The sequence below is a fragment of the Zavarzinia marina genome, from assembly GCF_021568905.1.
Classification (GTDB): domain Bacteria; phylum Pseudomonadota; class Alphaproteobacteria; order Zavarziniales; family Zavarziniaceae; genus Zavarzinia; species Zavarzinia marina.
On record NZ_JAKGSB010000002.1, the window covers coordinates 283,079 to 340,749 of the forward strand.

The 57,671-nt window shown below is 68.3% G+C and carries 50 protein-coding genes and 1 pseudogene (2 of these 51 running past the window's edge); 43 read left to right on the plus strand and 8 right to left on the minus strand.

Annotated features, from left to right (window positions below):
* The 3 genes from L2U69_RS07145 to L2U69_RS07155 form a co-directional block, all read right to left on the minus strand.
* Positions 1-177 carry the 5' portion of an ATP-binding protein gene (locus L2U69_RS07145; protein WP_236106101.1) on the minus strand. Its footprint begins 1,182 nt before the window's first position, so only the first 177 of its 1,359 coding nucleotides appear in the window; the start codon lies at positions 175-177; its stop codon lies off the left edge, out of view.
* 18 nt (positions 178-195) lie between these two features.
* The gene (locus tag L2U69_RS07150) at positions 196-2,457 is read right to left on the minus strand and encodes an NADP-dependent malic enzyme (protein WP_236106102.1); all 2,262 of its coding nucleotides are present in this window, start codon (positions 2,455-2,457) and stop codon (positions 196-198) included.
* A gap of 144 nt (positions 2,458-2,601) precedes the next feature.
* Entirely contained in the window at positions 2,602-3,786 is a 1,185-nt protein-coding gene (locus L2U69_RS07155; protein WP_236106103.1) for a benzoate/H(+) symporter BenE family transporter, read from the minus strand.
* 194 nt (positions 3,787-3,980) lie between these two features.
* Here L2U69_RS07155 and L2U69_RS07160 point away from each other — a divergent pair, with 194 nt between their 5' ends.
* The 3 genes and pseudogenes from L2U69_RS07160 (at position 3,981) to mutS (ending at position 7,808) form a co-directional block, all read left to right on the plus strand.
* Positions 3,981-4,670 (plus strand): GntR family transcriptional regulator, encoded by a 690-nt coding sequence (locus tag L2U69_RS07160; protein WP_236106104.1) that lies wholly within the window; start codon positions 3,981-3,983, stop codon positions 4,668-4,670.
* A gap of 123 nt (positions 4,671-4,793) precedes the next feature.
* Positions 4,794-5,075: pseudogene (locus L2U69_RS07165) on the plus strand (type II toxin-antitoxin system RelE/ParE family toxin); the annotation flags it as partial.
* A gap of 27 nt (positions 5,076-5,102) precedes the next feature.
* Positions 5,103-7,808, plus strand: coding sequence for a DNA mismatch repair protein MutS (gene mutS, locus L2U69_RS07170; protein ID WP_236106106.1), 2,706 nt, complete (start codon positions 5,103-5,105; stop codon positions 7,806-7,808).
* On the opposite strand, the gene L2U69_RS07175 is transcribed toward mutS, so the two are convergent.
* Entirely contained in the window at positions 7,791-8,987 is a 1,197-nt protein-coding gene (locus tag L2U69_RS07175) for a low temperature requirement protein A (protein WP_236106107.1), read from the minus strand. The genes mutS and L2U69_RS07175 overlap by 18 nt on opposite strands.
* A 152-nt stretch (positions 8,988-9,139) precedes the next feature.
* Here L2U69_RS07175 and L2U69_RS07180 point away from each other — a divergent pair, with 152 nt between their 5' ends.
* The 3 genes from L2U69_RS07180 (at position 9,140) to trpS (ending at position 14,583) form a co-directional block, all read left to right on the plus strand.
* Positions 9,140-11,938 (plus strand): [protein-PII] uridylyltransferase, encoded by a 2,799-nt coding sequence (locus L2U69_RS07180; protein ID WP_236106108.1) that lies wholly within the window; start codon positions 9,140-9,142, stop codon positions 11,936-11,938.
* A 12-nt stretch (positions 11,939-11,950) separates the two neighbouring features.
* Positions 11,951-13,513, plus strand: a complete 1,563-nt coding sequence (murJ, locus tag L2U69_RS07185) for a murein biosynthesis integral membrane protein MurJ (RefSeq protein WP_236106109.1) — start codon at positions 11,951-11,953, stop codon at positions 13,511-13,513.
* 71 nt (positions 13,514-13,584) lie between these two features.
* On the plus strand, positions 13,585-14,583 hold the full coding sequence (gene trpS / locus L2U69_RS07190) for a tryptophan--tRNA ligase (RefSeq protein WP_236106110.1): 999 nt from the start codon (positions 13,585-13,587) through the stop codon (positions 14,581-14,583).
* A gap of 77 nt (positions 14,584-14,660) precedes the next feature.
* Here the strand turns inward: trpS and L2U69_RS07195 are convergent, their stop codons facing one another.
* On the minus strand, positions 14,661-15,356 hold the full coding sequence (locus tag L2U69_RS07195) for a HigA family addiction module antitoxin (RefSeq protein WP_236106111.1): 696 nt from the start codon (positions 15,354-15,356) through the stop codon (positions 14,661-14,663).
* Positions 15,357-15,744: 388 nt separating this feature from the next.
* On the opposite strand from L2U69_RS07195, the gene L2U69_RS07200 reads away from it, so the two are divergent.
* A complete protein-coding gene (locus L2U69_RS07200; protein WP_236106112.1) occupies positions 15,745-16,713 on the plus strand; it encodes a DUF2333 family protein in 969 nt (322 codons plus the stop codon).
* 74 nt (positions 16,714-16,787) lie between these two features.
* Entirely contained in the window at positions 16,788-17,306 is a 519-nt protein-coding gene (locus L2U69_RS07205) for a universal stress protein (RefSeq protein ID WP_236106113.1), read from the plus strand.
* A gap of 48 nt (positions 17,307-17,354) precedes the next feature.
* Here the strand turns inward: L2U69_RS07205 and L2U69_RS07210 are convergent, their stop codons facing one another.
* Positions 17,355-18,659 carry an adenylate/guanylate cyclase domain-containing protein gene (locus tag L2U69_RS07210; protein WP_236106114.1) on the minus strand — a complete coding sequence of 435 codons (1,305 nt, stop codon included), beginning with the start codon at positions 18,657-18,659 and terminating at the stop codon, positions 17,355-17,357.
* A 113-nt stretch (positions 18,660-18,772) separates the two neighbouring features.
* On the opposite strand from L2U69_RS07210, the gene L2U69_RS07215 reads away from it, so the two are divergent.
* From L2U69_RS07215 to L2U69_RS07350, 28 genes are all read left to right on the plus strand, one after another.
* On the plus strand, positions 18,773-19,324 hold the full coding sequence (locus L2U69_RS07215; protein ID WP_236106115.1) for a NifU family protein: 552 nt from the start codon (positions 18,773-18,775) through the stop codon (positions 19,322-19,324).
* A 69-nt stretch (positions 19,325-19,393) separates the two neighbouring features.
* Positions 19,394-19,984, plus strand: coding sequence for a malonic semialdehyde reductase (locus tag L2U69_RS07220; protein WP_236106116.1), 591 nt, complete (start codon positions 19,394-19,396; stop codon positions 19,982-19,984).
* A 25-nt stretch (positions 19,985-20,009) separates the two neighbouring features.
* On the plus strand, positions 20,010-20,672 hold the full coding sequence (gene tsaB, locus L2U69_RS07225; protein WP_236106117.1) for a tRNA (adenosine(37)-N6)-threonylcarbamoyltransferase complex dimerization subunit type 1 TsaB: 663 nt from the start codon (positions 20,010-20,012) through the stop codon (positions 20,670-20,672).
* A gap of 5 nt (positions 20,673-20,677) precedes the next feature.
* Positions 20,678-21,145, plus strand: coding sequence for a ribosomal protein S18-alanine N-acetyltransferase (gene rimI, locus L2U69_RS07230; protein ID WP_236106118.1), 468 nt, complete (start codon positions 20,678-20,680; stop codon positions 21,143-21,145).
* 529 nt (positions 21,146-21,674) lie between these two features.
* On the plus strand, positions 21,675-22,103 hold the full coding sequence (locus tag L2U69_RS07235) for a MucR family transcriptional regulator (RefSeq protein WP_236106119.1): 429 nt from the start codon (positions 21,675-21,677) through the stop codon (positions 22,101-22,103).
* A gap of 152 nt (positions 22,104-22,255) precedes the next feature.
* Positions 22,256-22,726 carry a Fur family transcriptional regulator gene (locus tag L2U69_RS07240; protein WP_236106120.1) on the plus strand — a complete coding sequence of 157 codons (471 nt, stop codon included), beginning with the start codon at positions 22,256-22,258 and terminating at the stop codon, positions 22,724-22,726.
* Positions 22,723-23,667 (plus strand): lysophospholipid acyltransferase family protein, encoded by a 945-nt coding sequence (locus L2U69_RS07245; RefSeq protein ID WP_236106121.1) that lies wholly within the window; start codon positions 22,723-22,725, stop codon positions 23,665-23,667. The genes L2U69_RS07240 and L2U69_RS07245 overlap by 4 nt, the downstream gene beginning before the upstream one ends.
* Before the next feature lie 265 nt (positions 23,668-23,932).
* Complete coding sequence (miaB, locus tag L2U69_RS07250; RefSeq protein WP_329605375.1) at positions 23,933-25,303, plus strand: tRNA (N6-isopentenyl adenosine(37)-C2)-methylthiotransferase MiaB; 1,371 nt, start codon at positions 23,933-23,935, stop codon at positions 25,301-25,303.
* A 23-nt stretch (positions 25,304-25,326) separates the two neighbouring features.
* Positions 25,327-26,331 carry a PhoH family protein gene (locus L2U69_RS07255; protein WP_236106123.1) on the plus strand — a complete coding sequence of 335 codons (1,005 nt, stop codon included), beginning with the start codon at positions 25,327-25,329 and terminating at the stop codon, positions 26,329-26,331.
* Entirely contained in the window at positions 26,328-28,859 is a 2,532-nt protein-coding gene (locus L2U69_RS07260; RefSeq protein WP_236106124.1) for an HD family phosphohydrolase, read from the plus strand. The genes L2U69_RS07255 and L2U69_RS07260 overlap by 4 nt, the downstream gene beginning before the upstream one ends.
* Positions 28,813-29,325, plus strand: coding sequence for an rRNA maturation RNase YbeY (gene ybeY / locus L2U69_RS07265; protein WP_236106439.1), 513 nt, complete (start codon positions 28,813-28,815; stop codon positions 29,323-29,325). The genes L2U69_RS07260 and ybeY overlap by 47 nt, the downstream gene beginning before the upstream one ends.
* Entirely contained in the window at positions 29,322-30,218 is an 897-nt protein-coding gene (locus L2U69_RS07270; protein WP_236106125.1) for a hemolysin family protein, read from the plus strand. Before ybeY ends, L2U69_RS07270 begins: the two co-directional genes overlap by 4 nt.
* 26 nt (positions 30,219-30,244) lie before the next feature.
* Complete coding sequence (gene lnt / locus L2U69_RS07275) at positions 30,245-31,792, plus strand: apolipoprotein N-acyltransferase (RefSeq protein WP_236106126.1); 1,548 nt, start codon at positions 30,245-30,247, stop codon at positions 31,790-31,792.
* An 80-nt stretch (positions 31,793-31,872) separates the two neighbouring features.
* Complete coding sequence (locus L2U69_RS07280; RefSeq protein ID WP_236106127.1) at positions 31,873-32,277, plus strand: helix-turn-helix domain-containing protein; 405 nt, start codon at positions 31,873-31,875, stop codon at positions 32,275-32,277.
* Positions 32,278-32,357: 80 nt separating this feature from the next.
* The gene (gene metK / locus L2U69_RS07285) at positions 32,358-33,530 is read left to right on the plus strand and encodes a methionine adenosyltransferase (RefSeq protein WP_236106440.1); all 1,173 of its coding nucleotides are present in this window, start codon (positions 32,358-32,360) and stop codon (positions 33,528-33,530) included.
* Between the two features lie 2 nt (positions 33,531-33,532).
* Positions 33,533-34,267 carry a tRNA (guanosine(46)-N7)-methyltransferase TrmB gene (gene trmB / locus L2U69_RS07290; protein WP_236106128.1) on the plus strand — a complete coding sequence of 245 codons (735 nt, stop codon included), beginning with the start codon at positions 33,533-33,535 and terminating at the stop codon, positions 34,265-34,267.
* A 145-nt stretch (positions 34,268-34,412) separates the two neighbouring features.
* A complete protein-coding gene (rimP, locus tag L2U69_RS07295; RefSeq protein WP_268967291.1) occupies positions 34,413-35,006 on the plus strand; it encodes a ribosome maturation factor RimP in 594 nt (197 codons plus the stop codon).
* A gap of 8 nt (positions 35,007-35,014) precedes the next feature.
* Positions 35,015-36,571, plus strand: coding sequence for a transcription termination factor NusA (gene nusA, locus L2U69_RS07300; protein ID WP_236106129.1), 1,557 nt, complete (start codon positions 35,015-35,017; stop codon positions 36,569-36,571).
* Positions 36,540-37,286 (plus strand): RNA-binding protein, encoded by a 747-nt coding sequence (locus L2U69_RS07305; RefSeq protein ID WP_236106130.1) that lies wholly within the window; start codon positions 36,540-36,542, stop codon positions 37,284-37,286. The genes nusA and L2U69_RS07305 overlap by 32 nt, the downstream gene beginning before the upstream one ends.
* A 3-nt stretch (positions 37,287-37,289) precedes the next feature.
* Positions 37,290-40,199: a translation initiation factor IF-2 gene (gene infB / locus L2U69_RS07310; protein ID WP_236106131.1), complete on the plus strand. Its 2,910-nt coding sequence runs from the start codon at positions 37,290-37,292 to the stop codon at positions 40,197-40,199.
* 196 nt (positions 40,200-40,395) lie between these two features.
* Entirely contained in the window at positions 40,396-40,848 is a 453-nt protein-coding gene (rbfA, locus tag L2U69_RS07315; protein ID WP_236106132.1) for a 30S ribosome-binding factor RbfA, read from the plus strand.
* A 16-nt stretch (positions 40,849-40,864) separates the two neighbouring features.
* Complete coding sequence (locus tag L2U69_RS07320; RefSeq protein WP_236106133.1) at positions 40,865-41,335, plus strand: YbaK/EbsC family protein; 471 nt, start codon at positions 40,865-40,867, stop codon at positions 41,333-41,335.
* A complete protein-coding gene (truB, locus tag L2U69_RS07325; protein ID WP_236106134.1) occupies positions 41,332-42,258 on the plus strand; it encodes a tRNA pseudouridine(55) synthase TruB in 927 nt (308 codons plus the stop codon). The genes L2U69_RS07320 and truB overlap by 4 nt, the downstream gene beginning before the upstream one ends.
* Before the next feature lie 14 nt (positions 42,259-42,272).
* Positions 42,273-42,542, plus strand: a complete 270-nt coding sequence (gene rpsO / locus L2U69_RS07330; RefSeq protein ID WP_236106135.1) for a 30S ribosomal protein S15 — start codon at positions 42,273-42,275, stop codon at positions 42,540-42,542.
* A 250-nt stretch (positions 42,543-42,792) separates the two neighbouring features.
* Positions 42,793-44,931 (plus strand): polyribonucleotide nucleotidyltransferase, encoded by a 2,139-nt coding sequence (gene pnp / locus L2U69_RS07335; protein ID WP_236106136.1) that lies wholly within the window; start codon positions 42,793-42,795, stop codon positions 44,929-44,931.
* Positions 44,932-45,042: 111 nt separating this feature from the next.
* Positions 45,043-45,873 carry a hypothetical protein gene (locus L2U69_RS07340; protein WP_236106137.1) on the plus strand — a complete coding sequence of 277 codons (831 nt, stop codon included), beginning with the start codon at positions 45,043-45,045 and terminating at the stop codon, positions 45,871-45,873.
* A 99-nt stretch (positions 45,874-45,972) separates the two neighbouring features.
* Positions 45,973-46,830 carry a hypothetical protein gene (locus L2U69_RS07345; protein WP_236106138.1) on the plus strand — a complete coding sequence of 286 codons (858 nt, stop codon included), beginning with the start codon at positions 45,973-45,975 and terminating at the stop codon, positions 46,828-46,830.
* Between the two features lie 144 nt (positions 46,831-46,974).
* The gene (locus L2U69_RS07350) at positions 46,975-47,811 is read left to right on the plus strand and encodes a hypothetical protein (RefSeq protein WP_236106139.1); all 837 of its coding nucleotides are present in this window, start codon (positions 46,975-46,977) and stop codon (positions 47,809-47,811) included.
* A gap of 17 nt (positions 47,812-47,828) precedes the next feature.
* Here the strand turns inward: L2U69_RS07350 and L2U69_RS19150 are convergent, their stop codons facing one another.
* Positions 47,829-49,667 (minus strand): calcium-binding protein, encoded by a 1,839-nt coding sequence (locus L2U69_RS19150; protein ID WP_268967292.1) that lies wholly within the window; start codon positions 49,665-49,667, stop codon positions 47,829-47,831.
* Here L2U69_RS19150 and L2U69_RS07360 point away from each other — a divergent pair.
* Both L2U69_RS07360 and L2U69_RS07365 read left to right on the plus strand, forming a co-directional pair.
* The gene (locus L2U69_RS07360) at positions 49,666-50,655 is read left to right on the plus strand and encodes a hypothetical protein (protein WP_236106140.1); all 990 of its coding nucleotides are present in this window, start codon (positions 49,666-49,668) and stop codon (positions 50,653-50,655) included. The two genes, L2U69_RS19150 and L2U69_RS07360, sit on opposite strands and share 2 nt — an antisense overlap.
* A gap of 88 nt (positions 50,656-50,743) precedes the next feature.
* Positions 50,744-51,553 carry a hypothetical protein gene (locus L2U69_RS07365; protein WP_236106141.1) on the plus strand — a complete coding sequence of 270 codons (810 nt, stop codon included), beginning with the start codon at positions 50,744-50,746 and terminating at the stop codon, positions 51,551-51,553.
* Between the two features lie 15 nt (positions 51,554-51,568).
* On the opposite strand, the gene L2U69_RS07370 is transcribed toward L2U69_RS07365, so the two are convergent.
* The gene (locus tag L2U69_RS07370) at positions 51,569-53,098 is read right to left on the minus strand and encodes a TIR domain-containing protein (protein WP_236106142.1); all 1,530 of its coding nucleotides are present in this window, start codon (positions 53,096-53,098) and stop codon (positions 51,569-51,571) included.
* Between the two features lie 251 nt (positions 53,099-53,349).
* On the opposite strand from L2U69_RS07370, the gene L2U69_RS07375 reads away from it, so the two are divergent.
* The 5 genes from L2U69_RS07375 to L2U69_RS07395 form a co-directional block, all read left to right on the plus strand.
* Entirely contained in the window at positions 53,350-54,747 is a 1,398-nt protein-coding gene (locus tag L2U69_RS07375; RefSeq protein WP_236106143.1) for an NAD(P)H-dependent flavin oxidoreductase, read from the plus strand.
* Positions 54,748-54,762: 15 nt separating this feature from the next.
* On the plus strand, positions 54,763-55,203 hold the full coding sequence (gene irrA, locus L2U69_RS07380) for an iron response transcriptional regulator IrrA (RefSeq protein ID WP_236106144.1): 441 nt from the start codon (positions 54,763-54,765) through the stop codon (positions 55,201-55,203).
* Between the two features lie 269 nt (positions 55,204-55,472).
* The gene (locus L2U69_RS07385; RefSeq protein ID WP_236106145.1) at positions 55,473-55,889 is read left to right on the plus strand and encodes a rubrerythrin family protein; all 417 of its coding nucleotides are present in this window, start codon (positions 55,473-55,475) and stop codon (positions 55,887-55,889) included.
* Between the two features lie 172 nt (positions 55,890-56,061).
* Positions 56,062-57,405 (plus strand): heterodisulfide reductase-related iron-sulfur binding cluster, encoded by a 1,344-nt coding sequence (locus tag L2U69_RS07390; RefSeq protein ID WP_236106146.1) that lies wholly within the window; start codon positions 56,062-56,064, stop codon positions 57,403-57,405.
* 10 nt (positions 57,406-57,415) lie between these two features.
* Positions 57,416-57,671 carry the beginning of a DUF3501 family protein gene (locus tag L2U69_RS07395; protein WP_236106147.1) on the plus strand. The gene runs 338 nt beyond the window's last position, so the window shows 256 of its 594 coding nt (coding positions 1-256); it begins with the start codon at positions 57,416-57,418; the stop codon falls past the right edge of the window.

The following is a 57,671-nucleotide window of genomic DNA, read 5'->3' on the forward strand; positions in this document are numbered from 1 at the left end:
CCGCCGCAGCCAGAGCGTGACCAGCACCGCGACGGCGACCACGACCAGGGCGCCGACGAGACCGGCCCGGGGCGTCAGCGATCCCGCCAGCCCGAGGCCCGCGACGACGGCGAGGCCCGGCGACGCCACCTTGGCGGTGGTCACCACCAGCGGGCGCAGGAACGCGGACTTGACCACGGCACGGTTCCGGCGGCGTCAGGGCGCCATGAAGGCGGTCAGCGCCGACAGATTGACCAGGTCGGAAACCGCCGTGCCCAGGGGCACGATCTGGACCGGCTTCGACATGCCGACCAGCAGCGGCCCGATCACCGTGGCGCCGCCCAACTCATGCATCAGCTTGGCCGCCGTCAGCGCCGTCGACAGCGACGGCATGACGAGGACGTTCGCGGTCTCGGTCAGGCGGCTGAAGGGATAGAGGCTCATGAGCTGACGATTCAGGGCGACGTCGGCCATCATCTCGCCGTCGTATTCGAAATCCGTCTCCTGCTCGTCCAGGATGGCGATCGCCTCGCGGACGCCGTTAGCCGAGGTGCGCGGCCGATTGCCGAAGTTGGAATAGGACAGGAAGGCGACGCGCGGCTCGTGGCCGAGGCGGCGCACCACCTGCGCCGCCTGGCGCGCGATGTCCGCCAGCGCCTCGGGCGAGGGCTGTTCGTCGACCGCGGTGTCGGCGAAATAGATCGTGCGCCCCTTCGCCAGCACCACGGAAAGACCGAAGATGCGGCTGCCCGGGTTGGGATCGACGACGCGCAGCACTTCCTGCAGCGATTGGGCATAGGCGCGAGTGATGCCGGTCACCATGGCGTCGGCATGACCGTTCGCCACCATGCAGGAGGCGAAGACGTTGCGGTCGTTGTTCACGAGACGCTGGCAGTCGCGGTAGAGCAGGCCGCGGCGCTGCTGCCGCGCATAGAGGAAGTCGGTATAGAGCGTGGTATGGGTGGAGTTCCGCGCATTGTGGATCTCCAGCCCGCTCTCGCCATCCAGGCCCATGTCCTCGATGGTCTGGCGGATGCGTTCCTCGCGCCCGACCAGGACCGGCGTGCCATAGCCCGACTGGCGGAAGGCGAGCGCGGCGCGGATGGTCTTCTCCTCCTCGCCCTCGGCGAAGACGACGCGCTTCGGGGTCTGGCGCAATTCGTCGAAGATGCGCTGGAACAGCGCGACGGAAGGATCGAGCCGGCCCTGCAGCTCGTCGCGATAGGCCTTCATGTCGATGATCGGCCGGCGCGCCACGCCGGTATCCATGGCCGCCTTGGCGACCGCCGGCGGCACCCGGCTGATCAGGCGCGGGTCGAAGGGCACGGGAATGATGTATTTCGGTCCGTACTGCGGGCGCGCGCCGGCATAGGCGGCGGCCACCTCGTCCGGCACGTCCTCGCGCGCGAGTTCGGCCAGCGCCCGGGCGGCCGCCAGCTTCATTTCCTCGTTGATGGTGCGGGCGCGAACGTCGAGGGCACCGCGGAAGATATAGGGAAAGCCGAGGACGTTGTTCACCTGGTTCGGATAGTCCGAGCGGCCGGTCGCCATGATGGCGTCGTCGCGCACCGCCGCCACTTCCTCGGGCGTGATCTCGGGATCGGGGTTGGCCATGGCGAAGATGACCGGCTGGTCGGCCATGGTGGCGACCATCTCGCGCGTCACGGCGCCCTTGACCGACAGGCCCAGGAAGACGTCGGCGCCCTTCATGGCGTCGTCCAGGCTGCGCATGTCGGTCTCGACCGCATGGGCCGATTTCCACTGGTTCATGCCTTCGGTGCGGCCCTTGTAGATGACGCCCTTCGAATCGCAGAGCACGGCGTTCTCGTTCGGGAGGCCCAGGCTCTTGATCAGCTCGATGCAGGCGATGGAGGCGGCACCGGCGCCGTTGACGACGACGCGGATGTCCTTGATCGACTTGCCGGTCAGGTGCAGGGCGTTGATCAGGCCGGCGGCGGCGATGATCGCGGTGCCGTGCTGGTCGTCGTGGAACACCGGGATGTCCATGATCTCGCGCAGCCGGCTCTCGATCACGAAGCACTCGGGGGCCTTGATGTCCTCGAGATTGATGCCGCCGAAGCTGGGACCGAGGAAGCGCACGGCATTGATGAATTCGTCGACGTCCTCGGTGCCGACCTCGAGGTCGATCGAATCGACGTCGGCGAAGCGCTTGAACAGGACCGACTTGCCTTCCATCACCGGCTTCGACGCCAGGGCGCCGAGGTTGCCGAGGCCGAGGATGGCGGTGCCGTTGGTGATCACCGCCACCAGGTTGCCCTTGGTGGTGTAGTCATAGGCCGTCGTCGGATCCTCGGCGATCGCCTTCACCGGGATCGCGACGCCCGGCGAATAGGCGAGGCTGAGATCGCGTTGGGTCGCCATCGGCTTGGTCGCCACGATTTCCAGCTTGCCCGGGCGGCCCTGGGCGTGAAACAGCAGGGCTTCCTGTTCCGAGACGGCGGTGCGCTTGGTGCTCATGATCCTGTCCAATCGGCGCGAGATGCGCCTTCTACCCTTCAGTCGGTTGGTGGCCCGGTCCGGAGTGGCCGGCGCCGAAGGGTGCGGACTATCCTACCCTTTTCATTTGTTGTCCAGCACACCATAAAAACTTTTCATTTCTTCTCAGTGACGGCGGAACAGCCACCACAGCGCGCCGCCCGCCAGCAGACCCCAGAAGGCGGCGCCGATACCGCCGACCGAAAGCCCCGAGGCGGTCACCAGAAAGGTCACCAGGGCCGCTTCGCGCTCCGCCGGCACGGCCAGCGCGGCATGAAGGGCGCTGCCGAAGGCGCCCATCAGGGCCAGCCCGGCGACCGCCTGGATCAGCACCGGCGGTGCCGCCACGGCGAGAGCCGCGGCCAGGGTGGCGATGGCGCCGATCGCGGCATAGCCGATGCCCGCCGCCACCGCCGCCAGCCAGCGCCGCGCGGGATCGGTCGCGGCATCGGGCCCGGCGCAGAGCGCCGCCGTGATCGCCGCCAGATTGAGCGCATGACCGCCGAAGGGCGCCGTCGCGACGGAGGCGAGGCCGGTGACGACGAACAGCGGTCCCGGCGCCGGGCGATAGCCGTAGGTCTGCAATACCGCGAGGCCGGGCACGTTCTGCGACGCCATGGTGACGAGGAACAGCGGCAGGCCGATGCCGATGATCGCCTGCGCCTCGAACACCGGCACCACCCCTTCCAGGTGGGGCGCCAGGCTCGCGATCGGGGGGAGCACGGCGCCGGCCGAGCCTTCGACCACCACCGCGATGACGGTCACCGCCAGCGCCGCCGGCATGGCCCAGAGCCGGTTCACCCGGAGCGTGACGGCCCAGACGATCAGGATCGGCAGGGCCAGGCGGGGCATGGCGCCGATGGCGGAAAAGGGCGCGAGGCAGAGGTCGAGCAGCACGCCCGCCAGCATCGCCCCGGCCAGCGGCCCCGGGATCGCCGCCACCAGCCGCCCGAACGGCCGCCACAATCCGGCGATCACCATCAGCACGCCCGCCGCCACGAAGCCCCCGACCGCGGCCGGAAAGCCACCGTCCGGCACCTGGCTGGCGGCCAGCAGGGCCGCGCCGGGCGTCGACCAGGCGATCGAGATCGGCATCTTCAAACGGATGCTGAGCACGACGTTGAGCAGCCCCATGCCGAGGCTGAGAATCAGCAGCCCCGACGCCGCCTGCCCCGGATCGGCGCCGACACCGCGCAGCCCCTCGAGCACGACGGCGAAGGACGAGGCAAAGCCGACCACCGCCGCCATCACCCCCGCCGAAACCGGCCGCAGCCATTCCCGATCGCCTACCCCTTTCCGATCGCCTGCCATACCCCTCTCCAAACCCAATGAACGCGTCGCCAACCGCCCCCTCCACCATCGTCATCCCGGCGGAGGCCGGGATCTTTCGACGGAGGAGCCCCATGCCCACGAGGTCCCGGCCTTCTGCCCGGACGACATGTTCAGATATCGGCGGCACCTTAATAAAATTGGATCCAATCGACAATCATCTTGAATCCAGAGCGATGCCGCGTCATCGTCCCATCATGGAATTCGCCGATCTGATCGCGCGCGGACGGCCGCGCTATCGCACCGCCACCGCCTTCGTCGAGGACGTGCTGCGGGAAGCGATCCTGAGCGGCGCGCTGGCCGGCGGCACGCCGCTGCGCCAGGAGGAACTGGCGGCGGCCTTCGACGTCAGCCGGATGCCGGTGCGCGAGGCTCTGCGCCAGCTCGAAGCCCAGGCCCTGGTCGATTTCGCGCCCCACAAGGGGGCCGTGGTCACCGAGATTTCGGCGTCCGACGCCGCCGATCACTATGCCATCCGCGCGGCGCTCGAACCCGCCGCCCTGCGCCTGTCCCTGCCCCATCTGACGGCGGAGGACCTCGCCCGCGCCGAGGGCCTGCTGGCCGAGATGGACACGGAACCCGACATGTCGCGCCTGGGCGACCTGAACCGGCGCTTTCATCTGGTGCTCTACGCCAGGGCCGGGCGGCCCCGGCTGATCGCCCTGGTCGAACAGCATCTGGCCGCCGCCGACCGCTACCTGCGCTTCCATTTCGCGGCCCTCGGCCGGGATAAGATGGGCCAGCACGAACACGCCGCCCTCCTCGCCGCGGCAAGCGCCGGCGACGCCGGCGAAGCCAGCCGGATCCTCACCACCCATATCGAGACGGCGGCCCGCGGCATCGAAGCCTTCTTCGCCGCGCGATAGGCCGGTAGGCCGGTGCGTGTTGGGCAGTCCTTGGAGACCCGTCATGGCCGGAGCCCGTAAACTCGAAATCACCTTGCAGGAAGATTCAGGCCGAATTGATCCAGCAGGCACTGGCAGTCCCGGGCTCGAGACGATTTGATCGACATCTACACAGCGGTCGGTCAGCACCATCAGCCTGCGGCGGAACATATATTGTCCCGGCTTGAAGACAGAGTGCTGCAATTGCGGCAACACCCACGCCTCGGCCCCGGACGTGATGAAATCAAGCCAGGCATTCGGGCCCTTGTGGTCGGCGCATACATCGTCTTCTACCGCAACACGCCCGACGCCGATGAAGGACCGGTCGACATGGTGGAGGTGCTCCGCGTGCTCGATGGCCGGCGCGCGCTTTCACGGCTTGTCTAAATCGCGGCCGGGCCTAGAGTCCGGGCCATGTCCGACCTCGCCGCTTCCCTCGAATCGAGCACCGACGCGCCCGACCTGACCGGCGCCACCCCCATGATGGCGCAATATCTGGGCATCAAGGCCGCCCATCCCGGCTGCCTGCTGTTCTACCGCATGGGCGATTTCTACGAATTGTTCTTCGAGGATGCGGAACTGGCCTCCGCCGCGCTCGACATCACCCTGACAAAAAGGGGCAAGCATCAGGGCGAGGACATCGCCATGTGCGGCGTGCCGGTCCATGCCGCCGATGCCTATCTCTCGCGCCTCATCCGCAAGGGTTTCAAGGTCGCGATCTGCGAGCAGGCGGAAGACCCGGCGGAAGCGAAGAAACGCGCCGGCAAGACCCTGGTCCGGCGCGAGGTGGTGCGCATCGTCACCCCCGGCACCCTGACCGAGGAAAGCCTGCTGGATGCCCGCAGCAACAATCTCCTCGCCGCGCTGGGCGGGGCGGAGGGGCGGCTGGCGCTCGCCGTCGCCGACGTCTCGACCGGTCTCTTCGAAGTCATCGCGGTGCAGCCGGCGCAATTGGGTGCCGAACTGGCGCGGCTCTCGCCCGGTGAACTCCTGGTCTCGGACCGGCGCCTGGACGAACCCGCCCTGAAGGCCCTGGACGGCGCCTATGACGACCGCCTGTCGCCCCTGCCCGCCGCGCGTTTCGATTCAGGGGCGGCCGAACGGCGTCTGCGCGACGTCTTCGGGGTCGGCACGCTCGATGGTTTCGGCGCTTTCGGGCGGGCGGAGCTTTCGGCCCTGGGCGCCGTTCTCGCCTATGTCGAACTGACCCAGAAGGGCAGGCTGGCGCGGCTCCGCCCGCCCCGGCGCATCACCGCCGGTTCCACCATGGCGATCGACGCGGCGACACGGCGCAGCCTGGAACTGACCCAGGGCCCCGACGGCGGGCGCACCGGCAGCCTGCTCGCCATCGTCGACGAGACGGTAACCGGCCCCGGCGCCCGCCTGCTGAAGCAATGGCTGTCCGCCCCCCTGACCGAGGTCGCGGCGATCGAGACGAGACTCGACATGGTCGACCACCTGCTGCGCCAGGGCGGGCTGCGCCAGGGCCTGCGCAGCCTGTTGCGCCGCCTGCCGGATCTCGAACGCGCGCTGGCCCGGCTCGCGCTCGGGCGGGGCGGGCCGCGCGACCTCGCCGCCGTCGGCCAGGGTCTCGCGCTCTTGCCGGAAGTCGGCGCCCTGTTCCTGCATGCCGATCTGAACCCGCCGCCCGAAGGCCTGGCGCGATCGCTCGACCGGCTCGGCAATCACGCCGCGCTTGCGGAAAAACTGACCGCCGCGCTCATCGCCGAACCGCCGGCGCTGGCCCGGGACGGCGGTTATGTCGCCGCCGGCTGGTCCGCCGCGCTGGACGACGAGCGGCGCCTGCGCGACGAGGGCCGGCGTCTCGTCGCCGCCCTCGAAGGCCGGCTGCGCGGCGATACCGGGGTCGGCGGCCTGAAGGTCCGGCACAACAATGTCCTCGGCTATCACATCGAGGTGACGCCGGTTCACGCCGACAAGCTGGCGGCGGACGATCGCTTCATCCACCGCCAGACGCTGGGCAGCGCGGTCCGTTTCACCACCGTCGAATTGAGCGATCTCGCCGATCGCATCGCCCGCGCCGGCGACCGGGCAACGGCCATGGAAGTGGAGATCTTCGACGGGCTGGTCGCCGAGGTGCTCGCCGCTTCCGCCGCCGTCGCCGAGGCGGCCCTGGGCCTCGCAGAGATCGACGTCGCCGCCGGCCTCGCCGAACTGGCGGAGAAGCGCCGCTATTGCCGCCCGAAGGTCGAGGACGGCACCGCCTTCCTGATCGAGGGCGGACGCCACCCGGTGGTCGAAGCCGGCTTCGGCCCGGGGCGGGAGGGCGATTTCGTCGCCAACGACTGCGACCTCGGCCCCGGCAACAGGCTGTGGCTGCTGACCGGTCCGAATATGGCCGGCAAATCGACCTTCCTGCGGCAGAACGCCCTGATCGCCGTCATGGCCCAGGCCGGCAGTTTCGTGCCCGCAACATCCGCCCTGATCGGCACCGTCGACCGGCTGTTCAGCCGCGTGGGCGCCGCCGACGATCTGGCGCGCGGGCGTTCCACCTTCATGGTCGAGATGGTCGAGGCCGCCGCGATCCTCAATCAGGCGACGGAACGCAGCCTCGTCATCCTCGACGAATTGGGCCGGGGTACGGCCACCTGGGACGGGCTGTCCATCGCCTGGGCGGCGATCGAGCATCTGCACGATGTGAACAGGGCCCGCGCCCTCTTCGCCACCCATTACCACGAATTGACGGTGCTGGCGGAACGCCTGGCCGAGGTGGCGGCCCATACGGTCAAGGTGCGCGAATGGAAGGGCGACGTCGTCTTCCTTCACGAAGTCGTGCGCGGCACCGCCGACCGCTCCTACGGCATTCAGGTGGCGAAGCTGGCCGGCCTGCCGCCCGCCGTCATCGGCCGGGCCGAGGACGTGCTGCACCGCCTCGAGTCGGGCCCCGCCGGCAATGCGGGCGGCCGGCCCGACATGGCGGCGCTTGCGGACGATCTGCCCCTCTTCGCCGCCCTCGCGCCGAAACCGAAAGCGGCCCTGGCCGATCCGGCCGCGTCGGCTCTGGCGGAGGCGATGAAAGCCCTGTCCCCGGACGACATGACCCCGCGCGAGGCGCTGGAGGCGCTCTATCGCCTGAAGGCGCTATCGGCTGGCGGCTGAGGCCACGGCCGGCAGGCAGCGGCGCTTGCGGTCTTCCCAGACCGAGATGGCGATCATGACCACGGTAGCGATCCAGCTCATCGACAGCAGGTCGACCAGAGGGTGGATCGCGATCAGCGCGATCAGCCCGGCCATGCCGACGATATGCGACAGCGGCACGACGCCGTAGACCATCTTCTTGTAGAGGGTGCTGCCGAAGAGATAGATCGCCGGCCCCGCCATCATCGCGATGCCCTGGCCGAGGTCCGCCACCGCATGGGGATGGGCCAGGGTCAGGTCGTTGCCGACGGCGGTGACGATGATGCCCGCGATCATGACGACATGGACATAGTGGTAATAGGCGCCGATCCGCCCCGGATCGTCCGACTTGGTGATGACCTCGATCGCATCCTTGCTGGAGGTGCCGAAATAGAGCCACCACAGGACGAGCGTACCGAGAAAGGTGCCGAGCATGGCGAGCACCGTCGCCCCGTCCCAGACCTCGGCCCGCGACAGGGGCAGGCCGGTGGCGAGCACCGTCTCGCCCAGGGCGACGATGACGAAGAGGTGGCAGCGTTCGATCAGATGGCCGCCCTCGATGGTCCAGTCCCGCGTCCGCGAGCGGCCGAGGCCGGGCAGGCGGAAGCCGAACATGGGCGAGACATATTCGCAGAGCACGCCGAGGGTCCAGAGCACCAGGCGCCATTCGTGATGGGCGAAGGCGCCGGCGATCCAGAAGGCGGCGGCGATCAGGCCCCAGATCAGGATCCGCAGGTAATTGTCCCACAGCGCATGGCCGCGCAGATGGGCCAGCACGACGGCGCTGCGCCCCACCTGCATCAGGACGAAGGCACCCGCGAAGATGAAGCCGCGATCGCCGAAGGCATCCGGTATCGAGGCCCCCATGACGAGGCCGACGAGCATGGTGACGAAGAGGAGCGCCCGGATGCGCGGCGTCTCGGGATCGAACCAATTCGTCACCCAGGCGGTATATTGCCAGCCGAGCCAGACCGCGAACCAGAGCACCAGGGTCTCGAGCGCGCCCATGACCGACAGGTGATGCACCAGCCCATGGGCGAGCTGCGTCACGGCGAAGACATAGACGAGATCGAAGAAGAGTTCCTCGAAGCCGACCTTGGCGTGATGCCCGTCGCGGTGGCGCAGAAGGGCATGGCGCCCCTTCGTTGAAGTTTCGGTCATGACGGTCCCCGGCCCGTGAACCGCCAAGAAATGCCAGAAGCGCGGAACGGCCACAACCCGACATGGCCGCCACGCCCGCCGCGCGTGCCTCGCATGTCGACGCGCGGGGCCGAATGCCCTACCTATAGGGCAGGAAATCTCTCGAGGAAGCGATGGATATCGTCGTCAAGCACCGCCGTGCGATCGTGGACCGTAAGGGGCTGATGGATTCGCTCGAGTCCTTCGCCGCCGGCGAGCCGGGACCGGATGCATTGCGGGCGCATGTGGTCGCGACCCTGAAGCAGGCCCTGGCGGACGGACGCGCCGAATGCCGCCGCCGCCTGGAGATGGACGAGGCGAACGGCCGCGAGACGGCCGCCGGCCTCTGCCATCTGGTCGACCAGATCATCCGCGTGCTGCACGATTTCACGCTGGCCCATGTCTATCCGGTGATGAACCCGACGGCGGGCGAGCGCCTGGATCTCGTCGCGCTGGGCGGTTACGGGCGCGGCGAACTGGCGCCCGGGTCCGACGTCGATCTCCTGTTCCTGCTGCCCTACAAGGAGACGCCCTGGCACGAGCAGGTGATCGAATTCATGCTCTACCTGCTGTGGGACCTGGGCCTGAAGGTGGGCCATGCCACCCGTTCGGTCGACGACTGCGTGCGTCTCGCCCGGCAGGACTTCACCATCTGCACCTCGCTTCTCGAAATGCGCTGGCTGTGGGGCGATCAGGCCCTGTTCCACGAATTGAAGGACCGCTTCTGGCGCGAGGTCGTCAACGGCACCGGCGCCGCCTTCGTCGAGGCGAAGCTGAAGGAACGCGACGAGCGCCATATGCGCCTCGGCGATTCGCGCTATACGGTCGAGCCCAACGTGAAGGAAGGCAAGGGCGGCCTGCGCGATCTCCACACCCTGTGGTGGATCGCGAAATACGTCCACCGCGTGGAGGACGTCGCGGATCTCGTCGCCAAGGGCGTGCTGTCGGCCGACGAATACCGCCGCTTCATCAAGGCCGAGAGTTTCCTCTGGAATGTGCGCTGTCACCTGCACTTCCTGACCGGGCGGCCCGAGGAGCGCCTGACCTTCGACGTCCAGCCCGAACTGGCGCGGCGCCTGAACTATACCGATCATGCCGGTACGCGCGGCGTCGAACGCTTCATGAAGCATTACTTCCTGTTCGCCAAGGACGTCGGGGTTCTCACCCGGATCTTCTGCGCCAACCTCGAGGAAGACACGCGGCGGCGCCCGTCCAAGATGAAGCTGCTGCGCCTGTCGCGCCGCGCCAAGGCCCTGGAGGGCTTCATGCGCGAGGGCGATCGCCTGAACATCGCGACGGAAGACCAGTTCGAGAGCGCGCCGATCGACATGATCCGCCTGTTCGAGGTGGCGCAGCGCCACGCGCTGGACGTCCACCCCCAGGCCCTGCATCTGATCACCCGCAGCCTGAAGCGGATCGATGCGTCGCTTCGCAACGACCCCGCCGCCAATGCCCTGTTCCTGTCGATCCTGACCAGCAAGAAGGATCCGGAAACCGCGCTCAGGCGCCTGAACGAGGCAGGCGTGTTCGGCCGCTTCGTGCCCGACTTCGGCCGCGTCGTCGCCCAGATGCAATACGACATGTACCATGTCTATACGGTCGACGAGCACACCATCCGGGCGATCGGCATCCTGGCCGACATCGAGGCCGGCCACCTCGCCAAGGATCTGCCCCTGGCGAGCGAGATCATCCACAAGGTCGTGTCGCGCCGGGTGCTCTATTGCGCCGTCCTCATTCACGACATCGCCAAGGGCCGGGGCGGCGACCATTCGGTGCTGGGGGCCGAGGTCGCCATGCGTCTCTGCCCGCGTCTCGGCCTGACCGCGGCCGAGACCGAGACCGTCTCGTGGCTGGTGCGCTATCACCTGCTGATGTCCAACACCGCCTTCAAGCGGGACCTGGCGGATCCCAAGACCGTCCATGATTTCGCCGAAGTGGTGCAGAGCCCCGAGCGGCTTCGCCTGCTGAACGTTCTGACGGTCGCCGACATCCGCGCCGTCGGGCCGGGCATCTGGAACGGCTGGAAGGGACAATTGCTGCGCACGCTCTATTACGAAGCGGAACTGCTGCTGTCGGGCGGTCATGTCAGCGTCGGCAAGGAACGGGTGGCGGGCATCCAGAAGGAGATCGCGGAACACCTGAAGGACTGGAAGAAGGCGGACATCGACGCCTTCTTCAAGCGCAGCGCCGAATCCTATTTCCTGTCGACGCCGGCGCCCTGTGCCGCGCGCCACGCCCGCCTGATGCGCGAGGCGGACCGCGAGGAAGCCCCCCTGACCCTCGCGACCCGCATCGACCGCTTCAACGCGGTGACCGAGGTCACGCTCTATACCGCCGACCATCCCGGTCTCTTCGCCCGCGTCACCGGGGCGATCTCGGTCTGCGGCGCCACCGTCGTAGACGCCAAGATCTTCACGACGAACGACGGCATGGTGCTGGACGTCTTCACCATCCAGGACGCGGACGGCGGCCCGTTCGACCGGCCGGAGCGGCTGGCCAAACTGTCGACCACAATCGAACAGGTGCTGATGGGCCGGGTCCGCCCGCGCGAGGTGCTGGCGCGCCAGGCGGCGCCTTCGAAGCGGACCTCGGCCTTCAAGGTCGTGCCCCGCGTGCTGATCGACAACAACGCGGCGACCAAGCTGACGGTGATCGAGGTCAACGGCCGCGACCGGACCGGCCTGCTGTTCGAGCTGACCCGCGCCCTCTTCGCCCTGAACCTGACCATCCGCTCGGCCCAGGTCGCGACCTATGGCGAGCGCGCGGTCGACGTCTTCTATGTCTCCGACCTGTTCGGCCACAAGATCCGCCACGGCGGCAAGCTGAAGGCGATCGAGCGCCGGCTGACGGACGTGCTGGCCCCGAAGCCGGCGCCGAGTGCCGCGGCCGAAGGCGGAACACGCACCGCAAGGCGCAGCGCCACCGGCCGCTGAGGCACGCCGGCCATGGCCCTGCTGCGCTCCGTCGCCACCATCGGCGGCTATACGATGGCCAGCCGTGTCCTCGGCTTCGTGCGCGACACGCTGTTCGCCGCGATTCTGGGCGCCGGCATGGCGGCGGACGCCTTCATGGTCGCCTTCCGCCTGCCCAATTTCCTGCGCTCGCTGTTCGCCGAAGGGGCCTTCAATGCCGCCTTCGTGCCGCTCTATTCGCGGATCCTGGCAGGGCCCGACGGGGAGCGGAAGGCATCGCGCTTCGCGGGCGAGATCGCCAGCCTGCTGACCGCGACCCTGGTGACCGTGGTCACCCTGTTCATGATCTTCATGCCGCAGGCGATGCATGTGCTGGCGCCGGGCTTTTCCGAGGATCCCGAGAAATACGCCCTGGCGGTCGACCTCACACGCCTCGCCTTTCCCTATCTCGCCTATATCAGCCTCGTTTCGCTGCAGGGCGCGATCCTGAACGCGCATCACAAGTTCGCGGCGCCGGCGGCGACGCCGATCATGATGAACCTGGTGCTGATCGCCGGCCTGCTGATCCCCGTGCGATACCTCGACGTCGCCCATACCCAGGCGATCGCGGTGACCCTGGCGGGGATCGTGCAATTCATCTGGCTGGCGGTCCACATGCAGCGCAGCGGCTTCGAACTGCGCCTGCATCTGCCGCGCTTCGGGCCGGAGATCCGGCGCTTCTTCAAGCTGCTGGCGCCGGCGATGCTGGGCGCCGGGGTCTATCAGGTCAATGTCCTGATCGACATGATCCTGGCCTCCATGCTGCCGGAAGGGACCGTGTCCTATCTCTTCTACGCCGACCGGCTGAACCAATTGCCGCTGGCGGTGATCGGCATCGCCATTTCGACCGCGCTGCTGCCCGTGCTCTCGGCGCAACTGGCGCGGGGCGAGACCACCCAGGCCGTCGCCACCCAGAATCGCGCGCTCGAAGGGGCGCTGCTGCTGACCCTGCCGGCGGCGGCCGCGCTGGCCGCGATTCCGGAGACGATCATCGGCGTCCTGTTCCAGCGCGGCGCCTTCACCGCCCACGACACGGTGGAGACGGCCCGCGCCCTCGGCATCCTCGGCCTCGGGCTGCCGGCCTTCACGGCGGTAAAGGTGTTCACCCCGGCCTTCCACGCGCGGGAGGATACGCGCACGCCGGTGGTCATCGGCTTCGTCGCCCTGGTGGTCAACCTGGGTGTCGCGCTGGCGGCCATGTGGTCGCTGCAGCAGGCGGGTCTCGCGCTTGCCTCCACCGTCGCCGCCTGGGGCCACATGGCCCAGCTCATGTATATCCTGCACAAGCGCGGCCACTTCAAACCCGACGTCCGGCTGCTGTCGCGCGCGCTGCGCCTGCTTGCCGCGACCGTGGTGATGGCGGCGGCCCTGCTCGCCCTCGAATGGCAGCTCCGCCCCCTGTTCGAGCGGGACATCCTGTGGCGCGCGGGCAGCCTGCTGGCGCTGGTCGCCGGCGGCGGCCTGGTCTATCTGGCGGCCGCGCTCGGCTTCGGCGGCGTCAACCGCGACGATCTGAGGCGCCTCCTCGTCCGGGGCCGTCCGCCCCGGTCGGGTTGAGGGCGGCGCGGTTGACCGGCGCGCGGTCCGGCGCCATAAGGGGCCGGATTCAGCGAGAGAGCATCGGCATCATGGCGAAACCCCGCGTCTTTTCCGGCGTCCAACCGACCGGCAACCTGCACCTCGGCAATTACCTGGGCGCCATCCGCAACTGGGTGAAGCTCCAGGCCGACTACGAATGCATCTATTGCGTCGTCGACATGCATGCGATCACCGTCTGGCAGGACCCGGCCGACCTGACCCGCGCGACGCGCGAGGTGACGGCCAGCCTGATCGCCGCCGGCATCGACCCCGAAGGATCGATCCTGTTCAACCAGTCCCGCGTCCCGTCCCATGCCGAGACCGCCTGGATCTTCAACTGCGTCGCCCGCATGGGCTGGCTGAACCGCATGACCCAGTTCAAGGAGAAGGCGGGCAAGGACCGGGAGAACGCCTCGGTCGGCCTCTTCGCCTATCCGAACCTGATGGCGGCGGACATTCTCGCCTATCAGGCGACCCATGTGCCCGTGGGCGAGGATCAGAAGCAGCATCTGGAGCTGGCCCGCGACATCGCCCAGAAGTTCAACTTCGACTATGGCGTCGAACATTTCCCGGCGCCGGAGCCCCTGATCCTGGGCGAGGCGACGCGCGTCATGTCACTGCGCGACGGCACCAAGAAGATGTCGAAGTCCGACGCCTCGGACCAGTCGCGCATCAACCTGACCGACAGCGCCGACGACATCGCCCAGAAGATCCGCCGCGCCAAGACCGATCCCGCGGCCCTGCCCGCCTCGGTCGAAGAACTGGAAGGACGGCCCGAGGCGCGCAACCTCTACGCCATCCACGCCGCCCTCGGCGACGAGACGGTGGCGGATGTGGTCGCGGCCTTCGCCGAGCGTCAGTTCTCGGACTTCAAGAAGGAGATGACCGAACGGGCGGTCGATCGGCTGGGTCCGCTGACGGCCGAGATGCGCCGCCTGATGGCCGATCCCGGCCATATCGACGCGATCCTGCATCGGGGCGCCGAACGGGCGAACGAGATCGCCGCCCCCATCCTGGCGGAAACGAAGCGGATCGTCGGCTTCGTCTGAAGCCGACGCCGGACGCTCGGCGAACGGAATCCGGAAGAACGAGGGCGCGCCGGCGATCGACCGGCGCGCCCTTGGCGTTACTTCTTCTTGGCCGCCTTCTTCGGCGCGGCCTTCTTCTTCGCCGGCGCGGCGGCCTTCACCGGGGCCGGCGCGGCGGCCGGCGCGGCGGCGGCGGGGGCCGCCTTCTTGGCGGCGGCCTTCTTCGGCGCGGCCTTGGCCGGAGCCTCGGCCTTCTTCGGCGCTTCGGCCTTCTTCGGGGCCGCCTTCTTCGGCGCGGCCTTCTTCGGCTCCGCCTTCTTCACTTCGACCTTCTTCACCTCGGCCTTCTTCGGCTCCGCCTTCTTGGCGGCGGCCTTCTTCGGCGCGGCCTTCGCCGGAGCCGGGGCCTTTTCGGCGGCGGCCTTCTTCGGGGCCGGCTTCTTCGGCTCGGCCTTCGGCTTGGCGGCGGCCTTCAGCGCCTTGGCCGCCGACGACGCGTGCGGGATCTTCGACAGGATCTTGGACAGCGCCTGCTCGGTCTGGTGCAGGTCGTAGGCGATCTGCTGTTCCAGCCATTCGCGGGCATCGGTCCCCGTCACCTTGGCGATGCGCAACGCCATGTCGGCGGTCAGGTTGCGGCGGAAGTTGACGAGCTGGTTGATGGTCCGGCGCGAGACGCCGGTCAGCTTCGCCAGCTGGTCCTGTGTCAGGCCCAGCTTCTCGAGCACGGTCTCGGCGATGCTGGCGCCCGGATGCGCCGGCCCCGCGATCGCGGTCTTGCCTTTTGCGGCCATTTGTTCGTGCCCCCTGTCACGTCCCTGGGAGTTTGTGCGGGACCTTGGCGCACCGGCGGGTGCGCTGTGTTGAAAGGTGAGCGCACCATTGGTGCGCCAGGACTTGCATGAAACACGCCCGAGAGCGTCTACACGGCCGACCGGAACGACCCAAGCCACGCAACATCGGTTCCCGACGCAATACCGGCCGAACCTTTTGCCCGGCGGCACCGCCGAAACGGAACCCGACCCGAGTCGTCACATAAGACGGCGCAGTAATGTAACAATCAAGAGAAGAGTTGCATAGACCAATTGCGTTACATCAGGAATAGCTTGCTCGGATAGGTCTCCGTGGGCCAATGTTCGGCCGCGATACTTTCCGCACCAGAACTGAAAACAGGAGGATGCCATGCCCGCCAGCAAGGTCTTCGAAGGAGAGCGCGGCACGAGCCGGTGGCGCCGGCCGTGGCTGTGGCGTCTGGCGGGCGGCCTGATCGCGGCCATCCTTCTGCTCTATTACCCGATCGGCATGCTGATCGTTCACGAGATCGACGACGACCTTTCCTTCGCGCCTGCAACATCAGCCGTTCCCGAAGGCGGCAGCCAGGCGGTGGCCGTCGCCGCCGCCCTGGTCGACCGCGAGGTGAACCAGAACCGCTGGGTCGCCAATGATCCCTTCTTCCTGCCGTCGGGCGCGCTCGACAACATGCCCAACTTCCAGCAGGGCATCGTCGACGCCGTCGCCACCTTCACCATCGAACTGCGCGACCAGTTGGGCCGGGTGCGCGGCTCGGGCGAGGTCGACAAGGACCTGGGCGAGGCGCTGAGCACGCTGCAGTATTCGGGCACCAAATGGGTCTTCGATCTTTCGACCTCGATCCTGCCGACCGCGACCTCCGAAGCCCAGTACCGCAAGGGCATCAAGGCGCTGCGCGCCTACAACGCCAATGTCGCCGCCGGCAAGGCGGTCTACGACAAGCGCGCGGACAATCTCCAGGCGGTGATCAGCCGCATCGCGCTCGACGTCGGTTCGCTCTCCGCCGCGATCGACCGCCAGATCCGCGACCAGAGCGGCAATCCCTTCGACTTCACCTGCGACGACCTGTTCTATCGGGTGAAGGGCACGGCCTATGGCTACCACATGCTGCTCAAGGGGCTCCGCCGGGACTTCGGCGCCCTGGTCGACGAGCGGGGCCTCGGCCCCATCTGGGACGAGGCGACGGCGAGCTTCGGCGAGGTCGCGGGGCTGTCGCCCTGGATCGTCTGGAATGGCGCGCTCGACGGCCAGCTCATGCCCAATCACCTGGCGGCCCAGGGCTTCTTCCTGCTGCGGGCGCGAACGCAGCTGCGCGAGATCACGTCCATCCTGGAGAAGTAGGAAACTCGACAAATCGGCGCCGGCGATGGCACCATTCGGGCCTGGACGCTTCACAGCCGGAAGACACGACCGCCATGCCGCCCCAAACCGAGGCGCCCCTTCCCGAGGGCGGCGAGACGCGCCGGATCGACACCATGCGCAAGTTCCTCGTCGTCGTCGACAACACGCCCGAATCGCGGCTGGCCCTGCGCTATGCCGCGCGCCGCGCCCTGAAGACCAAGGGCATGGTCGCCCTTCTCTACGTCATAGAACCCTCGGACATGCCGCAATGGCTGGGCATGCGCCAGATCATGCGCGAGGAAGCGCGCGAGGAAGCGGAGGCAATCCTTCACGATCTGGCGGACGACGTGCACAAGATCGCCGGCCTGATCCCCGAGCTGATCATCCGCGAGGGCGTGCGCAAGGAAGAGCTCCTGTCCCTGATCGACGAGGATCCGTCGATCCGCATCCTGGTCCTCGGCGCCGGCACCGGCAGCGAGGGGCCGGGCCCGCTGGTTTCCGCCCTTGCCGGGCAGTTGTCGGGCGGCCTCAGGGTGCCGATCACCCTGGTTCCCGGCAAGCTGTCGCCGAACGAGGTCGACGACATCGCCTGATCCCGCCCCGACCGCCCCTCGACCGGACGGGGCGACATAGCAGGTTACTCAGTCGCCGTCCGTGTCGGTGAAGATCTCGGTCGGCTCGCGCCGGCCGCGCAGCACATGCAGGCCGAGGGAGCGCAGCGGCGCCGCCCCGTCCAGCGCGTCGGCGAAGGCGTTGCTCGCCAGAAGCGTCCGGTCCAGCACCTTGCACAGCGCCTCGATGCGCGCGACCTCGTTCACCGCCGGCCCGATCACCGTGAAGTCCAGGCGCTCGGTCGAGCCGATGTTGCCATAGACGACATCACCGAAATTGAGCGCGAAGCCGACCTTCAGCCCGCCCTGGCCGAGGGCCGCGGGCACCGGATCGATGGTATCGATCGCGGTCCGCGCGGCACAGGCCGCCGACAGGGCGCGCCGGCAGGCGTCGCGCGCGGCGGTACCCATGCCCGTGCCTTCATCCGCCGCGAAGATGGCGAGACAGCCGTCGCCCATGAACTTCAACACCTCGCCGCCCGCCCGATGAACGGCGAGGGTCACGGCGTCGAGATAGTCGTCGAGCAGCGCGATGACCTCGCCCGCGCTGGCCCGGTCCGAGAGGCGGGTGAAGCCGCGCATGTCGCAGGAGAAGATGGCGGCGCGCATCACCCGCCCGTCGCCCCGGCGCACCGAGCCCGTGGCGACGCGCCGCGCCGCGTCGCGCCCGAGATAGAGCGAGAGCAGATTGTCGGTCAGGCCGCGCTGCATCACCGCCTCGAAGCGGAGCGCCAGCACCGGCACCAGCGCGTCGAGCCGGGCCAGTTCCCCCGGGGTGAAGCCGCCCGGCCGGTCGATCGCGAAGGAGACGAAGGAACGGCGCACGGCCGCGAAGTCGAGCGGGCGGATCAGATAGTCGGTCGCCCCGAGGTCGCGCAGCTCCGCGAGCACCGGGAATTCGCCCGGCTGCGCGGCGCCCTCGAGGCGGCGCCGAAAGCCGGGGGCGCCGTGATGGATGAGGCGCACCGGACTCATGAGATAGAAATCGGAATGTTCGATCTCGAAACCGCGGGGCAGGTCCTCGATCCCCTTGCCGCGCTCCCAGATGAAGGTGCGGGCGAAGACCTGGGGATGCATGGCGAGAAGGCCCGAGGTCACCCTGAGCAGCGGCAATCCTTCCGCCTCGAGGCGGCGGGCGACCTCGGCGATCAGGCCCGGCGGATCCAGCCGCCCGGCGGCGGGCGTCAGCAGGAAGCCCGCGATCGGATCGGCGGCGGCGAAGCCCGGCGGCCCGAGCGGCGGCAGCGGCTCGGCGCGGGCGATTTCGGCGGCGACGGAGACGGTCTCGTCCCAGATCTGATCCGACGGCAGATCGGCGAGAGGAGCGTTGGACATGGCAGCGTTGCGGGACTTCCTGTTTTCTTGATCTTAGGCCAGCCATCGGCCATGTAGAGTCAATTCCAGCCGGATCTTTTCCGCCTTGACCGGAACAAGAGAGGACTTGCCCCATGTTCATCCAGACAGAAGCGACGCCGAACCCCGCCACGCTGAAGTTCCTGCCGGGCCGTGACGTCATGACCACGGGCACCGTCAGCTTCCCGAACGCGACGGCCGCCGCCCGTTCGCCGCTGGCCGCGCGGCTCTTCGCCGTCGACGGTGTCACCGGCGTCTTCTTCGGCGCCGACTTCATCACCGTCACCAAGGGCGACGTCCATTGGGACGGCCTGAAGCCCGGCATTCTCGGCGCCATCGTCGAGCATTACGCCAGCGGCGACCCGATCCTGAGCGAAGCCCCGGCCGCCACCGAGACGGCGGCGGCCACCGGTCCCGATTCCGAGGTGGTGGAACAGATCAAGGAACTGCTGGAGACCCGCGTCCGCCCGGCGGTGGCCCAGGACGGCGGCGACATCACCTTCCATGATTTCGACGACGGCGTCGTCTATCTGCACATGCAGGGCGCCTGCGCCGGCTGCCCCTCCTCGACCGCGACCCTGAAGGCCGGGATCGAGAACATGCTGCGGCACTACATCCCCGAGGTGACGGAGGTGCGCGCGGTCTGATCGCGCCCTCCGGCTTCGGGCCGCAATCCGTTTCGGGCCAGAGCAACCCCTCGAAAGCGTGAGGTTTACATGAGCAGTGCCGTGCAAGACGCCGTCCTGGACCAGCTTTTCCGGTCGGCACGGACCCACAACGCCTGGACCGACGAACCGGTTTCCGAGGAGACCCTGCGGGCCCTCTACGATCTCCTGAAATGGGGGCCGACCAGCGCCAACGCCTCGCCCGCGCGCTTCGTCTTCGTGACGACGCCCGAAGGCAAGGAACGGCTGAAGCCCGCGCTCTCCGCCGGCAATCTGGACAAGACCATGGCCGCCCCGGTGACCGTGATCGTGGCTCATGACCTCGACTTCGGCCAGAAGCTCGAATTCCTCTTCCCCCATGCGCCGGGCGCCAAGGACTGGTTCGCCGCCCCCGAGGTGGAGCAGGCGACCGCGTTTCGCAACGGCACCCTGCAGGGCGCCTATCTGATCCTGGCGGCGCGCGCCCTCGGCCTCGACACCGGGCCGATGTCGGGCTTCGACAATGCCAAGGTGGACGCCGAATTCTTCGCCGGCACCCGCATCAAGTCGAACTTCCTGGTCAATATCGGCCATGGCGATCCGGCGGGTCTGTTCGACCGCAGCCCGCGCCTGCCGTTCGACGAGGCGGTGACCATCGCCTGATCCGGTCCCGCCGACGCGACACGACATGAACGTCCTCGCCTTCGATTGCGCGACCGGCCCGACGTCGGTCGCCGTCAGGCGGGACGGCACCCTGGCGGCGCGGGCCGAGGACGCCCGCCCCCAGGGCCAGGCCGAAAGCCTGGTCCCCCTGATCGAGACCACCCTCGCGAAGGCGGACCTGCCCCCCGCCGCGATCGACCGCATCGCGGTCACCCTGGGCCCCGGCTCCTTCACCGGCGTGCGCATCGCCGTCGCCGCCGCGCGCGGCCTGGCGCTGGCCGTCGGCTGCCCGATCTTCGGCTTCTCCAGCCTGGAGGCCATGGCCGCCGCCCTGCCCGCCGCCGACGTGCCGACCCTGATCGCCATCGACGCGAGACGCGGCGAAATCTATGCCCAGACCTTCGCGCCCGACGGAAACGCAATGGACGAAGCCCGCGCCTTGCCGCTGGAGGCGGTCGCGGCGGCGCTGCCGGCCGGCCCTCTCCGCCTCGCCGGATCGGGCGCCGGTCTGGTCGCGGACCGGCTGGCCGCCGCCGGCCATCCGCCCCCCCGCATGATCGACGCCGCCCCGGCGCCCGATGCCGCCGTCCTCGCCCGTCTGGCGGAGACGGCCCCGGCGGCGCGGGGCACGGCGGCGCCGGCGCCGATCTATCTGCGCCCGCCCGACGCCAAGCCGCCGGCGGCGTGACGGCCATGACGCAGGACGACGCCCCGCCCCGCCGGCTGCCCGCCGCACCGGCGGCGGCCGATCTCGACCGTCTCGCCCGGATCCACGGCGCCTGCTTCCCCGACGCGCCCTGGGATGCGGCGCATCTCGCCCGCCTGCTGGCCATGCCCGGCGCCATCGCCCTGGCCGACACGGCCGGCTTCATCATGCTGCGCGGCGCCGCCGACGAGGCGGAGGTGATCACCATCGCCGTCGATCCCGCGAGCCGGCGACGCGGCGCCGGGCGCCGCCTGCTGGCGGCGGCCCTCGACGCGGCGGCGCGAACCGGCGCGGACCGGATATTCCTCGAAGTCGCGGTGGACAATCCGCCCGCCATCGCCCTTTACCGCGCCTTCGCATTCGACGAAGTCGCCAGACGCCGCCGATACTACCGTCGGCGCGACGGTGAATCGGTCGATGCCCTGGTTTTTTCGAAGCGTCTATTCAATGAATGACGACGGATCGAAGCCAGACCGCCGCGCCCCGGCGTCATGAAACGCCGCCGGATTTACCGACTTCGATGGTGATTTGTGGTGCTTTCTCGGCTTTTCGTTATCACGTTTTCTGTTTTTCTTTTCATTTGAATTGAATCGCCTAATACCCCAGCCTATACAGTGTTGTCGGATGTCCGAATGCGACGCCGCGCCTTGTATCCCCATGGTTCGGGTAGTAATGCCCGTTTCCATACGGCCGATGCGCGGGTCGAAATTCGCTGACGTCCGGAAGAGTTCAGGTTTTCAGCCGCCAGGGGTGGTGCCCGCGTCGTAATCCGCGGGTCATACTCGGCGGTAACGTCATTCGTCGGGCGTTCCGGCGCGAATCATGCCGTATCGACCATTTGTGACGGTGCGGCCGCGACGGAAACGTATCGGCGAACGATGCTGTCAAGTCGTCCGCGGCCGATGGCGGCCCGGCACACTACGAGACAGATCTCACGGCGCGGTGGCCATCACTTGCGCATTTAAAGGGAAGGGCTTTCGAGCGATGAACGAGGACAAGACGGCACATAGCGAACTCCTGGCACTGACGACGGAGATCGTGGCGTCCCATGTGTCGAACAATTCGGTCCCGGTGGCCGACCTGCCGCATCTGATCCAGCAGGTCTATGCCACCCTGTCGGACATCGGCCAGCCCAAGGTGGAACCCTCGCCGTCGCGTCCGCAGCCGGCGGTGCCGGTGAAGAAGTCGGTCACGCCCGACTACATCATCTGCCTCGAGGACGGCAAGAAGCTGAAGATGCTGAAGCGTCACCTCAAGACCGCCTACGACATGACGCCCGAAGAATACAGGGCCCGTTGGGAACTGCCGCCCGACTATCCGATGGTCGCGCCCAAATACGCCGAACAGCGCCGTGATCTGGCGAAGAAAATCGGCCTCGGCACCGCGCGTCGCAAGCGCACCCGCCGCTCCTGATACTCATTCGCGATTGGAAGCCCGTTCCGGCATGGAACGGGCTTCTTTTTTTCGGCCGCGCGGGTGACGCCGTCGTCACGGCGGGGCATACTGTGGGCGGATTTCAATTTGCAGGTGGCGCCCGCAGAGGTTGCCCGTCGAGCTCACGAAACATGTCCGACCGTATCGAAAACCTGTGCCTCGCGAAGGGGATGCGCATGACGGACCAGCGGCGCGTGATCGCCCGCGTCCTGTCCGAATCGCACGACCACCCGGATGTCGAGGAACTCTATCGCCGCGCCATCGCGCTCGACCCCAAGATCTCGATCGCCACGGTCTATCGCACGGTCCGCCTGTTCGAGGAGGCCGGCATCCTGGAGCGCCACGACTTCCGCGACGGCCGCTCGCGCTACGAGGAAGTGCCGGACGCCCATCACGACCACCTGATCGACCTGTCGACCGGCCGTGTGATCGAATTCCGCAACGAGGACATCGAGAAGCTGCAGGAATTCGTCGCGCGCGAGCTGGGTTTCCGGCTGGTCGATCATCGTCTCGAGCTCTATGGCGTGCCCATCGACCGCGCCGACCGCGAGGAACTGGCCAAGGCGAACGACGTCCTGGCGCGGGGCATGCGCCGGCCATGACCGTCGCCGACGAGGCGAAGCCGGCGCCGAAACGGCTCGGCACGCGCCGCTTCGGCTTCGGCCGGGCCAAGCACGATCCCTTTCAGTTCGGCGACCGGCCGCTGCCGGACCTGCCGGCGGCGCCTGGCCCCGGCCTGGGCCGTCTGGCGCGGTTGCGCGCGACCTCGCGCCTGTTCCTGTTCGCTCTGGCCCTGATCGTCCTGACGCCGGTGCAGCTGCTGGCGCTGCTGCTGGACCGCAAGCTGGCCGTGGCCGTGCCCTTCTTCTTCCACAAGATGCTGTGCCGCATCCTGGGCGTGAAGCTGGTGGTCCATGGCCGGCGGCACAAGCGCGGCGGCGTCCTGTTCATCGCCAATCACTCGTCTTGGCTGGACATTCCGGTGATGTCGGCGGTGATCCCCGGTTCCTTCGTCGCCAAGAGCGAGATCGAGGGCTGGCCGATCTTCGGCCATCTGGCCCGGCTCCAGCGCACGGTCTTCGTCCAGCGCGAGAAGCGCAGCCGCACCGCCGAGAGCCGCGACACCCTGGTGGAGCGCCTGCGCGGCGGCGACAATCTGATCCTCTTCCCCGAAGGGACGTCGTCGGACGGCAATCGCGTGCTGCCGTTCAAGAGCGCCCTGTTCGGCGCCGCCGAGATAGAGGTGCCGCGTCGGGGCGGGCGCATCGGCCCCGTCGTCGTGCAGCCCGTCACCGTCACCTATACGCGGCTGCAGGGCATGCCCATGGGCCGCGACTACCGGCCCTTCTTCACCTGGTTCGGCGACATGGACCTGGCGCCCCACCTGTTCCGTGCCCTCGGATTCGGGCCGATCACCGCCGAGATCGAATTTCACGCCCCCCTGACCGTGACCGAGGCGGGCAGCCGCAAGGCCCTGGCGCGCCATTGCGAGGCGGTGGTCAGGGCCGGCCACGCGCGCCAGATCCAGGGTGGTTTCTCCTGATCGCCCGCCCTGGGGGCTGCCCCGATTCTTGACTCTTCGGACCTCGGCCCCTAATGCTGTGGTCTTGTTGGTTCAGGCCCCGCCGCAGGGTCGGCATGGCGTGACCGTGATCCCGACTGGATGTGTGTTCCGGGATGTGTGTGTAAAGGGCGCGCGCAGTACCGGGTGACGATGGCCGAAACGATGCCGGGTCACGTGGATGTCCAATCCGGGGACGCGGTATTGCCGCACGGCGCGGGTATTGCCCAGGGATACAGGCTCTTCGGTGGCCAGAAAGCTTTGCATCAAGACGTACGGCTGCCAGATGAACGTCTACGACTCCGGTCGCATGGCGGATCTGCTGGCACCGCTCGGTTATGGCACCACGGATGACGCGGCGGAAGCCGATCTGGTCATCCTGAACACGTGCCACATTCGCGAGAAGGCCGCCGAGAAGGTCTATTCCGACGTCGGACGCCTGCGCAACCTGCGCAACGACCGTCTGGCCGCCGGCGGCGCCCCGATGACCATCGCGGTCGCCGGCTGCACCGCCCAGGCCGAGGGCGCCGAGATCATGCGCCGGGCCCCGGCGGTCGATCTCGTGGTCGGGCCCCAGGCCTATCACCGCCTCCCGGAATTGATCGCCCGCGCCCACCGCAGCCGGGGCGAGGCGCTGGACACGGACTTCCCGATCGATTCCAAGTTCGACCATCTGCCGCTGCAGAGCCGGGTGGAGGGCAGCGCCGCCTTCCTGACCATTCAGGAAGGCTGCGACAAGTTCTGCACCTTCTGCGTCGTGCCCTATACCCGGGGCGCCGAAACCTCGCGCCCGGTCGATGCCGTCCTGGCGGAGGCGCGCCATCTGGCCGACCTCGGCGCGCGGGAGATCACGCTCCTCGGCCAGAACGTCAATGCCTATCACGGCGCGGCACCGGACGATGCCGGCGGCAATGGCGCGCCCTGGTCGCTGGGCCGGCTGGTCCATGCCCTGGCCGATGTGTCGGGGATCGAGCGTATCCGCTATACCACCTCGCACCCGCGCGACATGGACGACGAGCTGATCGAAGCCCATGGCCGCCTGCCCCAGCTCATGCCGTTCCTGCATCTGCCGGTGCAGTCTGGGTCCGACCGGATCCTGGAGGCGATGAACCGCCGCCACACCGCCGACGACTACCGCCGCGTGATCGAGCGCCTGCGCGAGGCGCGGCCCGACATCGCCCTGTCGTCCGACTTCATCGTCGGCTTCCCGGGCGAGAGCGAGCGCGAGTTCCAGATGACCCTGGACCTCGTGCGCGAGATCGGCTTCGCCCAGGCCTACAGCTTCAAATACAGCCCGCGCCCCGGCACACCGGCCAGCATGATGGCCGATTCCCTGCCGGAAGACGTGAAGGCGGACCGCCTCGCCCGCATCCAGGCGGCGATCGCCGAGGGCCAGCATGCCTTCAACCGGGGCTGTGTCGGCCGCACCCTGCCGGTGCTGTTCGACCGCCCCGGGCGACGCCCCGGCCAGATGGTCGGGCGCAGCCCCTACATGCAGGCGGTCCATGCCGAGGTGCCGTCCACCATGAACGGGCGGATCCTGGACGTGACGATCGATTCCGCCCACCCGAACAGCCTGGGCGGCACGCTGGCGGACCCCGCCGAGGCGGCCGCCTGAAACCCCGCGCGAAGGCCAGCCCCATGCCCGCCACGCGACCCACGACGGTCCAGGGCGACGGTGCCGGTGCCCGCCGGCCGCTGATCGTCGATTTCGCGGACAACCGCCTGCTGCCCCGTCTGTTCGGTGAACACGACGTGCATCTCGCACGCATCGAAAGCGCGCTCGGCGTCTCCGTCTCGTCGCGCGGCAACCGCATCGCCATCTCGGGCGAGGCGGACGCGGCGGCGATCACCCGCCATGTCCTGCGCGACCTCTACAAGCGTCTGGAGACGGGCCACGACATTTCGCCCGGCGACGTCGACGGCGCCATCCGCCTCGCGGAGGCCGCGGCCGGGGACGAGGTGAAGGCCGCGCCCATGGCCGGCATCCGCACCGGGCGGCGCTCGATCCTGCCGCGCTCGCCGGCACAGGCCGACTATCTCGACGCCCTCGGCAAGAACGAACTGGTTTTCGGGCTGGGCCCGGCGGGCACCGGCAAGACCTATCTGGCGGTCGCGGTCGCGGTCGCCATGCTGCTGGATCGCCGCGTCGACCGCCTCGTCCTGTCGCGCCCCGCGGTCGAGGCGGGCGAGCGCCTGGGCTTCCTGCCCGGCGACATGAAGGAGAAGGTCGATCCCTATCTCCGCCCGCTCTACGACGCCCTCCACGACATGATGCCGCCCGGCGAGGTCACCCGCCGGCTGGAGAGCGGCGAGATCGAAGTCGCGCCGCTGGCCTTCATGCGCGGGCGCACGCTGGCCCATTCCTTCGTCATCCTGGACGAGGCGCAGAACACTACGTCCGGCCAGATGAAGATGTTCCTGACCCGTCTCGGCGAAGGCGGGCGCATGGCGGTGACCGGCGATCCCAGCCAGATCGACCTGCCGCCCGGCGTGCGCTCGGGCCTGGTCGAAGCGGTCGAGACCCTGGAAGGCGTGAACGGTATCGGCTTCTGCCGCTTCGGCGAGGGCGACGTGGTGCGCCACCCGCTGGTCAGCAAGATCGTCCGCGCCTACCGCCTGCGCGAGGAAGGGGGGCCGCGATGACCGCCGCGCCCCAGACCCCCGAAGGCGCCGAGACATCCGATCTGCAGCGCGCCCGCGCGCTTCTGTCGGCGACCGCGATCCGGGCGCTGGCCGAAGACCGCTGGACGCGCTGGCGGCCATGGCTGGATGCGCCGCTGTTCGCCGCCTTCGTCGTCCTGCTGACCCTGGTGTTCGCGCCCGTGGGCCAGTCGGTGCGCGCCATTCCGCCCCTCGATTCGATCGCGCCCGAGACGGTGCGCGCCGAACGCGCCGTCGCGGTCGAGGACCGAAGCGCGACCGAGGCCCGGCGCGCCGCCGCCGCCGAGGCCAGCCTGCCGGTCTTCGACTATGCCCCCGACCTCTACCTCAACCTCGCCAAACGGGTGACCGAGGCGGTGGAAAGCCTGGCGATACGGGCCGAGACCAAGACCATGGCACCGGCCCAGCGCCGCGCCGCGTTCCAGGAGGCGATGGGTCGCCCGGTGTCCCAGACCCTGTTCGACATCCTGGAGGAGCTGGACAATCCGGCCGATCTCTCGACCGCGATCAACTACCTGCTGAATCTCGGCCTCGACCGCATGATCGTCGAGGATCGCGGCAGCCTGCCGGCAGAAGGCCCGATCCGCATCGCCCTTGCCGGCAGCGACCGGCTGGACAAGGCGCTGGTCGCCGGCGTGATGGACGTCGGCCAGTTCCGCCGCCTGATCCAGGCGCGGGCCGGCGACGCGCCCTATGGCACCGCCCGCATCGCCCGCAGCTTCGTGCTCGAAGCGGCGCTTTCCCTGGCGACGCCCAATCTGACGCCCAATCCCGCCCGCACCGAGGCGTTGCGCGCCGAGGCGATCGAGGCGGTCGAGCCCGAAATGGTGCGCATCGCGGTCGGCGAGGTCGTGATCCGCGAGGGCGACCGCGTGACCAAATCGGCCCAGGACCGCCTGCGCCTGCTGAACGAGGGCGGCGCGCAGCGATCCTTCCTGGGCGAGACCATGGCGATCGGCGCCCTGATCCTCGGCCTCGTCCTGCTGGGCGGCAATTTCTTCAGGGCCGCGCGCAACCCCTCGCATCTCAGCCGCAAGCAGATCTACATGACGCTCGCTTCGGCGGGCGGCACCGCCGTGCTGTGCATCGCCATGTGGTACGCCGGGCGCGGCATCGCCATCGGCCTCGGCTTCCCGCCCGAGGCGGCGACCTTCCTGCCGCCGGTGGCGCTGGCGACCGTGGTCGTCGCCCTGGTGATCGACGCCCGCACCAGTCTCCTGGTCGGCATCGCGCTCGCCCTGCTCGTCGCCTATCGGGTCGGCGGCGATCTCTGGGTCGCCGCGCATTATCTGGTCGGCGTGCTGGCCGCCGGCATGACGGTCAGGCGCGGACGGCGCCGTTCGGACATCATGAAGGTCGGCCTCGTCATCGCCGCCGCGCAGCTGGTGCTGGTGCCGATCATGGTAGTGCTGGACACGACGGTGCCGGCCAACGAGGCGTCCTATTTCATCGGCGCCGCCGTCGCCGGCATCACCGGCGCCTTGCTGACCGCCGCGTTCACGACCGCCGGCCTGCCCCTGTTCGAATTCATCTTCGACGAGACGACGGACATGCGTCTCCTCGAACTGGCGTCGGCCGACAATCCCCTCCTGAAGCAGCTCGCGCTGCGCTCGCCCGGGACCTACTATCATTCCGTCATGATGGCCAATCTGGCCGAGACGGCGGCGGAGGCGATCGGCGCCAACGGCTTGCAGGCGCGGGTGATGGCGCTCTATCACGACCTCGGCAAGATGGAACGGCCGAGCTATTTCGCCGAGAACCAGCGCGGTTCCAACGTCCACGACCGCCTGCCGCCCGAGCTTTCGGCGCGCATCATCTTCGCCCACATCAAGGACGGCATCGACATCGCGCGGAAGCACCGCCTGGGCCGTCCCGTGCTCGACGCGGTGACTCAGCACCAGGGAACCACCCTGCTGCGGGTCTTCCACCAGCGCGCCCTGGAACGCGCCAAGACCACCGGCGAGGCGGTGCACGAGGCCGAGTTCCGCTATCCGGGCCCGCGCCCCATGACCAAGGAATCCGGCATCCTGATGCTGGCCGACACGGTCGAGGCGGCGACAAGGGCCCTGAAGGACCCGAAGCCGGAGGACGTGCGCGAGCGCGTCTCCCGCGTCATCGCCGAAAAGATCGCCGACCACCAGCTCGACGATTGCGCCCTGACCATGAAGGATCTCGCCCAGATCGAGGCCGCCTTCGTCCGGGCCCTGACCCTGGGTGTCTATCACACCCGCATCGAATATCCGCCGCTCGCCACTCCCAAGTCTTCCCAGGCAGCGGCCCATCCCGTCACGAACAGCCAGACCGCCACGAAGAAGGAGCCGACCCCGGAACGCCGCCATGACGACGCCAATACCGCAACGGGCGAGCCGACAGCCCACCGCCCGGCGGAGCCGACGCCGATCAGCGCCGTCCACCCCGCCCCAGCCCCAGCCCCGACCTCGACAGCCGCGGCCCCGACCGCGGATCAGCATCAGGGTGGAGCAGCCGGCGTGGGCCGAAGCGCTTCCTGACACCCGCCCCCTCTTGCGACGCGCCGCCGAGGCGGCGTTCCGGGCGGGACGGGACCATTGCGACGCGCTGACGGGCGCGGCGGGTCCCATCGAAATCGACATCTGTCTGGACTCGGACGCCGCCGTCCGCATCCTCAACCGCGACTGGCGCGGCAAGGACAAGCCGACCAACGTCCTTTCCTTCCCCGGTCTCGAAGGCGCCCATGCCGCCCTTCTGCCGGCGGACGCCCCGCGCCCCCTGGGCGACATCGTGCTCGCGTTCGAGACCTGCGCGCGCGAGGCGGTCGATCAGGAAAAGCCGCTCGCCCACCACGTCCAGCACCTGGTGGTCCACGGCGTCCTCCATCTGCTCGGCTTCGATCACGAGACCGAATCCGAGGCCGAGATCATGGAACGCCTGGAGATCCGGGTGCTCGCCGGGCTCGGCCTGCCCGATCCCTATGCCGAACGGGGAGGGCCGGCATGAGCGACAACGGCCACGCCCGCGCCCCGAAGGACATGCCGGGGTTCCTGAACTGGCTGCGCAACCTGGCGCGCGGCCGTTCGGAACTGAGTCTCCGCGAGAGCCTCGAAGACATCATCGACGAGCACGACGAAGGCGCCGCCGACACGCCCGCCAACCTGGGCGAACGCGAGATGCTGCGCAATCTGCTCGAATTCGGGGAGATGACGGTCGACGACGTCATGGTGCCGCGCGCCGACATCTATGCGGTGCAGGACAGCATCAGCCTCGACAAGCTGATCGAGACCTTCCTCGACAGCGGCCATTCCCGCCTCGTCGTCTTCGGCGAATCCCTGGACGACGTCACCGGCATGGTCCACGTCCGCGACGTGCTGCGGTTCTGGAGCAAGCGCGAGAGCTTCACCATGGCGGCGATCCTGCGCCCGGTGCTGTTCGTGCCGCCCTCGCTCTCGCTCGCCGACGTGCTGGCGCAGATCCAGGCGCGGCGCTGCCATCTCGCCATCGTGGTCGACGAATACGGCGGCACCGACGGGCTCGTCACCATCGAGGACCTGGTGGAGGAGATCGTCGGCGACATCGAGGACGAGCACGACGAGCAGGAAAGCCCCATGTTCACCGTCGGCAGCGACGGCGTCGTGGACGCCGACGCCCGCGCCACGGTCGAGGAGATCGAACAGGTGCTGGGCCAGGACCTGCTGTCCGACGACCTCGATGAGGAGATCGACACCATCGGCGGCCTCGTCGTCTCCTTCGCCGGGCGCGTGCCGGAGGCCGGCGAGCGACTGATGCCGATCGAGGGCTCCGGCCTCGAATTCGAGGTGGTGGACGCGGATCCGCGCATGATCCGCCGCCTGCGGATCTATCACACCGTACCGACCGACGCGGTCGACGACTGACGAGACGACCGAGGACCCAGCCGATCATGCCGCGTTTCGCCGAGACCATCGCCGGCCTCGCCGGCTGGCGCCGCGCGCTCTTCGCCTTCACGGCGGGGGCGCTGTCCACCCTGGCGCTGCCGCCCTTCGGCTTCTGGCCCGCGCTCTTCGTCGGCATGCCCGCCCTTCTCCTGCTGGTCGAGGGGGCGGGCAACTGGCGCCGGGCCGCGGTCGCCGGCTGGTGGTGGGGCTATGGCCATTTCGTCACCGGGGTCTATTGGATCGGCATCGCCCTTCTCGTCGATCCGGAGCGTTTCGCCTGGCTGCTGCCCTTCGCCAGCCTCGGCCTGCCCATGGTCTTCGCGCTGTTCCCGGCGCTGGCCGCCGCCCTCGCCCGGGTCCTCGGCGGGCGCGGCGCGGCGCTGCTGGCCGCCATGGCGGGGGCGTGGATCGTCGGCGAGATCGCGCGCGACCACGTCCTGTCCGGCTTTCCCTGGAACCCGCTGGCGGCGGCCTGGATCGAGGTCCCGGCGGCGGTCCAGGGGGCGGCGCTGGCGGGCGCCTTCGGCCTCGGCGGCCTGACGGTGCTGTTCTGCGGCCTGCCCTATCTCTTCCTCCGACCGGGGCGCGGGCGTCTCGCGGCCGGGGCCGCCATCGTCGCCGTCGCCGCGGCTATCTTCGCCTACGGCCAGACCCGGGTGCCGGAAGGCCCCGCCGCCCGTGCCGAGCCCTCGGTCCGCATCCGCCTCGTCCAGGGCAACATCGACCAGCGCCTGAAGCATGACGATGCCGCGCGCGCCGCCCATTTCGGGCGTCACATGGACCTGTCGCGCGGCCCGTCGGCCGACGGCGTCGCCCCGCGCCTGGTCATCTGGCCCGAGACGGCCCTGCCCTATACGCTCGACGCCGCGCCGCAACTGCCGCATATCCTCGGTTCCCTGGTCGGGGAGGACGGCGTCGCCCTGATCGGCGCCGTGCGCGTCCGCCAGGACGCGGCGGGTCTCGAGGCCTGGAACAGCCTCCATGCGCTGCGCCACGACGGCAGCCTGCTCGGCACCTACGACAAGCATCATCTGGTGCCCTTCGGGGAATATCTGCCGATGCGCGGCGTGCTCGGCCTCTTCGGCCTCGACAAGCTGGCGGTCGGCGCCGTCGACTTCTCGGCGGGGCCGGGGCCGCGCGGCATCGACCTGCCGGGCATCGGCCGAGTGCTGCCGCTGATCTGCTACGAAGCGATCTTCCCCGAGGCGGCGGCGGATCCGGATGCCCGCCCCGCGCTTCTGGTCAATGTCACCAACGATGCCTGGTTCGGCACCTCCAACGGCCCGCCCCAGCATCTGGCGGCGGCGCGGCTGCGCGCCGTCGAACAGGGCCTGCCGCTGGCCCGCGCGGCCAATACCGGCATCTCCGCCCTGGTCGATCCCTTCGGCCGCGTGGAACGCTCCCTGCCCCTCGGCGTCGCGGGCGTGGTCGACGGCGACATGCCGGCGGCGACGGCCCCGACCCTCTTCGCGCGCCTCGGCGCTCTGGCGCCCGCCACACTCGCTTTCGTCATGCTCCTGCTCGGTTTCGCGGGCAGGTCGCGTTCGCCTTGACCGCTGCGCCTCCCGACGGCATACAGGAATATGCGCGCGCCGGATGTGATCGGCCCGGGCCACCGTGTCGAGGGAGCAGCATGGCCAATCCTGTGGACGTTTATGTCGGCGCCCGCGTCAAGTTGAGACGAACCTTGATTGGCATGAGTCAGGAAAAGCTCGGGGACGCGCTGGGCCTGACCTTTCAGCAGGTACAGAAATACGAACGCGGGGCCAACCGCGTCTCGGCCTCCAAGCTCCATCGCATCGCCGAAGTCCTGGATGTTCCGATTTCTTATTTCTTCGACGGCTATGGCGATGCCATGGTGCCCACCGGCCTCGGCGAGACGGCCGCCACCGCCTTCGAGCACGAACACTTGAGCCGCAAGGAATCCATCGACCTCCTGAAGGCCTATTACGCCATTTCCAACCCGAAATTGCGGCGCAAGGTGATCGACATCGTGCGCACCCTGGCGGATTCCCCGGAAGACAGCACCGCCGCTTGACCGGGCTTGCCCGTCCTGCCATTAACTCGTCACTGTTTGTGCGGCGCCGAGGTGCCGTGGCACACGAGGGAGAGTTTATGGTGGCGCGCTCGAACTATCTGTTCACGTCCGAATCGGTTTCCGAAGGTCATCCGGACAAGGTTTGCGACAGGATTTCGGACTCCATCGTCGATACCTTCCTCGCCGTCGATCCCCAGGCCCGCGTCGCCGTCGAAACCCTGGCCACCACCAATTTCGTCGTCCTGGCCGGCGAGGTGCGGAGCAGCACCCCCGTCGCCCACGACGAGTTGATCGAGAAGGCGCGCGGCGCCATCCGCGACATCGGCTACGAGCAGGAAGGCTTCCACTGGAAGGACGCCGAAGTGCTGTGCCGCGTCCACGAGCAGTCGGTGGACATCGCCCAGGGCGTCGACGCCGCCGGCAACAAGGACGAGGGCGCGGGCGACCAGGGCATCATGTTCGGCTATGCCTGCCGCGAGACCGACGTGCTGATGCCGGCGCCGATCGTCTATTCCCACCGCATCCTGAAGAGTCTGGCGGAAGCGCGCCACGCCGACGCCAAGTCCGGCCTCGGCCCCGACGCCAAGAGCCAGGTCACGCTCGCCTATGAGAACGGCAAGCCGGTGCGCGCGACCTCGGTCGTCGTTTCGACCCAGCACGCCGAGGGCCTCAGCCAGGACGAAGTGCGCGAGATCGTCCGCCCCCATGTGCTCTCGGTCCTGCCCGAGGGCTGGATGTGCCCCGAGGACGATTTCTACGTCAATCCGACGGGCAAATTCGTCATCGGCGGTCCCGACGGCGACGCCGGCCTGACCGGCCGCAAGATCATCGTCGACACCTATGGCGGTGCCGCGCCGCACGGCGGCGGCGCCTTTTCGGGCAAGGATCCGACCAAGGTGGACCGTTCCGCCGCCTATGCCGCGCGCTATGTGGCGAAGAACGTGGTGGCCGCCGGGCTCGCCGGCCGCTGCACCCTGCAGGTCGCCTATGCCATCGGCGTCTCCAAGCCGCTGGCGATCTATGTCGACCTGCATGGCACCGGCGAGGTGGACGAAGCCAAGCTCGAGAAGGCGATCTATGACGTGATCGACCTGTCGCCGCGCGGCATCCGCACCCATCTGCAGCTCAATCGTCCGATCTATACCCGCACCTCGTCCTACGGCCATTTCGGCCGCGAGCCGGACGCGGACGGCGGCTTCTCGTGGGAGAAGCTGGATCTCGTCGACGCCCTGAAGACGGCCGTCGGCGCCTGACCATGACGACCGACGACGAGGCGCCGGTCGAGAGCCCGGCGCCTCGCCGGCCCGGGGAATTGCGCCGGAAGGTCTTTGGCCGGCGCTCGGGCCACAAGCTGCGCGCCCGGCAGAGCCAGATCCTGGAAACCGGCCTCGACCGGCTTGCCGTCTCGGTACCGCCCGCCGGCACCCCGCTCGATCCGCGCAGCCTGTTCGCCCGACCGGTCGAAGACGTCTGGTTCGAGATCGGCTTCGGCGGCGGCGAGCATCTGGCGGCCCAGGCGGACGCCAACCCCGACACCGGTTTCATCGGCGCCGAGCCCTTCGTCAACGGCATGGCCAGCCTGCTGCGCCATGTCGACGAACGCGGACTCGACAATGTCCGCGTGCTGGCGGACGACGCCCGCCTGCTGCTGGCCGCCCTGCCCGAGGCGAGCCTCGGCCGGGTCTTCCTGCTGTTCCCCGATCCCTGGCCGAAGAGCCGCCATCACAAGCGCCGCTTCGTCCAGACCGAGACCCTGGACCTGATCGCGAGGGCGCTGCGCCCCGGCGGCGAATTCCGCGTCGCCAGCGATATCATGGGTTACATCGAATGGACCCTGGCGGTGATCCGCCCCCACGCCGCCTTCGACTGGACGGCGGAGCGGCCCGACGACTGGCGCATCCGCCCCGAGGACTGGCCGCCCACCCGCTACGAGGCAAAGGCCATCGCCGCCGGCCGCAAGCCCGCCTATCTGCGTTTTCGCCGGCGGTGACGAAAGACTTGAAACAATCGGCGCCGCGCGCTACATGACAGCACACATAGCCCGGTGGTGACCCTCGGGATGAGACGGAAGCGGGCCACGGGCCCGCTTTCTCGTTTGGGGCTCACCGCCGCCGCGGCTGCTTTAGAGGACATGGATGGAACTGACCGACCGTATCGCGACGATGATCGAGCCTTCGCTTCTGGCGATGGGTTTCCTTCTGGTGCGCGTGCGCTTCGGCGGGGCCAAGCGGCCGGTCCTGCAGATCATGGCCGAGCGGCCCGACGGCACCATGACGGTCGAGGATTGCGCCGAGGTCTCGCGCGCCGTTTCCGCCCTGCTGGACGTCGAGGATCCGATTTCCGGCGAATATGTGCTCGAAGTCTCCTCCCCCGGCCTCGACCGGCCGCTGGTGAAGCTTGACGACTACCGCCGTTTCGCCGGTTATGAAGCGAAGATCGAGACCGTGATGCCGGTCGAGGGGCGCAAGCGCTATCGCGGCCGCCTGATCGGCACCGACGGCGAAGACGTGCTCGTCACCGTCGACGGCCAGGATCATCGCCTGCCCTTTCCCCTGATCGGCGAGGCCCGGCTGGTGCTGACCGACGACCTGATCGAGGCGAGCCTGAAGGGCAAGCTGTTGCCGCCCCGCGCCGATGGCGAGGAGCCGGATTCATCGCAAACCGCGGATTCATCGCAATCCGCAATGTCGGCAGGCGCCGAAGCCGCCGCCGCCGACGAGACTTCTTGAGGTAGAACATGGCCGCCGTCAGCGCCAATCGGCTCGAATTGCTCCAGATCGCGGATGCGGTCGCGCGCGAGAAGTCCATCGACAAGTTCGTCGTCCTCGAAGCCATGCAGGAGGCGATCCAGAAGGCCGCCCGTTCGCGCTACGGCACCGAGAACGAGATCCGCGCCGAGATCGACCCGAAGACCGGCGAGATGCGCCTGTCGCGCCTTCTCGAAGTGGTCGACGTGATCGAGAACGACGCCACCCAGATCGGCCTCGACGATGCCCTGGCGCGCAACCCGGCGGCCCAGGTCGGCGACTTCTTGGAAGAGAGCCTGCCGCCGCTGGACTTCGGCCGCATCTCCGCCCAGATGGCGAAGCAGGTGATCGTGCAGAAGGTGCGCGACGCCGAGCGCGACCGCCAGTACGAGGAATTCAAGGACCGCATCGGCGAGATCGTGAACGGCATCGTGAAGCGGGTCGAATACGGCAACGTCATCGTCGACCTGGGCCGGGCCGAGGCGATCATGCGCCGCGACGAGGGCCTGCCGCGCGAAACCTTCCACAACGGCGACCGCTGCCGCGCCTATGTCTACGACGTCCGGCGCGAGGCGCGCGGCCCGCAGATCTTCCTGAGCCGCACCCACCCGCAGTTCATGGCCAAGCTCTTCGCCCAGGAAGTGCCCGAGGTCTATGACGGCATCATCGAGATCAAGGCGGTCGCCCGCGACCCGTCCAGCCGGGCCAAGATCGCCGTCGTCTCGCGCGACAGCTCGATCGATCCGGTCGGCGCCTGCGTCGGCATGCGCGGCAGCCGCGTCCAGGCCGTGGTCGGCGAGCTGCAGGGCGAGAAGATCGACATCATCCAGTGGTCGCCCGATCCGGCCACCTTCATCGTCAACGCGCTGGCCCCCGCCGAAGTCGCCAAGGTCGTCCTGGACGAGGAGACCAAGCGCATCGAGGTGGTGGTGCCCGACGACCAGCTCTCGCTCGCCATCGGCCGGCGCGGGCAGAACGTGCGCCTCGCCTCGCAGCTCACGGGCTGGGACATCGACATCCTGACCGAGGCCGAGGAATCGGCGCGCCGCCAGGAGGAGTTCCGCAACAAGTCCGAGATGTTCGCCCGCGAACTCGACGTCGAGGAGACGATCGCCCAGTTGCTGGCGGCGGAAGGCTTCGTCTCGATCGAGGAAGTCGCCTATGTCGCCGAGGACGAGCTGTCCGAGATCCAGGGCTTCGACGAGGAGATCGCCGCCGCCCTGCAGGAACGCGCGCGCGAGAAGATCGCCGAGCGCGACGCCCGCTTCGAGGAAGAGCGGAAGGAACTCGGGGTCGAGGACGCGATCGCCGCCCTGCCCCATATGACCCCCGCCTATCTGGCCACCCTGGGCCGGGCCGGGATCAAGACGCTGGACGATTTCGCCGATCTCGCGACCGACGAACTGACCGATCCGAAGGATGGCATCCTGCGCGAATTCGCCCTGGACGAGGCGTCGGCCACCGAGATGGTCATGGCCGCCCGCGCCCACTGGTTCGCCGACGAGGAGGAGGGCGATGACGCAACCTCCTCTGACGCCATCGAATGATGCGGCCACGCCGCCGGACGCCCTGACGGCGACCGGCGAGGCCGTAGAACGGGACATTTCCGAAGAGGAAGCCGGGCTCGACGACGGGCCCGGACCCATTCGCCGTTGCATCGCGACGGGCGAAAGGCTCGACCGCGCGGCCATGATCCGCTATGTTGTCGGGCCGAACGGAGAGTTGGTGCCGGACCTGAAGGCGGTCCTGCCGGGTCGCGGTTTCTGGACATGCGCCAGCCGCAGCGCCGTGGAGACGGCGATCGCCCGCAAGCTCTTCGTGAAGGCAGCGGCGCGGGCCGGCCACCAGGGGCCGCTGACGGTCCCCGCCGGTCTCGCCGATCTCATCGAAGCCTTGCTGGTGCAGCGCTGCCAGGGGTTGCTCGGACTGGCCCGCCGCGCGGGCGAGGTCGTCGCCGGTTTCGACAAGATCGATTCCCATCTGAGGAAGGCCCCCGCGGGTCTTCTGCTGGGGGCCAGCGACGGAGCCCGCGACGGCAAGCGCAAGCTGCGCGCCCTGGCGGGATCGGTCATGTGCTGCGAGGTGCTGACCAGTGCCGAATTGAGTTTGGCTTTGGGCCGGGAAAATGTAATACATGCAGCCTTCAAACCCGGCCGGCTGGCAGAGCAGTTCCTGGGCGAGGCGACGCGTCTCGCCGGGTTTCGTTTATTGGTGACGGCCGACGGGCCGGATTTGCCCCGGGCTGGGGCGCGGACGGAATGATCTATGAGTGACGTCAAGGATAACGACGACAAGAAGCTGAGCCTCGGCGGCTCGCGGACCCTGCAGATGAAGAAGCCGGCCGGCGACGGCGCGGCGCAGGTCCGTCAGAGCTTCTCGCACGGCCGGTCGAAGCCGGTGGTCGTCGAACACAAGCGCAAGCGCATGGTCGAGCCGGGCCACGCGGCGGCCCCGGCGCCCGCCGCGCCGGCCCCCGCCGCGCCGACGCGCCCCCTCCCGCAGCCGCCGGCGGCACCGCCCGCGGCCAGCGCGCCCGCGGCGCCGCCCTCGGCCCCGCAGGACACGGGCGGCCGCGCCGCCCGCGCCGAGGCCGCCGGCCTGCCCCGCATCATCGAGCCGAGCGCCCCGGTGGTGCGGCCCAAGATCCTGGGCGAGGCCCCGGTGCGCCGCCCGGCGCCCGCCGCCGCCCCGGCGGCGGAAGCGCCGGCCGCCGCCGCCGGCCCGCGCATGTCGCCCAATCAATCGGCCCCCGCCCCGCGCGGCGGCCAGGCCCCGCAGCAGCAGCGCCCGCCCCAGGGCGGCCGGCCGCAGCGCGGCGGCCCGCAGGCCCAGACCAAGGGCCGCGTCGTGCTGCGCACCCTGTCGGACGAAGAGAAGGCGAACCGCGCCCGCGCCCTCGAGGGTGCCCGCATCGCCGAGGAACGCGCCCGCCAGATCGCCGAGATCGAGGCCAAGCGCCGCCTGGTCGAGGAAGCGCGCCTCGCCGAGGAACGCGCCGCCGCCGAACGCCGCAAGACCGAGGAAGAGGCCCGCCGCCGGTCGGACGACGAGGCCCGCCGCAAGGCCGAGGCCGAGGCCGCCCGCCGCCTGGACGACACGCCCGCCGCCGACGCCGCCGATACCGCGACCACGGCCGAAACCCCGGCCCGGCCCGCCATGCGTGGCGGCGGCGCCCTGCCCCGCGTCCTCGACGACGAGGACCGGCCCCGGCCGAAGAAGCCCGGCGCCCCCGGCAAGGCCCCGCCGCGCAGCGCGCCGTCCAAGCCCAGCCGTGGCGGCGACGACCGTCGCCGTTCGGGCAAGGTCAACGTCAATGCCGCCCTGGACGGCGAGGAGCGCCAGCGTTCCGTCGCCCAGATGCGCCGCCGCATCGAGCGCGAGAAGCGCCAGATGCGCGGCCAGGAAGACAAGGTCAAGGTCGTCCGCGACGTCATCGTGCCGGAAGTCATCACCGTGCAGGAACTGGCCAACCGCATGGCCGAGCGCGGCGCCGACGTGATCAAGCAGCTCATGCGCCTCGGCGTCATGGCCACGATCAACCAGTCGATCGATGCCGACACCGCCGAACTGGTGGTCTCGGAATTCGGCCACCGCTTCAAGCGCGTCGCCGAATCCGACGTCGAAATCGGCCTGGAGGGCGAGGCGGACGAGGACAGCCACCTGGAGCCGCGCGCGCCGGTGGTCACCGTCATGGGTCACGTCGACCACGGCAAGACCTCGCTGCTCGACGCGCTCCGCGCGACCGACGTGGCGGCGGGCGAAGCCGGCGGCATCACCCAGCACATCGGTGCCTATCAGGTGAAGCTCGGCAGCGGCCAGAAGATCACCTTCCTCGACACCCCGGGCCACGAGGCGTTCACCGCCATGCGTGCGCGCGGTGCCAAGGTGACGGACATCGTCGTCCTGGTGGTCGCGGCCGACGACGGCATCATGCCCCAGACGGTCGAGGCGATCCGCCATGCCCGTGCGGCGGGCGTGCCCATCGTCGTCGCCATCAACAAGATCGACAAGCCGGACGCCAATCCGGACAAGGTCCGCAACGCCCTCCTCCAGCACGAGGTGGTGGTCGAGGATCTGGGCGGCGACGTCCAGGCGATCGAGGTTTCGGCCAAGGCCCGCACCGGTCTCGACAAGCTGGAGGAAGCGATCCTGCTGCAGGCGGAAATCCTGGAGCTGCGCGCCAATCCGAACCGTGCCGCCGCCGGCGTCGTCATCGAGGCGAAGCTGGACCGCGGCCGCGGCCCGGTCGCGACCGTGCTCGTCCAGCGCGGCACCCTGAAGGTCGGCGACATCTTCGTCGCCGGTTCGGAATGGGGCAAGGTGCGCGCCCTTCTCGACGATCGCGGCGAGCAGCGGCCGGAAGCCGGCCCGTCGTTCCCGGTCGAGGTGCTGGGCCTGACCGGCACGCCGTCCGCCGGCGACGACTTCCAGGTGGTCGATTCCGAGACCCGCGCCCGGGAGGTCACCGCCTTCCGTCAGCGCCGGATCAAGGAACAGCGCGCCGTGGGCACCGCCCGCGTCTCGCTGGAACAGATGTTCTCCAAGATCAAGGAAGGCCAGGTCAAGGAACTGCCGATGGTCATCAAGGCCGACGTGCAGGGCTCGCTCGAGGCGATCGTGGGGTCGCTCACCAAGCTCGGCAACGACGAGGTGGCGGTCCGCATCCTGCACGACGCGGTGGGCGGCATCACCGAGTCCGACGTCGCGCTGGCCAAGGCTTCCAACGCCCCGATCATCGCCTTCAACGTCCGCGCCGGCAAACAGGCGCGCGAGATGGCCGATCACGAGGGCGTGGAGATCCGCTACTACTCGATCATCTACGACCTGGTGGACGACATCAAACAGGCCCTCTCCGGCCTGCTGGCGCCGACCCTCAAGGAAACCTTCCTCGGCTATGCCTCGATCCGCGAAGTCTTCCAGATCACCAAGACCGGCAAGGTCGCCGGCTGTCTGGTCACGGAAGGCGTGGTCAAGCGCGGCGCCAAGGTCCGCATCATCCGCGACAATGTGGTGATCCACGAAGGCACGCTCTCCTCGCTGCGTCGTTTCAAGGACGAGGTGAAGGAGGTCAAGGCGACCTACGAATGCGGCATGGCGTTCGAGAACTACGAGAACTTCCATGTCGGCGACGTGGTCGAATGCTTCGACGTCGAGGAAATCGCGCGGACTCTCTAGGAAGCCCTCGAGCGCCGGGCGGCGGCATCCGCCGCCCGGGCTCGCTTCGCTGAAGCTCCGCGGGGCCTCGATGGCCCGGTTGTTTTGTAATCCGCGTCATCCCGGCGAAGGCCGGGATCTTTCTGCGGAGGGGGCTCCCCTCTTTTGAAAGGTCCCGGCTTTCGCCTTGATGGCGTTTTTCCGAAAGGATCATGCCATGTCTCGTGGGCGTCCGCCGGCAGGCCGGCAGCATCGCGACGACGATCATCGCGCCGGGCGGCCGGTGAGCCAGCGCCAGTTGCGCGTGGGCGAACTGCTGCGCCACCTGATCGCGGAACTGCTGCGCCGCGACACCATTCACGACCCGCATCTGAGCGGCGTCGCCATCACCATTTCCGAGGTCCGGGTCAGCCCCGACCTGAAGAATGCGACCGTCTTCGCCCTGCCGCTGTCGGGCCGCAACACGGCCGAGGTGATCGCCGCCCTGAACCATGCCGCCGCCTTCATCCGCGGCCAGGTCTCGAAGGGCACGGAATTGAAGTTCACGCCCAAGCTGACCTTCATCGGCGACGAGAGTTTCGACGAGGCGGACCGCATCCGCGAGCTTCTGGAAACCCCGCGCGTGAAGCATGATCTCGAGGAAGCCGGCTGGGCCGACGACGAGGATTGAGGGCCCGGGCCGTTCCATGAGTCTCGAATCCGTCCGCGCCTTTCTGGCCGAGCACGCGCCCGACATCGAAATCGTCGAAACCGCCGAATCCTCCGCCACCGTGCCGCTGGCCGCCGCCGCCCATGGCGTCGAACCCGGCCAGATCGCCAAGACCCTGTCGCTCCGCCTGGGCGAGGAGGTCGTGCTGGTGGTGGCGCGGGGCGATGCGCGGATCGACAACAGGAAGTGCAAGGCCGCCTTCGGCGCCAAGCCCCGCATGCTGGGCGTCGAGGATGTGGCCGACCTGACCGGCCATCCGGTCGGCGGTGTCTGCCCCTTCGGCCTGGCGCGCCCCCTGAAGGTCTATTGCGACATCTCCCTGATGGCGTTCGACGTGGTGGTGCCGGCGGCCGGCTCCACCCATTCGGCCCTGTTCATCGCGCCGGATCGTCTGGCCGCGATCACCGATGCCGCCTGGGTCGACATCTGCCAGGACCCGGCGCCGTGAAACGCCAGAAGCGCAAGGTCGACGGCTGGGTGGTGCTGGACAAGCCCCTGGGCGTGACCTCGACCCAGGCCCTGGGCAAGGTGCGCTTCGCCCTTTCTGCCGCCAAGGGCGGCCACGGCGGCACGTTGGATCCGCTGGCCAGCGGTATCCTGCCCTTGGCCTTCGGCGAGGCGACCAAGGCCCTGCCCTATGTCGTCGACGCCAGCAAGACCTACCGCTTCACCATCCGCTTCGGCATCGAGACCACCACGCTGGACGCCGAGGGGACGGAGACCGCCGTCTCCGACATGCGGCCCGCGACGGCGGCGATCGAGGCGGTTCTGCCCCGCTTCCTCGGCACCATCGACCAGGTGCCCCCCGCCTTCTCAGCCATCAAGGTGGACGGCGAACGCGCCTATGATCTGGCCCGGGCCGGCGAGACCGTGGACCTGCCCGCCCGCGCCGTCGAGATCCACGCCCTTCGCCTGATCGGGCGGCCGGACGACGATCACGCCACGCTCGAGGTCGATTGCGGCAAGGGCACCTACGTGCGCTCGCTGGCGCGAGATGTCTCGCGGCTTCTGGGCACGGTCGGGCATGTGGTGATGCTGCGGCGCCTGCGGGTCGGGCCCTTCGGCGCCCAACACGCGGTGGATATGTCATGTATCCAGAATCTTGTGGAAAAGACGCCCGATTTGCTTCATACATCGCCCCCTGACGGCATCCTGCTGCCGGTCGTGACTGCGCTGGACGACATCCCGGCGCTAGCCGTGACCGCGGAAGACGCCCGGGCCCTGAAGGATGGCCGGGCGATCGGGTTGCCGGGTACCGCGCAACGACGTGACGGTGACGCCGTGGTCCGCCTGATGGCGCCCACGGGGCTCGTGGCGTTGGGGCGGTTCGACGGGCCCCTGGTCCGTCCGGTACGTGTCTTCAACCTCTGATCAGGAGATACCCGATGTCGATCACCGCCGAGCGCAAGACCGAGCTCGTCAAGGAATACGCCACCCACGAGGGTGACACCGGTTCGCCCGAGGTTCAGGTCGCGGTTCTGACCGAACGCATCGTCAACCTCACCGAACACTTCAAGACCCACAAGAAGGACAACCACTCGCGTCGTGGCCTTCTCATGCTGGTGTCGCAGCGCCGTCGCCTGCTCGACTATCTGAAGTCGCGCGACGTCAACCGCTATACGACGCTCATCGGCCGTCTCGGCCTGCGCAAGTGATCGCGGCACGATGACGGCACGGGCGGACGATGCGAAATCGCGCCGCCGCTTTGCAGGATCGGGGCCCGAAGGACACGCCTGAACAAGACGGCGTCGCCCTTCGGGCCCTTTGCCTATCCGGGGGTCAATCCGGGCATTCGGGACCGGCGGCAGGGGCCGGCGGTTCCAGGGCACGGTGCGTAGGGCACCAACCCCGAAGGAAGGACCGGGTTCGACGCAAGGGCGCGAACCCGTTTGGAAGGAAAGAGAGATGTTCACCATTCACCGCAAGGAACTGACCTGGGGCGGCCGCAAGCTGGTTCTCGAAACCGGCCGCATCGCACGTCAGGCCGATGGCGCCGTGCTCGTCCACTATGGCGACACCACCGTGCTGGTCACCGCCGTCGCGGCCAAATCCGTGAAGCCCGGGATCGATTTCTTCCCCCTCACGGTGAATTACCAGGAGAAGACCTATGCCGCGGGCAAGATCCCCGGCGGCTTCTTCAAGCGCGAAGGCCGTCCGACCGAGAAGGAGACCCTGGTCTCCCGCCTGATCGACCGCCCGATCCGCCCGCTCTTCGTCGACGGCTACAGGAACGAGACCCAGGTGGTCGCCACCGTCCTGTCCCACGACATGGAGAATGACCCCGACATTCCGGCCATGATCGGCGCCTCGGCGGCGCTGACCCTGTCGGGCCTGCCGTTCCTCGGCCCGATCGGCGGTGCCCGCGTCGGTTACATCAACGGCGAATACGTCCTCAACCCGCAGCTCGACGAGATGCCGAACACCGAGCTCGACCTCGTCGTCGCCGGCACGGGCGAGGCGGTGCTGATGGTCGAATCGGAGGCCAAGCAGCTTTCCGAGGAAGTCATGCTGGGCGCCGTGATGTTCGGCCACCGCGAGATGCAGGCCGTCATCCAGGCCATCATCGAACTGGCCGAAGCCGCCGCCAAGGAGCCCTGGGTCCTGCCGGAAGCGGCCGACCATTCGGCCCTGATCGCCCTCCTCAAGGACACTGTCGAGGCAGACCTGCGTGCCGCCTACGGCATCCGCGAGAAACAGGCCCGCTACGAGGCGGTCGGCGCCGCCAAGAAGAAGGCCGTCGCCACCCTGGAAGCGGAAGGTTACGAAGCCCAGGTCGTCGCCGAGCAGTTCAAGGCGCTCGAATCCGACATCGTGCGCAACGGCATTCTCGACAACGGCACCCGCATCGACGGCCGCGACCTCGTCACCGTCCGTCCGATCGTGGCGGAAGTCGGCGTCCTGCCGCGCGCCCATGGTTCCGCCCTGTTCACCCGCGGCGAGACCCAGGCCCTGGTGGTCGCGACGCTGGGCACCGGCGACGACGAGCAGATGATCGACGCGCTGGAAGGCACCTACCACGAACACTTCATGCTGCATTACAACTTCCCGCCCTATTCGGTCGGTGAAGTGGGCCGCATGGGCGGCGCCGGCCGGCGCGAGATCGGCCACGGCAAGCTGGCGTGGCGCGCCATCCATCCGGTGCTGCCGTCGAAGGAGGACTTCCCCTACACGCTGCGCGTCGTCTCGGAAATTACCGAGTCGAACGGCTCGTCCTCCATGGCCACCGTCTGCGGCACCTCGCTGTCCCTGATGGATGCCGCCGTGCCGCTGGCGACCCCGATCGCCGGCATCGCCATGGGCCTGATCAAGGAGGGCGAGCGTTTCGCCGTCCTGTCGGACATCCTGGGCGACGAGGATCACCTGGGCGACATGGATTTCAAGGTGGCCGGTTCCGAGAACGGCGTCACCTCGCTGCAGATGGACATCAAGATCACCGGCATCACCGAGGAGATCATGCAGGTCGCCCTGACCCAGGCCAGGGCCGGCCGCCTGCATATCCTCGGTGAAATGGCCAAGGCCCTGACCGGCGCCCGCACCGAAGTCAATGCCTATGCCCCGCGCATCGAGACCATCTCCATCCCCAAGGAGAAGATCCGCGAAGTGATCGGCACCGGCGGCAAGGTCATCCGCGAGATCGTGGAGAAGACCGGCGCCAAGGTCGACATTTCGGACGACGGCACCATCAAGGTCGCGGCTTCCGACACCGCCGCCATCGAAGCCGCGATCAAGTGGATCAACGGCATCGTCGCCGAAGCCAAGGTCGGCGAAGTCTATGACGGCAAGGTCGTGAAGGTCGTCGACTTCGGCGCCTTCGTGAACTTCATCGGTTCCAAGGACGGCCTCGTCCACATCTCCGAGCTGGCGCCGAAGCGCGTCGCCAAGGTCACCGACGTGGTGAACGAGGGCGACGCCGTGAAGGTGAAGGTCCTCGGCATCGACGAGCGCGGCAAGATCCGTCTCTCCATGAAGTTCGTCGACCAGGAGACCGGCGCCGAGATCGTCCTCGAGAAGAAGGAAAAGGCCGAGCGGGCCGACGCCGAATAACCGGCGCGCCCCAGCGCACAGACGGGCGGCGGCCTTCCGGGGCCGCCGCTTTTCGTTTGTCCGGCCGCCCTCCCGCCTCTACTCTCGGCTGCATTTCCGGGGCAGGGGGCCATGATGCGGCGCTTCTTTCGGCCGATCTTCGTTGCGCTTCGCAACCTCCTGAGCCTCGAGGCTTTGGGCTTCGGACTGCTCCAGGTCCTCATCCAGATCGCCGGCCTGGCGATCACCGCCGACCCGGGGGCGCTGATCGGCGTCGCGATGACCCACCCCGAGTTCGTCGTGCAGGCGATGGAGCAGCAGGGGTTCTGGGCGGCTGCGCTTCTGGTCCTCGGCCTGCCCGCCTTCATGGCGCTTTGGTCGCGCCTGAACCGGCGCCTGTTCGGCCAGCCCTTTCCCGTCGGGCCCGTCCACGCCGCCTTCCTGGCGTTGAAGGCCAATATCCTCGGTTCCCTTGCCCTGCTGGGCATCGTCGTCGCGCCGCTCGTCGTGTTCGTCCTGGCAGTCCGTCACCTGGCGCCGGGACTGCCACATGCCGTGCTGGCCGCCGCCTTCGCCGCCGCCTGCATCGGCGCCGTCCTGCTGGTGGTGGCCCATGTCTTCTATCCGATCGGCATGCTCTATCGAAATCCCATGACGTTCCGGCACGCCCGGCGTCTCGGACGGGGCGTCCGCTGGACCATGGTCGCGGGTTTCATCGTTCTTGCATTCCTGTTGCTGGCGATCGCGGTCGTCGCCATGATTCCGGCGGTCGCGGTGCCTGGCGCCGGCGGCACGATGATCGTGATCGTCGTCTCGGTCTTCCTGGGTTCGGCCTTCTATGCCCCGATCCTCGCCCTTTACGGCCACTATTACTTCGAGGCAGCGCGGCGCCACGAGGCCGCGGCCGGAGGATTGCCGTCGCCGGTGTCGGATATCGGCCGCACGGAGAATGCGCCGGCCTAGGGCCGGGACGCTTCCGCCCTCCTTTCGCTTTGCCTCGCGCGGGCGCTACGACTACCCTTGGGGGAAGACCGGCTCGCACGACTAACCAGGGATCATGCCATGACCGACCATCTCGAGGGCCCACCCAGCCTCGAGGATCCGGATTTCGTCCCGCGCCCGCTCAGGGCCGGCTTCCGGGCCTGCCTGTCGGTGGACGGGCTCATCGCCGCGACCTTCATCGGCCTCGTCGCGCTGCTGCCCTATGGTCTCATGCCCTACCTCGGCATCGAGGTGCGCCGCCTCGACTTCGGGCCAACCGTGGATTCCATTCCTTACGGCCTCGCCGGCATCGCCTTCGAGATGCTCGGAGTCGTGCTCGGCGCCCATTTCCTGGCCCGGATCATCTGCCGCATCACGGACCGCCCCGTCGTCGTCGGCCGCGCGCTTCTGCTCCGCGTCGGCTTCTCCTATCTCGTCGTGCGCTGGCTCAGTTCCGCCATCTTCGCCGTCGGCGGCGTGATCGGCATCCAGCTCGCCGTGGCCACGGGTGTCGGCGCCCTGGCGCTGCCGATCATCGGCATCGGTCTCTATCTCGGCATCCGCGTCATGATCGGCGGGCTCTTCCTGATCCCGGAAAGCGCGTTGGTGGAGCACTACAACATGAGCGCGGCCTTCGATGCCGCCAGCGTCGTGTTGTGGCGTCTGCTGCTGATCGGCATCATTTTCGCCGCGGTCTTTCTCTTGCCGGCCGTGTTCATCCTGGTCGGCGTCGTCTCCGCGATCCACGGTGACCTTCCGACCCGGGACCGCGATGCCCTGGCGATGATGGCCGGCCCCTATCTGCCCTTCCTCGGGCTCGCCTATGGCTTCACCTTCGTCGCCGTTGTCGCCGCCAGTACCGAACTCTACCGCAAATGGGCTTTCGTGCGCCGCTGGCAGCGCGCCGTGGCGGCACGGCAGGCCGCGACGGAACAATAGTCGGGGGCGGGCCCCAGGCGTTCCGGACCGGCAGGCCGGGCGCGTCCACCGAGGCGAGAAACAGCCGAAGCCGTTCAGCGAAAATATACAATTTCCCATTATAGTGCCTGCCCTACGGACGACCACCGCGTGTTTGGGGGTACAATGGGCAAGAGCTTCTGGAATGACATCGGTTTCTCGATCAGGCAGATATTCCGCATCGAGACAGTGGCCTATCTGGTCTTGCAGATTGTCGTGAGCCTGGTCTTCTATGCCGTGAGCATGGACGGCTGGCCGCCGCCCCGCCTGATGCGGGAGGATGTCCCCCTCGAAGAGGCCTTACGCCCGCTGAAGACGGTGGCTATCACCGGCGCCATTATGTTCGTGCTGGTCTTGCCGATCTGGCTCTATATCTATTCCAGCCTCAACAGCCGGGTCTTCGGCCAGCCGGTGCCGGTGAGCCCGCTCTGGGCCGCGCTCCGGGTGATCAAGGCCCATCTGCTGACGATTCTGGCCATGCTCCTGGTGGTCTTCCTGCCGATGGCGCTGGTCGCGATCGCCGCCAGATTCGTCGACCCGTCGATCCGGCAATTGCTGGTAGCCGCCGTCTTCTTCCTGCTAGCCTGCTGGTGGGGATGGCTGGTGCTGATCCACGTCTTCTACTTCCCGGGCACCCTCTATCACGGTCGCTTCACGTTCCGGGAAGCCCGGCGCCTGTCCCAGGGCCGGCGCGGCGCCCTGTTCGGCGGCATCGCCGTCTTCACCCTGATCATGATGGCCTTCTACATCCCGCTGTTCGTCTTCCTTCCGGGCGCAGGGCCCGAACTGGCCTCGTCCTTCGCGCTCCAGATGCTCGTGCCGGCGCTGACGTGCCTGATACAGATCCCCCTGATCATCTTCGTCACCGGCCATTTCTTCCTGGCCTCCGGCGTCAGCGGGGGGTTGGCCCCCACTGGCGGCGGCATCTTCGGCGACGCGCCTCAAGTCCCGCACTGGCACTGAGGCGCGGCTCCCGCGCCTCACACCAGGACGAAATCGTCCGGCGAGAGGTCGGCCAGGGTGATCCCCGCGAGGATGACGCTGCCGGCCGCGCCCGCGTCGATCACCACATCGTCGTCCACCTGGGTCGCGGCGGCGAGGACAGCGTCGGCGGTCGCGAAGGTCGATGCCTTGAACACGAGCTGGTCGTGGCCGTTTTCGTGGATGTTGAAGTCGGTCACCCGGTCGTGGCCGAAGCGGTTGCTGTTGAAGTAGAACAGGTCCCCGCCGACGCCGCCGGTCAGGCCGTCGTTGCCGGCACCGCCGTAGAGCCGGTCGTCGCCCGCCCCGCCATAGAGGATGTCGCTGTCGGCGCCGCCCATGACGAGATCATTGCCGGCACCGCCGTGGAGCAGGTCGTCGCCCGCCTCCCCGCGCAGGCTGTCGTTGCCGCCCGCCGCGAAGATGTGGTCCGGCGCATCGGTGCCGGTCAGGGCATCCTTGCCGCCGGTCCCGGCCAGCACGTCTTCGTAACCGATGAGGTTCTCGCTCTTGAAGATCAGCAGCGTGTTGGAGCTGACAAGGCCCGCGTCCTCGACCGAGAACAGCAGGTTCGGCCGGTCCGAGAAGGTCACGCGCTCCACCCCGGTCAATTCCTTGAGACCATAGAGATTGCCCGTGTCGAACAGATAGAGCGTGCCGTCGTCGAGGCGATAGGCTTCGAAGCGGTCGGCCGCGCCCTCGACATAGACCGTGTCGGTGCCGAGACCGCCGGCCACCGTGTCCGTACCGGTCGAGAGGCGGAAGCGGTCGTTGGCGCCGAAACCGTCGAGGAAATCGTCGCTGGCGCCGTCCTGCAGCCTGTCGGCGAATTCGGTGCCGAGCAGGAAGGCGGGATCGCCGAAATGATCCGACGTCGGCGTATCCCGGTCGTGGACCCAGGTGCTGGCGCGCGTGAGATTGGTGAGGAAGGACAGCAGGATGACGCTGTCCTGCTCGATATGGTCGTAGAAGGTGGATTGGCCGATCCGTTCCACCGGATTGGTGAAGACGCCTTCGATATGGGCGACCCAGCCGGTCAGATTGGCGACGCTGAAGACGCCGTAGGGCCAGAGCGGGCTGGCATAGGCGTCGTCGAACAGGATCAGATTGTCGACCGACGTATCGAATTTCGGATCCTGCGGCAGCAGGACGTCGCCGATCGCGTCCTGAAAGGCTGTGGCATCGCCCGCCACACGGTGCACCACGTCGTTCTCGAAGCCGATGTTGGCGATGCCCGGCTCGTCCACGATCACCGGCACGGCCCCGGCGACATAGTCGCTGTCGGCGAAGAAGCCGCCCCAGTCCGTCTCGCGCGCCCCGAACATGTTGTTGGTGGCGCCCGCTCCCAGGCTGTAACCGGTGACGATCACGTCTTCCCCGCTGAGGTCGCCGTCCTCCGCGTAGGTCTTCACCGCCTCGATCAGATAGTCGAGAGCATGGACGTAGTCGCCCGAGATCATCGACGGATAGTCGATCACGTCGAGGGGATTGTTGGTCGGCGCGAAGACGATGGCGACCTGCGCCGGCTGGCCGCCGGCATCCTCCCGCACCCAGATCTTGGCCTGGGAGGTGAACAGATCGTCCAGGAGCAGTCTGTCGCCCTTGAAGAAGCCCTGGGCGTCGACCCGGCTCTGGTCGAGACCGAGTTCCGCGGCCGACACCTCGCGCCAGCCCGACGGCGGCTGGGCGTTGGTCCCGAGACCCAGGTTCAGCAGCGGATTGGCCAGCGGCAGCAGCGGTTCGGCCCCGAACGACTGGATGCCCGTATAGGCGGCAAGCGACCAGGCGGTGGACAGCAGCGCACGGCCGTCCTGCCCCTTGTAGTCGAAGATCGGCATGTTTTTCCCTTCCCCCCTCGGCGCGGGCTTTTGCCCTGTCGCCCGCACGCTAGCACCGGCCGCCGGCAGGGGCGCGCCGCTAAGGCACCGAATTGGGTCGATCGACAAAGACTCCGCCGATGCCACCGGTCTTGTTCTTCATATCCGGCAATGCAATCATCGGTCGAACGACACGAGACGGCAAACGACAGGGAACGACGGCATGTCATTCTTCGGAGACATCGGTTTCAGCCTTCGTGCCAGTCTGCGCTGGCAAACGCTCGGCTTCGTCCTCCTGACGGTCAGCGTCCTGACCCCTTTGACCGCGACGATCGATTTCCGCTTCGGCATCCAGATGGCGCCGGGGGCGTTCAATGTCCTGGCCGTCTCGAACGACTGGACGATCACGCTCGTCGCCCTTGCGCTGGCGGCGGCCGTTTTCACGCCGATCTGGCTCTTCCTCTATGTCAGCCTGAACTGGGACGTGTTCGGGCGGCCCCTGCCAGTCGGCTTCGGTCAGGGCATCCTGCGCCTGCTCAAGGGGGTCGGCCTGCAGGTTGCCATCATCGTTGGGGTCATGGCCCCGCCGGTCGCCATCCTTGGCTATGCGATTTCGTCGGGCTCGCTGCCGGACTCCCGCTTCCTGGCCTTCCTGCTCAACATCGGGTTCTTCATCGGCATTCTGGCGCTCTTCTGCTGGCTGGTGATCAGTTCGCTGTTCCTGGTCTGCGGCACGGTCTATCTCGGCAGTTTCAGTCCCAACCGGGCCCTGATCCTGGTCAGGGGCCGACGCTGGCCGCTGTTCGGCGCGTCGATCGCCGCCTATGCGATCATCTGGCTCGGGGCAATGATCTCCACCAGCGCCGGGACGGGAATCGTTGCGACCGCGATCTTCCTCCTCTTCCACGCGGTTCTGGTGCCCTGGCTCATCTTCGTTAACCGCCATTTCTTCGCGGCGCTCGACGCCGACGAGCGGCGGTCAACGGGAACGTTCGCCTATTTGACCTAGGGGCCGGTCGGGGGCCGGAGCGCCGGTCAGGGGTTGTGGTCGTGCCGGATCCGGGTTAGCAGGGACGGCCGTCGATCTCGGAACCGCCATGCCCGTGCCCCTTCTCGTCCTGATGCTTCAGAGCGCCTTCCGCGTCGTGTTCGAGCGGGAGTCCCTGCGTCTCGCCTTCCTGCTGGGCGTGGTGCCGGCGATCGGCAGCAATCTCGCCGTGGCGCTTTCGGCCCATTGGTTCGGATCCGATCCGTCGATGGACAGCGGCGCGGAAATCAACGTCGAAGCCCTCGGGGGCATGGTGATCGCGGCTTCGGCCGGCTTCGTCCTGTCGCTGTTCCTGGTCGCCCCCTTCGCCGCGAAGGCGGCCGGCGACCTGCTGGCACGCCGCCTGGGCCGCCCGCCGGAAGTCACGCCGCAGGAGGCGACGCGCCGCGCCTGGCTGGTCCTCGTCCAGATGGTTGCCGCGGCCCTGGCGGTGGTCGCCCTCAATGTCGCCGTCAGCAGCCTGATGCCGGCCGCGAGCGCGGCCGGCGTGTTCGTCGGAACCGCGCTCCTGTTCCTGGATGCCTATTTTCTTCTCGGTCTGGCCCTGGCGCCGGCTCAATTGTTCTACGGGCCGTCGGCGGATCTCCGCCTTTCCTTTTCGATGATGCGGGGCGGGCGGCTGCGGATCCTCGCCTTCGTCGTGATCGTGGCCCTGCCGTTCCTCTTCGCGTCGAATCTGATCAGCGTGATCGCCGGCGCCCAGCCCGCCGGCGCCTGGGTCATCACCATCCTGGTATCGCTGGTCAGCGGCTTCGTCGCCGGCCTGTCGAACGCGCCGCATCTGATCGGCATCGTACAGGCCTATTTCGCCAAGACCGGCGAAGATCCGCCGATCGTCGCCGACGCGCCGGAAGACTGAGCCGCCGCCGGGCGCTCAGAGATCGGGTTCGGACCAGAAGCGGGCGACGCGCCAGTCGCCGCCGTCGCGGCGCAACCAGGCCTGCTCGATCACCGGCACGTCGGAATAGGTCGAGAGGAACTGGACATAGGCATAGTCGCCGTCCTCGCCCAGCAGCGAGGAGAAGGCATAGACCGTCTCGAGCTTGCGCTCGACGAGGTCGCCGCCCCGCATGCTCTGCATCCGTTCGTACCATTCGGCCGAATCGGGGGCCGGCGACACCATGAGGTCGCTGGGCAGGCGATATTTGGCCAGGGCATCGAACAGATCCGTCGCCACTTCGACCGCCGCTTCGCGCTCCGCCGCGGTCAGGGGTTCCGCCGCCGGCTGGACCTCGAGATCGGTCAGGACATAATCGCCGTTCTCGTCACGGCGCAGAATGGCGCCGTCCGCCACCTTGCCCTTGGCAAGGCGGGTCTCGGCCAGCACGAAGTAATAGGGGCCGTGACTGCCCGGCTGGAACGGCAGTTCCGACAGAAAGGCGACGGCGCGCACGTCGCGCTCGCCCCCACCCGCGCCGAAGCGCGCCACCCGATCGGCATAGATCCCCTTCAACTGTTCGCGCGTGACGGTCTCGCGCGTGCGGGGGTCCAGAAGATCGTCGTAGATCGCGTCGAAATCGCCGGCGTCGATCAGATCCATATAGCGGTCGTGGGCCTCCTGCACCTCATAGGGCAGGTCAGGCGACGGAGCTTCAGTGGCGGCGGGCGCGGGCGGCGGGGCGGGCGCCGGTGCCGGGCTCGGGGCCGGGGCCGGGACCGGGGTAGGGCTCGGGACTGGAGCCGGTGCGGGGGGTGGCGCGGGCGACGGCGAAGGTGTCGGCCCGGCTTCGACCACCGTGACCGGCGGATCGGTCGGGGCGTCGCCGCCGTCCATCATGGGCAGGACGACGAAATAGGTCAGCGCGCCGGCCAGGCCGGCGACCAGCACCAGGCCGCCGGCCACCAGGGCGGACTGGCGCCCGGCCGCCGGTTTCGGCGGCGCGCCCGATGATTCCGCCGCGCCGGCCGTCGGCGCGGGCATTTCGGGCGGCGCCTCGGGCGGCGGGGCGGCGGGGCGCGACCGGAAGGCGGCCATGCCGCCGTCCTCTATCGGGTTGAGATCGATGTTCAGGGTGGCGGCGATGCCTTCGGCCAGCCGGTCGAGATATTGCGTGATGGGCGGGCGCCAGGCGTCGATCCATTGTTCCGACGAGATGAAGAGTTCGAGGGCGCGCGCCGGCGTCACCTCCCGGATGCGGACGGTGAAGACGCTCTTGCCCTTGGAGACGGAGCGCTCGATCTCCTTCCGCACGAAGACGGACTTGTTGGAATTTTCCGACAGCAGGAAGACGATGGCGCCCGCGGCATCGAGACCGTCGATGATCTGTTCGGCGTAGTCGGCCCCGGCACGGATGTCGCGCGGCGCGATGAAGCAGCGCACCCCGCGCTGTTCCAGATAGGCCGTAATGCGTTCCGCGAATTCCCGGTCGTCAGAGGCGTGGCTGATGAAAACCGATGCGTTCATATCCCTTTCGCCCCCCGACGACTCCCGCAGCGGCAGGAGTTTAGCCCCGCGTTTCGCGCCCTGTCGTGTCGTAGTTCACACGGCGCGGGCAAAATTCGCCCCTTTACCCTGAAACTTTGTCATATCTGGCCGGCCCGGCGCCTCCGCCCCTTTATTGCTGGGAGCGATAGGCTATATGTAGTTGTGGACAGAAACGTCACGGCTTCGTCATCTGCGGGCCGCGACCCGGTATTATTGGGATTCTGCAAGAGATGAAGGCGCTGAACGCGGTTCGTATCCAGGGTGTCGAGGTGTTGCCGCTCCTCGAAGGCGGCAAGGGGGTCTCGGCGACCAATGGACTCTCGTCCGGCGCCTGGGCGGCGGCCGGCGGCATCGGCACGGTTTCGGCCGTCAACGCCGACAGCTACGACGACAACGGCGACGTCATTCCGCAGATCTACAGGGGCAAGACCCGGCGCGAGCGCCACGAGGAACTGGTCGCCTATGGCATTCAGGGCGGCCTGACCCAGGTCCAGCGCGCCCATGACGTCTCGGGCGGCAAGGGCCGCCTGCACATCAACGTGCTGTGGGAGATGGGCGGCGCCGAGCGCGTGCTGAAGGGCGTTCTCGAAGGCGCCAAGGGCCTGGTGCACGGCGTCACCTGCGGTGCCGGCATGCCCTATCGCCTGGCCGAGATCGCGGCCGGCTTCGGCGTCAACTACTACCCGATCGTCTCGTCCGGCCGCGCCTTCCGCGCGCTCTGGAAGCGGGCCTATCACAAGTTTTCCCACTTCCTCGGCGGCGTCGTCTACGAGGATCCGTGGCTGGCGGGCGGGCACAACGGCCTGTCCAATTCGGAAGACCCCCTGGTGCCGGAGGATCCCTATCCCCGCGTCGTCCAGCTGCGCCAGGTGATGAACGAGGCTGGCCTCCATGATACGCCGGTGATCATGGCCGGCGGCGTCTGGTACCTGCGCGAATGGCAGCATTTCATCGACAACCCGGAAGTGGGCCCGGTGATCTTCCAGTTCGGCACCCGCCCGCTGCTGACCAAGGAGAGCCCGATCCCCGAGAGCTGGAAGCAGCGCCTGACCAGGATCGCCAAGGGCGAGGTCTCGCTGCACCGTTTCTCGCCCACGGGCTTTTATTCGTCGGCCGTGCGCAACCCCTTCCTGCGCGAGCTGGAAGGACGGGTCGAGCGCCAGATCGCCTATTCGTCGGAGCCGGTGGGCGACCACCAGGCGGCGCTGGCGATCGGCGCGCGCGGCCGTCTGGTCTATGTCACGCCGCACGACAAGGAACGGGCCGAAGGCTGGATCGCCGAAGGCTATACCGAGGCGATGCGCACCCCGGACCACACCATGATCTTCGTGACGCCGAAGAAGGCGCGCGAGATCCACAAGGACCAGATCGACTGCATGGGCTGCCTGTCGGCGTGCAAATTCTCGAACTGGTCCCAGGGCGAGGAAGGCTCGACCGGCAAGAAGGCGGATCCGCGCAGCTTCTGCATCCAGAAGACCCTGCAGGAGATCGCCCATGGCGGCGATCCCGAGGAAAACCTGATGTTCGCCGGCCATTCGGCCTATCGCTTCGGCACCGACCCCTTCTATTCCAACGGCTTCGTGCCGACCGTCCGGCAATTGATCGACCGTCTGGTCACCGGCGACTGACGAGGGAGCAAGGAAATGAACAGGACCGCCGCGGGACCCGAGCGTCCCTTCCGCGATGCGCTGCAGCGCCTCAAGGCCGCCGGCCTGCGCCCGACGCGCCAGCGCCTGGCCCTGACCCGCATCCTGTTCGAGGCGGGCCACCGCCACCTGACGGCCGAGACCCTGCATGCCGAGGCGAAGTCGGCCGGCGTCGACGTTTCGCTGGCGACGATCTACAACACCCTGCACCAGTTCACGGGCGTCGGCCTGCTGCGCGAGGTGGTGATCGATACCGGCAAGGCCTATTTCGACACGAATACCGACGACCACCATCACTTCTTCTTCGAGGGCAGCAACCGGCTGACCGACATTCCGGGCGACCATGTCACCATCGCCAATCTGCCGGCGCCGCCGGAGGGCATGGAAGTCGCCCGCGTCGAAGTGGTGATCCGCCTGCGCGAGTCCGACCGGACCTGACCGGCGGGCCGGAAGGGCCCCGCGCAGCGCCGCGAATTGTCATTGTTGCGCCGCAACTTGGCAAAATCATTGAAACAATTCCAGTCTGTTGACGGCGGCCGCCCCTGGCGCGATAAAGGGGGTGGCCGAACGATATGTTTTGGCTATCGTTCGGTTGCTTAGGGGGTATCCCCACCGGGGGCTGGGCAGGCGCCGGCCGCCGGGGCATTCCGCCAGGGGATATACCGCAACCCTGGAAGACCCGAGAGGATCGGGCGAGGAGTGACGCCATGTCGCTTGCTGGCACCAAGACCTGGGAAAACCTGAAGGAAGCCTTCGCCGGCGAAAGCCAGGCCAACCGGCGCTATCTCTATTTCGCGCAGAAGGCCGACGTCGAAGGCTACAACGACGTCGCCGCCGTCTTCCGCTCGACGGCGGAGGGCGAGACCGGCCATGCCCACGGCCACCTCGAATTCCTCGAGGAAGTTGGCGATCCCGCCACCGGCGAGCCGATCGGCCCGACCAGCTCCAACCTCAAGGCCGCCATCGCCGGCGAGACCCACGAATATACGGACATGTATCCCGGCATGGCCCGTACCGCCCGCGAGGAAGGTTTCGACGAGATCGCGGATTGGTTCGAGACCCTGGCCAAGGCCGAAAAGTCCCACGCCGGCCGCTTCCAGAAGGCGCTGGACACACTGGACTGACGCCCCCCGATGGCCGGGGGCGGTTCCGCCCCCGCCATCCGATGAAGGTCTGGCCGCCGCTCACCCTTTGATCGTCATCCCGGCGAAGGCCGGGATCTCGTGACGAGAAGGCGCCTTTCCCGGCAAACGATCCCGGCCTTCGCCGGGATGACGCGGACAGTGGAAGAACATCATGAGAGAAGGTTCGCTCGACGCGCCGACGCGCCACCCGCTCGCCTGGGAGGATCCGGCGTTCTACGACGAGGCGGCGCTGGACGCGGAATTGCGCCGGGTGTTCGACATCTGCCACGGCTGCCGGCGCTGCTTCAATCTGTGCGACAGTTTCCCCCGCCTGTTCGATCTGGTCGACGCCAGCCCGGACGAGGAGCTGACCGGCGTGAAATCCGAGGATTTCAAGGCCGTGGTCGATGCCTGCACCCTGTGCGACCTGTGCTTCATGACCAAATGCCCCTATGTCCCGCCCCATGACTTCGACCTGGATTTCCCGCATCTGATGCTGCGCTTTCGCGCCGTGGAACATGCCAAGGGCCAGACGCCCTTCGTGCAGAAGCAATTGTCCCGGACCGACCGCAACGGCAAGCTGGCCGCGCTGGCGCCCGGCGTCGCCAATTGGGCGAGTTCGACCGACAATCATTTCACCCGCAACCTGATGGAACGGACGGCGGGAATCGACGCCCGCGCCGATCTGCCGAAATTCACCGGCGCCCCCTTCGTCCGCCGCGCCCGCAAGACCCCGGCAGAGGTGAACCGCGAGGCCCCGGCCTTCGGGCGGAAGGCCGTGATCTATGCCACCTGCTTCGCCAATTACAATGCGCCCGAGATCGGCATGGCGGCGCGCGCCGTGCTGGCCCGGAACGGGGTCGAGACCGAAGTGGTCTATCCCAGATGCTGCGGCATGCCGCTTCTCGAACAGGGCAACCTGAAGGGTGTCGCGGAGAACGCCAGGGCGATCACCGCCACCCTCCTGCCCTGGGTCGACAAGGGTTGGGACGTGATCGCCCTGGTGCCATCCTGCGCCTTGATGATGAAATTCGAATGGCCGCTGATCCTGCCGGACGATTCGGACATCCAGCGTCTGGCGCGCGCCACCTTCGATGCCCCCGAATATATCGTCGACATCGCCCGGAAGGAGGGGCTGGCGCCCGGTCTTCAACCGCTCGACGGCGGCATCGCCCTGCACCTCGCCTGTCACGCCAGGGCCCAGAACATGGGCCCCAAGGCGGCGGAGATGCTGCGCCTCATTCCCGGCCAGGATCTTCAGGTGATCGAACGCTGTTCGGGCCATGGCGGATCCTGGGGCGTGCTCTCGGCGTTTCACGACACCGCCCTCAAGGTCGGCAAGCCGGTGGCGCGCACCGCCGCCAAATCGGCCAAGGCCCATGTCGCCTCGGAATGCCCGCTGGCCGGGGCCCATATCCTCGAGGGCATGCGGGCGCTGGGCCCCGCGGAAGCGGAGAAGACCCCTGGGAAGGCCCCCCATCCGATCGAACTCTTCGCCCGCGCCTATGGGCTCTGAGGAGACCGCCATGCCCCGGACCGAACGCCGCATCACCGAGACGGACATTCTGCCCGCCGTCGAATACGCCCTGAACCGCAAGCGCCTGCGCACCGAGGTGGTGGCGCTGAAGCGCGCCCGGCGCCTCGCCGTCGGGCCCCATGCCACCTTCCATTTCGAGTGTTTCGAGACCATGTGGCTGCAGGTTCAGGAGATGCTCTACATCGAGAAGGGCGGGGCCGAGCAACTGGCGGACGAACTCGCCGCCTATAACCCGATGATCCCCC

Coding starts and splice junctions, on each gene's coding strand:
- L2U69_RS07150 (WP_236106102.1), bottom strand. CDS start 2,457: ATGAGCACCAAGCGCACCGCCGTCTCGGAACAGGAAGCCCTGCTGTTT.
- L2U69_RS07155 (WP_236106103.1), bottom strand. CDS start 3,786: ATGGCAGGCGATCGGAAAGGGGTAGGCGATCGGGAATGGCTGCGGCCG.
- L2U69_RS07160 (WP_236106104.1), top strand. CDS start 3,981: ATGCCGCGTCATCGTCCCATCATGGAATTCGCCGATCTGATCGCGCGC.
- mutS (WP_236106106.1), top strand. CDS start 5,103: ATGTCCGACCTCGCCGCTTCCCTCGAATCGAGCACCGACGCGCCCGAC.
- L2U69_RS07175 (WP_236106107.1), bottom strand. CDS start 8,987: ATGACCGAAACTTCAACGAAGGGGCGCCATGCCCTTCTGCGCCACCGC.
- L2U69_RS07180 (WP_236106108.1), top strand. CDS start 9,140: ATGGATATCGTCGTCAAGCACCGCCGTGCGATCGTGGACCGTAAGGGG.
- murJ (WP_236106109.1), top strand. CDS start 11,951: ATGGCCCTGCTGCGCTCCGTCGCCACCATCGGCGGCTATACGATGGCC.
- trpS (WP_236106110.1), top strand. CDS start 13,585: ATGGCGAAACCCCGCGTCTTTTCCGGCGTCCAACCGACCGGCAACCTG.
- L2U69_RS07195 (WP_236106111.1), bottom strand. CDS start 15,356: ATGGCCGCAAAAGGCAAGACCGCGATCGCGGGGCCGGCGCATCCGGGC.
- L2U69_RS07200 (WP_236106112.1), top strand. CDS start 15,745: ATGCCCGCCAGCAAGGTCTTCGAAGGAGAGCGCGGCACGAGCCGGTGG.
- L2U69_RS07205 (WP_236106113.1), top strand. CDS start 16,788: ATGCCGCCCCAAACCGAGGCGCCCCTTCCCGAGGGCGGCGAGACGCGC.
- L2U69_RS07210 (WP_236106114.1), bottom strand. CDS start 18,659: ATGTCCAACGCTCCTCTCGCCGATCTGCCGTCGGATCAGATCTGGGAC.
- L2U69_RS07215 (WP_236106115.1), top strand. CDS start 18,773: ATGTTCATCCAGACAGAAGCGACGCCGAACCCCGCCACGCTGAAGTTC.
- L2U69_RS07220 (WP_236106116.1), top strand. CDS start 19,394: ATGAGCAGTGCCGTGCAAGACGCCGTCCTGGACCAGCTTTTCCGGTCG.
- tsaB (WP_236106117.1), top strand. CDS start 20,010: ATGAACGTCCTCGCCTTCGATTGCGCGACCGGCCCGACGTCGGTCGCC.
- rimI (WP_236106118.1), top strand. CDS start 20,678: ATGACGCAGGACGACGCCCCGCCCCGCCGGCTGCCCGCCGCACCGGCG.
- L2U69_RS07235 (WP_236106119.1), top strand. CDS start 21,675: ATGAACGAGGACAAGACGGCACATAGCGAACTCCTGGCACTGACGACG.
- L2U69_RS07240 (WP_236106120.1), top strand. CDS start 22,256: ATGTCCGACCGTATCGAAAACCTGTGCCTCGCGAAGGGGATGCGCATG.
- L2U69_RS07245 (WP_236106121.1), top strand. CDS start 22,723: ATGACCGTCGCCGACGAGGCGAAGCCGGCGCCGAAACGGCTCGGCACG.
- L2U69_RS07255 (WP_236106123.1), top strand. CDS start 25,327: ATGCCCGCCACGCGACCCACGACGGTCCAGGGCGACGGTGCCGGTGCC.
- L2U69_RS07260 (WP_236106124.1), top strand. CDS start 26,328: ATGACCGCCGCGCCCCAGACCCCCGAAGGCGCCGAGACATCCGATCTG.
- L2U69_RS07270 (WP_236106125.1), top strand. CDS start 29,322: ATGAGCGACAACGGCCACGCCCGCGCCCCGAAGGACATGCCGGGGTTC.
- lnt (WP_236106126.1), top strand. CDS start 30,245: ATGCCGCGTTTCGCCGAGACCATCGCCGGCCTCGCCGGCTGGCGCCGC.
- L2U69_RS07280 (WP_236106127.1), top strand. CDS start 31,873: ATGGCCAATCCTGTGGACGTTTATGTCGGCGCCCGCGTCAAGTTGAGA.
- trmB (WP_236106128.1), top strand. CDS start 33,533: ATGACGACCGACGACGAGGCGCCGGTCGAGAGCCCGGCGCCTCGCCGG.
- rimP (WP_268967291.1), top strand. CDS start 34,413: ATGGAACTGACCGACCGTATCGCGACGATGATCGAGCCTTCGCTTCTG.
- nusA (WP_236106129.1), top strand. CDS start 35,015: ATGGCCGCCGTCAGCGCCAATCGGCTCGAATTGCTCCAGATCGCGGAT.
- L2U69_RS07305 (WP_236106130.1), top strand. CDS start 36,540: ATGACGCAACCTCCTCTGACGCCATCGAATGATGCGGCCACGCCGCCG.
- infB (WP_236106131.1), top strand. CDS start 37,290: ATGAGTGACGTCAAGGATAACGACGACAAGAAGCTGAGCCTCGGCGGC.
- rbfA (WP_236106132.1), top strand. CDS start 40,396: ATGTCTCGTGGGCGTCCGCCGGCAGGCCGGCAGCATCGCGACGACGAT.
- L2U69_RS07320 (WP_236106133.1), top strand. CDS start 40,865: ATGAGTCTCGAATCCGTCCGCGCCTTTCTGGCCGAGCACGCGCCCGAC.
- rpsO (WP_236106135.1), top strand. CDS start 42,273: ATGTCGATCACCGCCGAGCGCAAGACCGAGCTCGTCAAGGAATACGCC.
- pnp (WP_236106136.1), top strand. CDS start 42,793: ATGTTCACCATTCACCGCAAGGAACTGACCTGGGGCGGCCGCAAGCTG.
- L2U69_RS07340 (WP_236106137.1), top strand. CDS start 45,043: ATGATGCGGCGCTTCTTTCGGCCGATCTTCGTTGCGCTTCGCAACCTC.
- L2U69_RS07345 (WP_236106138.1), top strand. CDS start 45,973: ATGACCGACCATCTCGAGGGCCCACCCAGCCTCGAGGATCCGGATTTC.
- L2U69_RS07350 (WP_236106139.1), top strand. CDS start 46,975: ATGGGCAAGAGCTTCTGGAATGACATCGGTTTCTCGATCAGGCAGATA.
- L2U69_RS07360 (WP_236106140.1), top strand. CDS start 49,666: ATGTTTTTCCCTTCCCCCCTCGGCGCGGGCTTTTGCCCTGTCGCCCGC.
- L2U69_RS19150 (WP_268967292.1), bottom strand. CDS start 49,667: ATGCCGATCTTCGACTACAAGGGGCAGGACGGCCGTGCGCTGCTGTCC.
- L2U69_RS07365 (WP_236106141.1), top strand. CDS start 50,744: ATGCCCGTGCCCCTTCTCGTCCTGATGCTTCAGAGCGCCTTCCGCGTC.
- L2U69_RS07370 (WP_236106142.1), bottom strand. CDS start 53,098: ATGAACGCATCGGTTTTCATCAGCCACGCCTCTGACGACCGGGAATTC.
- L2U69_RS07375 (WP_236106143.1), top strand. CDS start 53,350: ATGAAGGCGCTGAACGCGGTTCGTATCCAGGGTGTCGAGGTGTTGCCG.
- irrA (WP_236106144.1), top strand. CDS start 54,763: ATGAACAGGACCGCCGCGGGACCCGAGCGTCCCTTCCGCGATGCGCTG.
- L2U69_RS07385 (WP_236106145.1), top strand. CDS start 55,473: ATGTCGCTTGCTGGCACCAAGACCTGGGAAAACCTGAAGGAAGCCTTC.
- L2U69_RS07390 (WP_236106146.1), top strand. CDS start 56,062: ATGAGAGAAGGTTCGCTCGACGCGCCGACGCGCCACCCGCTCGCCTGG.